Origin of the sequence: Pseudomonas sp. BP11-1-1, assembly GCF_052112105.1 — a bacterium.
In the GTDB taxonomy this organism is placed as follows: domain Bacteria; phylum Pseudomonadota; class Gammaproteobacteria; order Pseudomonadales; family Pseudomonadaceae; genus Aquipseudomonas; species Aquipseudomonas alvandae.
Genome location: NZ_JAUTYU010000026.1, coordinates 1 through 57,671, shown reverse-complemented (window position 1 = coordinate 57,671; position 57,671 = coordinate 1). Strand labels below are relative to the sequence as shown.

Genomic DNA, 57,671 nt, shown 5'->3' with positions numbered 1-57,671 from the left:
GGGCTGCGCAGCGGCCCTAAAACCCAGCCGCCTCGGTGTGTCAGGCAGTTCACCTTTAGGTATCTGGGGCTGCTACGCAGCCCAACGGGGATAAATCCCCTCGCCACGGGTTTGGAATTGTCTGGGCTGACGCCTTCGCGAGCAGGCTCGCTCCCACAGTTCATTTTGTGTTGATTTCGATATTTCGGTTCAACACAGATCAGTGTGGGAGCGAGCTTGCTCGCGAAAGCGGTCTTCAATTCACCACAGGTCTTTCAGATTGTGGCTTGAACCTCAAGCCGATCCATCGCCCGTTCCACCAGCAAATGCACCCCATCCGCCATGCGGCTGATCGCCAGGATCACGCTGCGGCGCGAGCCGTCGACGTCATCTGCCAGGTTGGCGGCGATGGCGCTGATGGACAGCAGGTCTTCGGAGGCGTTGGCCAGTAGGGTTTCGGTGTCGATGTCCGGGGCGACCATGAAGAGTTGGGGCCCTTGGGATTTGTTTGAGGATTGATCGGCGGGTTTGGGGTTGAGGTAGTAGTCGAGGACGCGTTCGGCGGCTTCGTCGAGTTTTTTGGATTTCGAGGATTTGCTGGAAGTGTTGCCAGGGTTTTCTGGCGGATTTGGAGTTGCTTTGAACATGTCGTGAATCTCCATCTGTAGAAGTGGAACCGACACCCTTCGCTTGCACGCAAATGAGGTGGCAGTTGTACGTAGGTGTGCAAGACCGGGCAGACGGAACCCCGGCAGACCTCTCCTCGCGAAGAAATCTCCCACGCACAACCGCCATAAAGCGCTTGTGCGTCGTCTTTTAACCGGCTTGCACGCCAGTGTCACCGTTTTTTTCGGTGACAAACCCAGACTAGCCATCAGACGGACGCCGGACAAGTTCACCAACTTCGCCAGAACTTGAAGGAAATCTCCTAGGACCTGGCTTTTAGGGGGTGGATCCATTTCTGCGGTAACGGCTGCTGGCGGTTCCGCCCTTACAGCGGGTCACTTTTTTGGCGTCTGAAAAAAGTGACCCGCCGTAAGGGCGGAACCCTAAGCCGCCGTTACCGCAGCAACGGATATGTACCCGATCAGCAGCGTATAAGCCGCCTCACCCCCAACGCCGAGGCTCACCCACCAACTGCCCCTGCACCCCAAACAACCCCATCTCCCGAATCACCGCCAACTCCCCCTCCGTCTCCACCCGCTCAGCAATCAACGGCAGATCAATACTATGGGCGGCACGCTGGATAGCTTCAATGAACAGACGCTTGTCGCTTTCCTGATCAATCGCGCGAATGTAACTGCCATCGATCTTCAGATAGGCCAACCCCAGCCGCGACAAGTTGCCGATCATGCTGAACCGCCCACCAAAGCGCTGCAGGCTCAGGGAGAAACCAAGCTCGCGCAACTGCCGGGTCAATTGCTCCAGCACCGCTTGCTCGGGCAGTTGCTCTTCACCAATCTCCAGCGTCAGGCGCGACCCAAGGTTGGAGTGGGACCGCAGTATTTCAAAAACCTTGGCCAGCGCCTGCGGATCGGCCAGCGTGGCGGAAGACAGGTTCAACGCCAAGGACTGTTCGTGCCCGGCCATCTGCTTGAGGACCTGTTCGAGCATCAGGCGATCCAGTCGCGCGGTCCAGCCAAAGCGCTCCAGCCAAGGCAGGAAACGCCCGGCAGGGATTGTCTGGCCCTGCTCGTCCAGCAGCCGCGAAAGCACCTTGTAATGCAGCACCACCTGGGTGTCCTGGGCGGCCACCACGGGTTGGAAGTACAGCTCGAAACGTTGATTGTCCAGGGCCTGGTCAAGTAGGTTGTGCCAGGCATGGTGATCATCGCCGACGCTGGCCGATGCGCTGTGATCCAGGCAGGCCCAGCTCGGTTCGCCCTGGCTTTCGGCCTGGGCCAACGCCTGGTCGCCGAGCTGGAGCACCGCTTGCGGCGAGTCGCCATGGACGAACGGCGCCAGCCCGATGGAGGCCACCGTCGCCATGTCCGTCGCGCCGGTGGCATGCAGGCTCGCCAACGCCGCTTCGAGGTTTTGCGCCAGTTGCAGCGCCTCCTCACGGACCAGTCCGGGCGCCAGCACGGCGAACTCACCACCGCGAATGCGCGTCACCAGGTTATGGGTTTCCGGGTACCGAGCGCACTCACGCAATAATTGCTCACCCACGGCCTTGAGCAACTGGTCAGTGCGCTGCCCGCCCAGCCGCTGGTTCAGACCGGCGAGGTCCTTGACCCGCAACAACAGCAGATAACCGGAACTGGCCTGCTCGGGATTGCTCACCCGTGCATGCAACTGCATCTCGAAATAGCGCCGGTTGGCCAATCCGGTGAGGTTGTCCTGGTACGACTCGATCCGCAGCTTCTCGCTGCGCTCGGCCTGCTCCTGGAACAGTGCCTTGAGCTTCTCGACCATCTGGTTCATCGCCTGCACCACCCGGCGCAGTTCAGGCGTACGTGGCAGCTCCGGCAGGCTCAGGAATTCGCGCCGGGCGATGGCGTGGGACTGATGCACCATGTAGTCCAGCGGCTTGAGCTGGCGACGCAGCAGCAAGGCTCCCAACACCGCGCTCACGGCGCCGCACAGCAATAGCCAGCCCAGGCTGCCCAGGGCGCTCTGCCACAGCTTGGCGAGGGCGAACATCGGATGGCTGACCACTTCGACCCGCGCCGCCTGCTCCCAACCGCGGCTGACAATCGCGTCGCCGCCGGCCGGCTCCAGGCCAATGAGCTTGATGAACCACTGAGGAACGCTGCCGGCGTCAGGGGTACCGGTGCGCTCGACCAGGGTCTTGTCGGTGGCCACATCGACCACGCGGATGCTTGCGTAGTAGCCGCTGTCGAAGATCGAGCTGACCATCAACTCGACCATCGCCGGGTCGTCGATGTTCGGCGTCAAGGACAGTGCCAGCGCCGTGGCTGCGTCCTGGGCGTGGGAGCGCAGTTGATTGACGTACTGGGCCCGCGAGCTCTCCAGGCTGACCATGAAGCTGCCGCTGAAGGCAACCACCAGGAACAGACAAATAGCGATCAACAGCTGTTTGAACAAGGACATCTGAGCGCGCGCTCCTAGTTAGTCGTCTCGACCGGAAAACCTTCGGCCTGCATTTTCTTCAACACATCCTGCCACCGCGACAGGCGCTTGGTATCACTCACTTTCTTGTTGCCCTTGGTGCCCGGCAGCCACAGTCCCTCGGCGTTGAAGGAGTAGACCGGGAGCAAGTCGGTTCGCTGGCTGGCCGGCAGGATGCCGTCGATCAGGCTGTCGAGTACCAGCGGCATCGCATCAGGGGTGGCGTAGTAGGTGAGCACCATGTGCGCACGGTTCTGCCGCAGGGCCTTGACGTAGGTGATGCGCAGCTTGTCACTGGAAACGCCGAGGTGACGCAGGCTGAAGTACTTGGCAATCGCGTAGTCCTCACAATCGCCTGCGCCCTTCCACAGCGCCTGGATCGGGGTTTCCCAGTAATCGACCTCCCGCCACAGGTCGATGTCTTCCACGTAGCGCACCTTCTTGTTGAAAAACAGGTTCACCACCTTGAGCTGTTCCAATTCCGGAATCTGCTTCTGCGTCGCCAACAATTCCTGCCATGCATCGATCCGCTGCTGCCCTTCCCCCAACGGTCCATATAATGCTTGCGCCCGCCGGCTGATCTGCGCAAAGTCCCAGTCGGCGTGCAGGCCACCCAGCATCAGGCCCGCCAGCAGCAATGCCGAGCACAGCCAGCGCAAGAACCTGAGGACTGGGAAAGGTGCAGCCAAGGGAAATACGTCCGAAAGGGCGGTTGGAAAATTCGTTGGATGGTGAAGCCTGGCCCGGCAAAAGACAATGGCAGGTTGCAATCACCGCAAGCAGACTAAACTCTAGTTCAGGAACCGGCGCCGCGAGACTTTGACGGCTTGGCAATCTGTAACTAATGTTGGCTTGGATCCAATTTCGTTACTACCAGTCAGGTGTTGTCGTGACACAGAAGCCCAAACCGTTAAGCACTATCCAGGTCAACGGCCCCATTCCCGCAGCCCAGGCGCGCTCGATCATCGAAAGCTCCCTGCGCGAGGCCATTCTCGACGGACGCTTGCCCAGTGGCACCGCTGTGCGCCAGCAGGAACTGGCGGATCTGTTCGGCGTCAGCCGCATGCCGGTGCGCGAGGCGTTGCGTCAGCTCGAGGCGCAATCGTTGCTCACGGTGGTCCAGCACAAGGGTGCCGTTGTGGCGCCGTTGATCACCAGCAATGCGGTCGAGACCTATGCCCTGCGTTCGGTCCTGGAAGGCTTCGCCCTGCGCCTGTCCATCCCGCTGCTCGACGACAACGACTTGGCCATGGCCGCCCAATACATCGAACAGCTCGAAGGGCAGACCAATTACGCCGAGATCGCCAGGCTCAACCGCTTGTTCCACATGTCGCTTTACCACAAGGCGCCCAACGCCAAGCTGCTGGACCTCATCGAGCGTGAACTCAACGAAGAAGAACGCTTCCTGCGTTTTCACCTATCGTCCATGGGCCTGGGCAAGCTGACCCAGGATGACCATCGCGCGATGCTCGACGCCGCGAAAGCCAAAGATATCGATCAAGCGGTTCTTCTGCTCGAAACCCATCTGGAGAAAGCCTCCGTCACTATGCGTCGGCACCTGGAACGTTAATCGAGTCGCCCCCCAGCGCCGGCCATCTGGCCGGCGCAGTATTTTCTTACACATCCTTCCCACACCTGGGTTGCCTAGCCACCACGGCCCGGCCGCGATTGCGTCCCGTCGTGGCATCAGTCCGATGGAACTGCTGTCGATTTGGGCTCACTCTTGCGCTTGTCGATTCAAAAATAGACCTGAAGAAGTCAGCGCCCGGTGGTAGCCAGGCGAATCGAAGCCATTACGCAAGGAGCGTCGCCCAACTGGCGGAAGGGCCGGTAGTCCGACCGGCACCCCGCCCTTAAAACACTTACTTCTTACTTTCCCGATCCCTGAAGTGCTCCGAGTGAGGCATTCACTCGAAACATTCGATTCTGATAGTTATAAATCGGAAGGAGCAACTTCGCCTCAATAAAACTTAAAACAAAAGTTTTAACCAGCCTCTTCGCGCCCAATAAAACAGCAACTTTAAATAACTGAGAAATAACTTGCATGGCCTTTAAGTCTTGTACTAATTTTTAACTCGTCGAATTGGTATCGACCATTACAACCCTGACAAAACGCCTCTAGCACAGGCGCAGCGACCCGAATCGCGCAATAACCATAAGTACTAACAACCCATGGACTCCGGTTCAAGCACTTGCTCGCCTCTTGAAAAGAAAGCGAGCAACTTCCGGACAAACATCATTGATGAGGACGTTCCAATGCAGCCAACCAAAGAACAACTATCTCTGAAAAAACACGAACTTGGCCAACACCCGGTTTTTTCCGAAATAACATCAATCGACCTGTTGCGCCGCTTTATGGAAAGTCATGTCTTCGCCGTTTGGGACTTCATGTCCCTGACCAAGCGCCTGCAACGGGAACTGACCTGCGTACATCTGCCGTGGCTGCCCCCGGCCGACCCGCACGCTGCGCGACTGATCAACGAGATTGTCTTGGGCGAAGAGTCCGACGACCGCCCCGGCGCGGGCTATTGCAGCCATTTCGAGCTGTACCTGGACGCCATGCGCGAGGTCGGCGCGGACACCCGGGCGATCGAACGATTCATTGCGCTGCAGCAAGAGGGTGTCAGCCCCGACACGGCGCTGGACAGCGTCGAAGTCGAGCCAGCCGCCGCGCGGTTCGTCCGCCAGACCCTGCACACCGCCCTGCACGCGCCGGCCCACAGCGTCGCCGCCGCGTTCGTGCATGGGCGCGAGAGCGTCATCCCGCAGATGTTCCAGCGCATGCTGGACGCCTGGGGCATTGGCCTGGACCAGGCGCCGACGTTTCGGTACTACCTGCAACGGCACATCGAGGTGGACTCCGAAGACCATGGCCCGGCGGCGGAAAAACTGCTGGCGCGGTTGATCGACGGCGACCCGCAACGCGAGCGCGAAGTCCTGGCGGCCGCCATTGCCGCCGTCCACAGCCGTGCGGCGCTGTGGGATGGCCTGCGCCAGAGCATGGCCCAGCCTGTTGCGCAGGTGACGCCATGAACGCCATCCAATATCAATCCTTCGCCGACGCCTGGGAAAGCCGCGCCACCATCCGCACCCGGCCACGGCGCCGGGTCGAAGACGACGACAAGTTGATCTTCCCCATGAGCCGACAGCCGCTGGTGCACAGCCAGACCTTCCTGAGCCATTGCCCGCAGTTGCGTGATTTTGTCCTGGTACAGAGCCTTTATAAATTCATCAACGACGTGGTGATTTTCGAGACCGAGCTGGTGGACCACACCGCCCGGCGTATCGCCAAGAATCGCTTCGGCATCGAGTTTCCGTTCGCCTGTCGCTACGACGCGATGACGGTAGTGGTGGATGAGGATTACCACGCCTTGGTGGCGATGGATTTCATGCAGCAAACCATCGACATGACCGGCATCACGCCGATCCCGCTGCCCCAGCAGATCGAACTCAGCCGCGCGATTCCCGCCACCCTGGCGCGGGCGCCGGAGCATTTGCTCAGCGCCGTGGAACTGATCTGCATCGCCATCGCCGAGAACACCGTGACCAACGAAGTGGCCGCCTTCGCCCGGGACGATTCGGTCAAGGCCTCGATCAAGGGGTTGATGGCCGATCATCTGCTGGACGAGGGCCGGCATTCCGGTTTCTGGACACGGCTGGTGCAGATCTACTGGCGCACCGCGCCCGAAGAAGACCACGAGGCGATTGCGCGGTTGATGCCAGGGTTCATCGCCGATTACCTGGCGAGCGATCTGCAGCAGGCCTTCGATTTCGAGCTGATCAGCCACTTGCCCGTCGACGAATCGGTGCGCCAGTCATTGCGCGAAGACGCCAGTGCGCTGGCTTATCCGATCAATCGTTTTCACCCGCTGGTGGGCAACATCACCCGTTTTTTCCGTGGCAGCTCGATGCTCGCGTCCCCCTGCGTGCGCGACGCCCTGGCCGATTACTTGACCCCATGAGGACCTTCCAATGAGACGCCTCGAAATTACACTGGCTGGCAACAGCCAGGCCATGGCCGAACTGGCCCGGGAACTTGAGGAACATGGCCATGGCGTCGCGAAGGCGCCGGCCGGCGACGGCACGTTCGACCTGTTGATCGACGACGGTACGGTGCCATGCGCCCTCAGGGCCCGTTTCCGCCTTCAGGTGCGCGTGGTACTCCAGGCCTTGCCCGGCCACGCGCTGCCACAACCGGTGGTGGTTTTTCGCGACGGCGCGCAGCGGATTCTGCTTCAAGACGTCATTCATGCGCAGGACTGCGGCAACGGTCAGTCGTTGCGTTTGCGTGCAATGGCGGCGGTGGTCGAGCATGCCGCACAGCTGGTCAGCCAGTTGTCGCGCGATGAGCACTGCTTCGACCAATGGCCGGCGACACGGGATGACGCTGCCGGCCCCGCGCACGGTCTGGACGTGCTGGAACCATTGGCCTTCGTACACCGCCTCAATCAGCAGGCGGTTCCCTGGCTGCTGGCCGCCGCCGAAGTGCCGGTGATGCACAGCATCGAGCAGCGCATGCTCGATGACGCGACGCAACCTGCGCTGTGGATCGAGGACCAATCCATCGACTACAAGTCCTTGCGCGATTCGGTGCTGCGAATTCAGCAGGCCATGCAGGAAAGCCTTGGGGAAGCAACCGATCGCCCACGGGTGATCGGCGTGTGCCTGCCAAAATCGGCGCCGCTGTACGCAGCCATCCTCGCGGTGCTGGGGTGCGGGGCGGTGTACCTGCCGCTGGACCCGCAACACCCGGCGCAACGTCGGCGCTTCATTCTGGAAAACGCCAGGGCGGACCTGCTGGTCCACGACGGCAACAGCGATCTGGATGAACTGTCGATACCCACGCTGAACGTCCATCGACTGCCATCGTCGAGGCCGGCCATTCCTGCCTCGACGATTCGCCGGATCGTCAGCATCGACGAACCGGCCGTGGCGATCTACACCTCCGGCACCACCGGCCAACCCAAAGGCGTCTTGCTCAGCCATCGCAACCTCAGCCATTTCTGCGCCTGGTACAGCGACCATGTCGGGCTGCGACGAGACAGTCGCGCGTTGCAGTTTTCCACGATCAACTTCGACGCGTCATTGCTGGACATGTTGCCGACCTTCATCCAGGGCGCGCTGTTGGTCGTGCCCAGCGAGGATCAGCGCCGCGACCCGCAGCAACTGGTGGCGTTGATTCGTGAGCAGCGCGTCAGCCACGCCTTCCTTCCACCTGCGCTGTTGAGTGTCATGCCGCTGGACGCGCCCTTGGGGCTGGTGCACCTGATTACCGGCGGGGATGTCTGCGAGCCTTACGTGATCGAGCGACTGGCGCCGCAGTGCCGGTTCCACAACATCTACGGCCCGACGGAAACCACGGTGTTGGCGACCACCCGGCAATTTGCGGTGGGCGACAACAACCGCAACCTGGGCACGCCCATCGCCAACGGGCAGGTGTTGATTCTCGACGAACAACGGCAACCGGTCCCCGACGGTACCCCCGGTGAGTTGTACATCGCCGGGCCTGGTGTCGGCCTGGGGTACCTGAACGATCCGGTGCTGACCGCCAGCCGTTATCTCGACCTGACGCTGCCCACCGGGCAGACGCTGCGGGTCTATCGCACCGGTGACATCGGCCAATGGACCGACAACGGGATCGAGCTCTGCGGCCGTCGCGATAACCAAGTGAAGATCCGCGGCTTTCGGGTCGAGCCCGAAGAGATCGAACATTGCCTGCGCGACCGTCAGTTGTTTCGCCAAGTGGCAGTGGGGGTGGATGAGCGACGGCGGATCCTGGCGTTCCTGGCAGGGCCCCTGGAGGATCAGCCCGGCGCCGCGCTCCAGGCCTTGCGGGCCCATGTGCAAAACACATTGCCCAACTACATGCACCCGGCGGCCTACGTCGAACTGCCCAGCCTGCCCTACACCAGCAACGGCAAGGTCGATCGCCGCGCGCTCCTTGCCACGGCGGGCTCGGTCCAGGCTGGCAGTCAGGGACGCCAACCGCAAAACGCTTTGGAAACACAGCTCCAGCAACTATGGGCCGAGCTGCTGGAACTGCCGGTGGAGGACATCGCCACCGACGAAAGTTTCTTCAACCTGGGTGGACATTCGATCCTGCTGTCGCGACTGCTGTTGAGCATTCGCCAGACATTCGGGCGCAGCCTGTCGATCAATCGCTTCATCGAAGCGCCGACGCTGATCACCCTGGCGAAGTTGCTCGACAGCCCTGGGCAAAGTGAGGCATCGACCCTCAGTCCCCAGGCGTTCATCGACGCCGAAGCCGAGCTCAACCTCGATCCGCTGCCGATCAGTCAGAGCGGTGATGTCCACAAGGTGATCGTGACCGGCGCCAACAGCTTTCTCGGTGTGCACATCGTCGAGGCGTTGCTGGCGTGGGGAGCCACGGAAGTGGCGTGCCTGGTGCGTGAATCCGCCGAGCAAAGCGCGGCCGAACGCTTCGCCCAAGCCCTGCGGGAAAATCACCTGGAGCATTTGGACCTGGGTCGGGTCAGCGTCTATGCCGCCGACATCACCCAACCACAACTGGGTTTGCCGGACGACATCTACCTGCGCCTCGACAGCACTTTCGGCGCGTTGGTGCACAACGCCGCCCACGTCAATCATGTGCTCGACTACGAGTCCCTGGCGCGGGACAACGTCGAACCGATCTTCGAATGCCTGCGCCTGTGCGAAGGGCGCAGCAAGAAGATCTTCAACTTCGTCTCGACGTTGTCGGCCTCCAGCGCCTTGGACGCCGAGGGCCAGGTCCTGGAACTACCGGCGGCCGAGACACCGCCGATCTACATCAAGAACGGCTACAACCTGTCCAAGTGGGTCGGCGAGCGAATCCTGCAACGGGCCCGCGACCTGGGCGTGCGGGTCAATCTGTTCCGTCCCGGCAACATCAGCTTCAACAGCCAGACCGGGGTCTGCCAGCCCCACAAGAACCGCTTGATGCTGATGCTCAAGGGCTCGATCCAGCTCGGCCAGGTGCCGGATCTGTCGCTCAATTTCGACCTGATGCCGGTGGACTTCCTGGCCCGTTTCATCGCCTTCCACGCCAGCCGCTACCAACCCAACCAGGCCGTGTTCAACCTGCACAACCCCGAGCCGCTGAGCTGGGACGCCTACGTCGCGTCGTTTCGCGAGAGTGGCCGGGAATTCTCTCTGGTGAGCATCGCTGACTGGCAACGGCAATTGGCGCGAGTCGATACCGACAATGCGCTGTTTGGCGTACTGGGTTTCTACCTCAACGGCTTCGAGGAAGACATTGGCGACATCTCGCTGATCCGCCATGACAACGCCCGGTCCGGCGTACGGCAAATGGGCGCGCGCTACCCGGAAAAATCACCGGCCCTGCTGCGCCGTGGTGCCGACTATCTCAAGGCTATCGATTTCATCTGAAGCAACCCAACCCAACGCAAGGAGCAAGACCATGAGTGCATTCCAACCCGACACCCTGATCAAGAACCCTCAGGCCTGCCATGTCGAAACCTCGGTAGAAGTGCCCGCCGACGCGGCGCGAGTCTGGGACATAGTGGGTGATTTTGGCGGTTTCAACCGTTTCATCCCCGCGCTTGAGCGCATCGAAATGACCGGCGAAGGCGTACGATCCCTGCGCAAGAAATTCTTCGTCGATGGGCAAAACCTGGTAGTGGAACAACTCAACAGCCGCGACGACCAGGCCATGCACATGACCTGGACGCTGATCTACAACACCCTGGGCATCGACAACCTCTGGGCGGCGATGCGCGTGGAGCCCCTGGCAGATAACCGCTGCCGCGCGACCTGGACCATCATCGCCGACCACACCGACGCCCATACGCCGTCGGGGTTCCGAGACTTCCTGCAAGGGTTCGCCGATGAGGCGATGGGGAATGTGGTGAAGATGTTCGCCTGACCACGAATCCCTGTGGGAGCGAGCTCGCTCGCGAAAGCGGTGGGTCAGCTGGCATAAATGTCGCCAGGGCTGCCGTCTTCGCGAGCAGGCTCGCTCCCACATGGGCTCTGCGGTGGATGAAAAGATCTGGAGCCACCGCCAATCCCCGGTGGGAGCAAGCTTGCTCGGGGCGGCGATCCGACGATGGCGGTAGCTCCCCTGGATCAGATCTTGAAGCTGTCCACCAACTGCTTCAACCGATTGGCCTGCTGTGACAAGGCATCGCAATCCTTCAGGGTTTCGTTGAGGTTGGCGACGCTTTGCTGGTTCAACGTGTTGATATGCGTGACGTCCATGTTGAGGGTTTCCACCACGGCAGTCTGTTCTTCGGTTGCGGCAGCCACGGACTGGTTCATGCCATCGATTTCGCCGATGCGCTGGGTCACGCTGACCAGGCGCAGGCCGGCCTGGTTCGCCACTTCCACGCTCTCCTCGCTGGAGGCCTGGCTGGCGTTCATCGTGGTCACGGCTTCACGGGAGCCGACTTGCAGCGACGTGATCATCTTGTGAATTTCTTCGGCGGACTCCTGGGTGCGATGCGCCAGGTTGCGCACCTCATCGGCCACCACCGCGAAACCACGTCCGGCTTCACCGGCACGGGCCGCCTCGATGGCGGCGTTCAAGGCCAGCAGGTTGGTTTGCTGGGAGATGCCCTTGATCACGTCCAGGATGTGCCCGATGTTGTCGGTGCTCGCGTTCAGCGTTTCGATCTGGGTGCACGACAGGCTGATCTTCTGCGACAGCTCGGTCATGGCCTGGATGGTTTTCTCTACTACTTGGCGACCGTCGTCCGCCTGTTCGCTGGCGCCACTGGCGTGCTGCGAAGCATCGGCGGCGTTGCGGGCGATTTCCTGGGTGGCGGCGCCCAACTGGTTGATCGCGGCGGCCACGCTGTTAGTGCGCGCGCTCTGCTCATCCGAACCGACGAGCGAGGCGTTGGAAGACGTCATCACCCGTTGCGACAGGTCATGCACCTGACGCGTGGCGGAAGACACTTCGGCGATCGAAGCGTGAATACGTTCCACGAACTGGTTGAACGAGCCGCCCAACACCGCGAATTCGTCCTTGCCCTGCACGACCAGGCGCCGGGTCAGGTCACCTTCACCCTGGGCGATGTCCTGCATGGCACGGCCCATGGTGGTCAGCGGACGCATCAGCACCTGGATCAACAAGCTCAACAGCAACGCGATCGCGCCCACCGCGACGAACATCGCGATCAGCGCCGACGTGCGGAACTGGCTCAGCGGCGCGTAGGCCTTGCTCTTGTCGATCGACAGGCCGATGTACCACTCGGCGCCCGGCAAACCGGTCACCGGGGTGAACGAAAGGATGCGGTCCTGCCCGTTCAGCTCGACTTCCTGGATGCCTTTGCCGATGCGCACCGGGGTGCCGGGGTAGATGTCCTTGAGGTTCTTCATCACCTGGTCTTTGTCCGGGCTGACGATCACCTGACCGTCGCCGCTGACCAGGAACGCATGGCCGATGCCACCGAAATCCACGGAGTTGATGATCTTCACCAGGGTTTCCAGGCTCAGGTCACCACCGACCACACCGAGCAGCTCGCCGTTGTGCTTGACCGGCAGGGCAATGGTCACCACCAGGCCGCCAACGGCCGCCGCGTAGGGTGGGGTCAGCATGGTTTTATCGGCGGCAACGGCCTGTTTGTACCAGGGACGCTGACGTGGGTCATAACCGTCGGGCATCTTCGCGTCAGGCCGCTGGGTGAACACGCCGTTGTTCTGGCCCACGTAGGTGAACTGGAAGTTCGAGGTCAACGCCGGCTGGTCGACCAGCCCCGGCAAATCGGCGCCCGTCCCCTGATGCGCGATATTTTGCGCCAGGTTTTCCAATACCAGTATCCGCCCACTCATCCAGTTCTGGACGCTGCTGGCCGTGAGGTCACCGGATTGCTCGATGGATGACTCGAGGCTGCGGCCGATGGTGTTGCGTTGCAAATAATCGTTGTAGAGCGTGAACAGGGCAAAAGCCAGAACCACCACACCAGAGGCGGCCAGGAGGATTTTGTGGCTGAACTTTAGATTCATGGATGGGACTTCTTATGCAGGGGATGGGGGTGCATTCCGGTTGGCAATTCCATGTAGCCGCAGAGCTGAGATTGGATCCGCTCCATTTTGGTGCACGCATACCTTGCTGTCGGCCAGCGCCTGGAAAAGATTAGCCGGTTGTACAATTGTCCGACGAGATGACCACTGAATCGGAAGGATTCCACGGCGAACGGTGGTTGCAAATTTAATGAACGCTTATGACAATGCGACCTATTATCATTTGTGATATCAGGCCATCGCGTTCATGTCCTCTCCCCAGTTAGCAGTACAGGCGCTCTACTGCAGCCACCACGGCTGGCTCCACACATGGTTGCGCAGCCGATTGGGCAACGCCGCCGATGCGGCCGACCTGGCCCAGGACACTTTCGTACGCCTGCTGCAACGCACCGAACGCCTGGATCTCAAGGCGCCCCGCGCTTTTCTGCGCACCGTCGCCCAAGGCCTGGTGATCGACCATTGGCGCCGCGAGGAAATTGAACGCGCCTACCTCGAAAGCATCGCGCACCTGCCAGAAGCACAAACCCCCGGTGCTGAAGCCCAGGCATTGATCCTTGAACTGCTGGAAGCCATCGCGCGCATGCTCGAAGGCCTCAAGCCCAAGGTGCGCAGGGCGTTCCTCCTGGCCCAGTGTGAAGGCATGACCTACAAGCAGATTGCCGAGCAAATGGGCATCTCGTTGCGGTCCGTGGAACGTTATGTCGCCGATGCGCTGTATCACTGCTACGTGCTGCGCTATGAAGATTGAGCCGATGGATCAAACCTCGCGGGTGCGCGGCCCTTCGCAACAAGTGGTCAAGCAAGCGATCCACTGGCTGCTGCGCCTGCGCAACCATGCCGCCAACCCGGTCCTGCGCCAACAGTGCGACGCTTGGCGCATCGCCCACCACGATCATGAACTGGCTTGGCAACGGGTGCAGTCGCTACACAGCGAGCTGACGGCCAACCTTCGAGCCGTGCCCGGCGCCCACATTGCCCTCGACACCCTGGAAACCAGCGCCCAGCGCCTCGGTCGGCGCCAGGCGTTGAAACTATTGTCTGGCGTCGCCGTGGTGGGTGCCGCCGCGTGGCTGGGCAAGGATTTGGGCTGGCAGCCATGGAATGCCGACTTCGCTACCGCCACGGGCGAACGACGCGGTTTTCAATTGCCGGACGGCACACGGCTTGAACTCAACACCCACAGCGCCGCCGATCTCGACTACACGGCGAGCCAACGCCTGATCACGTTGGCGCGCGGCGAAATCATGGTCACTTGCGGCCGCGATCCCGGACGCCCGCTGTTGGTGAAAAGCCGCGAGGGTTTGTTCGAAGGGCTGGAGGGGCGCTTCGTCGTGCGCCAGGACAGCGACTGCACGCGCCTGAGCGTCACCAGCGGGCGGGTCGCCATTCGCTCGCACCAAGGCAGTGACGGCGCGCCGATCCATGTGGAGGCAGGACAAAGCTATCGCGTCAGCTCATCGACAGCGACGTTGGCACCGCCCTTGGACATGGACGCAGGCGCTTGGGCGGACGGCTTGATCGTCACGCGCAACATGCGCCTGGAAGACTTCCTCAACGAGGTCAGTCGGTATCGCCGGGGCTATCTGAAATGCGCCGCCTCGGTGGCGGACCTGCGTTTGTCCGGCGTCTTCCGCCTGGACGACATCGACAAGATGCTGGCCGTGCTCCCGCGCACGCTGCCCGTGCAACTGCGCTATCGAACCCGCTGGTGGCTGACAGTGGAACGTCCGGCCTGATTTTTTTTGGCGGGTTTTGCGCAGGCGTCCGGCTAGGACAGTAAGCAACGCTTATCTGCCTTCAGCGACTCCAACGGAAACCCATAATGACTGAGCGCTTAACCCTCAAGACCTCCTTCGGCTGTTCCCCGCAAACCAGCCTCTTGCGCCAAGCCGTCCGTGCCGCGCTGCTGAGCACGGCGCTGGGCGTCAGCGCTGTGCCGACGCTGGCCATCGCCGCGCAGGACGGCGTCACCGCCAGCCGCCAGAGCTACAACATCGCCGCGGGCCCATTGAGCGAGGTGCTGAACCAGTTCGCGCGCCAGGCAGGGGTTACTTTGGCGAGCACCCCCGAGCAAACCGCCGGCCGCCAGTCGCCAGGACTCAAAGGCGAGTATTCGGCGGACCAGGCCCTGGACCAGTTGCTCAATGGCTCGGGGCTGGTTGCGGTCGGCCAGGAAGGCAGCGGCTACGTCTTGCAGGCCCAAGCCGCGGACAGCGCGCTGGCGCTGCCGACCACAGACGTCAAGGGTTTCGCCCTGGGCAACGCCTTGGGCAGCATGGCCGGCTACAACGCCACCCACAGCCAGGTCGCGACCAAAACCAGTACCGCCCTGCGCGAGACCTCACAAAGCGTATCGGTGGTGACCCGCGAGCAAATGGACGACCAGGGCGCGCAGACCGTTTCCCAGGCGATGCGCTACACCCCCGGCGTGCTGACCAACCCCTACGGCGCGACGCATCGCTACGACTACGTGGCCATGCGCGGCTTCAACGACGGCTCGGTGGACAACATCTACCTCGACGGCCTCAAGTCCATGGGCGACAGCGGCACCTACAGCTCCATGCAGGTCGATCCGTATTTCCTGGAACGGGTCGACATCCTCAAAGGCCCGTCCTCGGTGCTGTATGGCCGCAGCTCGCCGGGCGGCCTGGTGGCGCTCACCAGCAAAAAGCCGCTGTACGAGGCCTACCATCAGGTCCAGGCCACCGTCGGCACCCAAGGCCAGCGCGGCGTGGGCTTCGACTTCAGCGGGCCGGTGGACGATGAAAAACGCATCGCCTATCGCCTGATCGGCCTCGCGGACACATCCGACACCCAGTTCGATCACAACAAGGAAAAGCGCTTCACCCTGGCGCCCACCGTCAGCATCGACTTCACCGAGGACACCTCGCTGACCCTGCAAGCCTACCTGCAGCACGAGCCCGACGGCGGCTACCACGGCGGCGTACCGGCCGATGGCGCGTTGCACAAGCGCAATGGCCGGCGGATCTCGGAACACTTCTTCGAAGGCGAGCCCGGCGTCGACGTGTACGAACGTGACCAGCAGTCGTTCGGCTATCAATTCGAGCACCGTTTCAATGACGTCTTCACCGCCCGGCAGAACTTCCGCTACCTGGACTCCGACGTCACCAACAATCAGGTCTATGCCTTCGGCTGGACCAGCCCCACCAGCAACGAGTTGAACCGTTACTACACCGGCGCCAACGAAAAGCTGCATTCATTCATCGTCGACAACATGCTGCAGGCCGAATTCTTCACCGGCGCGACCAAGCACACGGTGCTGATGGGCGCCGACTACCAGCGGCGCAAGACCGTGGTCGATTGGACCAGCGGCACCCTCGCTCCGATCAACGCCTTCGACCCGGTCTATGGCAATTCCGCGATCAGTAATCGCTCTGACACCAGCTATCTGCGGCGCCTGGAGCAGACCGGCGTCTACCTGCAAGACCTGATCGAAATGGACAAGTGGCGCTTCTCCCTGGGCCTGCGCCAGGACTGGGTCGAGACCTCGGACGAAAACCGCATCGCCGAATTCGGCCGCCCTGAAGGCACCGAGATCAACGACAAGCGCACCAAGCTCACTGGTCGCGTCGGGGCGCTGTATTTGTTCGATAACGGCCTGGCGCCGTACATCAGCTATTCGGAGTCGTTCAACCCCAATTCCTATGCCGACAGCGCCGGCAATCCTTTGCCGCCCACCGACGGCAAACAATGGGAACTGGGCCTGAAATACCAGCCGCCGGGCACGGATGATTTGTACACCGCCTCGCTGTTCCGCATCGACCAGGAGAACCTGGCGACCAAGCTGCCCCAGGACAACTTCTACCGCGCCGTCGGCGCCGTCCGCTCCCAAGGCCTGGAACTGGAAGCGCACGTGCAATTGACCGAACAGTTCAAGGTGCTGGGCAGCTACACCTTCACCGACATCGAATACTCGAAATCAATGGTGAGTACCCTGAGCACGCCCACCAACATCATCGAAAACAAAGGCAACTCACCGACCCAGGCCCCGCGCCACATGGCCTCGGTGTGGGCCGACTACAAATTCGACAGTGGCACGCTCGATGGCCTGCGACTGGGCGGCGGCGTGCGCTATGTCGGCTACAGCTGGGTCGACGCGGAGAACACCATGAAGGTGCCTTCGTACACGCTGTTCGATGCATCGGTGGGGTATGACCTGGGCAAGGTCGGCTTGAAGGGCGTAGATGTACGCTTGAACGCCAACAACCTGACCAACGAAACCTACATCGCCTCGTGTGCCAGCCTGAACTTCTGCTACATGGGTGAAGAGCGCAATGTGGCGGCTACTGTGAGTTATCAGTTCTGACCATCCTCCAGGCCAAACGCAATTGTCTGGCCTGAAAGATACCCCCTGTGGCGAGGGGATTTATCCCCGCTGGGCCGCGCAGCGGCCCCAAAAAAGGGATGTAATCAGGCCTGACACACCGCGGCGCCGGGCCTTGGGGCTGCTGCGCAGCCCAGCGGGGATAAATCCCCTCGCCACAAGTGTGTTCTCCATGCAGAGGTGGTGCGTCTCAAACCTGGGCCGCATTCACCTTCTCCCCCACCGCACCCTCCTCCCGCACAAACCGATTCGCCCGCCCGAACGTGCCGTAATCATTGAACCGCACGCCCATCTCGCGCATCACCTCATGCGCCACCGGCACCGTCATCTGGCGAATATAGAACGGCTCCTTCACCACGAAATGATGAATGCCATGGCTGCTCCCGAAGTTGAAGCAGAACGCCTGCAACGGCCACAACCACCAAGGATTCAACACCTGAGTCTGCTGGATGACATTGCCCGGCTCGATGTCGCCGTAGTAGTGCATGTTCGAGCTGACGAAGTGCAGGCAAAAGGTGCGCAGCACATTCGGGCCGATGATCACCACCGCGGCGATATCGATGACGTGCATCGTCGCCAGGGTGCTCGCTGACCAATCAATGGAAGTGCCCAACAGCCCAGCCACCGCGTTGATCCCATGGAAACCGAGGAACACGTACCAGGCGCCCCAGTGCAACAGCGCCAGCGGGAAGTACACCTTCAGCGTGCGCTTGAGGATGCTGCGCTTGTGTGCCCAAGTCTTGGCTCGCAGCAGGCGGATGAACGCTGACATCACGTTGTCACCCACCATCAGCAAACGCGCCAATCCCCAAGGCTCGCCGTTGGTAATCGCCCGCTCCTCCATGTCCGCTTCGCTGCCGGACACCTTGTGGTGGTTGAGGTGCAGATGGCGGCGGATCCACGGATTGATGGTGCTCGGGCGCGCCAGCCACACCAGGCCCATCATCAGATTGTGGGGCACGCGCTGCTTGCGGAAATACATGCTATGGATCAGGTCGTGTTCCAGCTCGTGGGTCAGGGACGCGAAAAACGCGTTGAGCAGCAGGCAGGCCCAACCGGCCAGATGGCCGTTGATGTAGAGCAGCGCCGAACCGATCATCCCCGCCAGGGCGAACGCCAGGATGCCCGCGCCCAACGCATCCTGATGCCGCAGGATCGGATAGCGCCGGCGCAATTCCTCGCCCCGGGCCAGGACAACCTGGCGAATGTGGGCGGCTCGCTGTTGTGCATTCAATCGCTCTGGGCTTGCGCAAGTGCCGTGCATGGCTTACATCCTCTGTTAACGATGTGCTCATCCTGCCGGGCGTTGTCCCATCGGGTGGTAGCCGTAAACGCCAACCTGTTGACCGCAAGCGCCAATTGTCATGACCGAACCCACCTCCCTCGCCAGCTGGACCCGCGCCCTGCGCAAGCAGCTCGATGCACTGGGCCTGGACAGCCAGGCCTTGTGCGTGGAAGCGGGCCTGGACCCGGCGTTGATGGACGACCCGAACGCCCGCTACCCGCTCTCGGCCACCACGCGCCTGTGGACGTTGGCGGTGCAGGCCAGCGGCGACCCGGCGATCGGCCTGCGGGTGTCGCGCTTCGTCAGTCCCACCACGTTCCATGCGTTGGGCTACGCCTTGGTGGCCAGCGGCAGCCTGCGGGAGGTGTTCGAGCGGATCGTGCGGTATCACCCGGTGGTCAGCGATGCGCTGGCCTTGCAACTGAGCCGCGGCGAAGACCGCTATCGTTTCAGTCTCGATGTGCCGGCGGGACGCCCCGCCCCCGCCTTCGAAGCCATCGACGCGTTTGCCGCGATCTACGTGCGCACCTGCCGCAACCGACTGGGCCGCGACTACGCACCGCTGGCGGTCTACCTGCGCCGGCCGGAACCGCTGGACCCCAGCCCATGGCACAAGGTGTTTCGGGCACCGGTGCATTTCGATGCCGGCCAGGATTGCCTGGAATTCAGCCTCGTGGATTTCGACAGCCACCTGGACGACGCGAACCCGGAGCTGGCCGAACACAACGAAACCGTGCTCAAGCGCACCCTCGCCCAGCTCCAGCCACTGACCTGGGAGCGCAAGGTCCGCGCCGCCATCGAAGCCCAGTTGCCCGAAGGCGAACCCAGCGCCGAACGCATCGCCCAGGCCATGCACCTGAGCCTGCGCAGCCTGCAGCGACACCTGGCCGACGAAGGCTGCCGCTTCGACGCGCTGCTCAACGAATGCCGGGAGAATCTGGCGCTGCTACACCTGCGCGATCCGCAGTGCTCGCTGAGTGAGGTCAGCTATCTGCTGGGCTTCGCCGACACCAGCAGCTTCAGCCGCGCGTTCAAGCGCTGGACGGGCATGACGCCGGGGCAGTTTCGGGATGGGTTGCGGTAGGGATTTGCAGTGCCTCGGCTGGCCCTATCGCGAGCAAGCTCGCTCCCACATTGGAAGCGGTGTGACCACAATAGCTGCGACAACACCAAGCCCCTGTGGGAGCGAGCTTGCTCGCGATGGCGGTGTATCAGTCACTATCGATGTCGACTGACCTGACGTCTTCGCGAGCAAGCTCGCTCCCACAGGGTCCAGGTCGGTTTCAGATTGTGGTCAGGGCTCGCAACCGTTCGATGTCGAGGATTTCGATTTCGCCATAACTCAGGTGAACAATGCCCTGCCCCTGCAAATCCTTGAGGATCTGGTTGGTGGTCTGGCGAGACAGGGATAGCATCAGTGCCAGTTGTTCCTGGGGCAATTGCAAGATCCGGCGCGCCGGTTCGATTTCGCCGTAGCCTTCGGCGATCATCAGCAGGCGGTGGGCCAAGCGGGCCGGGGCGGGCATCAGGCTCAGGTGTTCGAGATTGATGAACGTCAGGCGCAGTTTGTGGCTCATCAACAGGGCAAGATGACGCCAATGAACGGGTTGTTCTTCCAGAAAGGCCAGTAGCGCAGCCTGCGGCAAATGCAGCAACGAACATTGCCCGACGCCTACGGCGTCATGGGTGCGCGGCTGGCCGTCGAACAGACAGATCTCACCGAACCAATGAGGCGATTCCACCACGCTCAGCAGCGCTTCCTTGCCCTGCTCGCTGACCGCGCCGATGCGCACCGCCCCTTCGAGCACCGCGTACAAGCCACACGGCGGATCGCCGCGCTGGAACAGCCGTTGCCCCGGCGCCAGACGGCGCACCCGCGACATGCCCAGCAGGCTATCCTGAAACTCGGCGGGCAAATGGCTGTACCAATGTCCGGTCAGCAGATGCGTGTGCCAGGGGTGCGAATTCATGGAAACTCCGGGACAAGTGTCGGCTAGCTGACAGAGCGCCTGGTGAAACCCGATCATCATGCAGGCATCACCTCAGGAGGAACAACAATGAAAAGCCTCGTCGATCATCTCAGTCAATACGCGGCCTACCACCGCGACCCGCGCAACATCGCCAGCCACTTCATCGGTATCCCGCTGATCTTCGTCGCCGTCGCCGTGCTGCTGTCACGGCCGGGATGGCCGGTTGGCGCGATCCTGGTTTCCCCGGCGCTGCTCGTGGCCGTCGCGAGTGCCTGGTTCTACCTGCGCCTGGAACTGCGCCTGGGTGTGCTGATGACCGTGCTGCTGGGTCTCGCCGTCTGGCTGGGCCAGGTGCTCGCCGCGCAGAGCACAGCGATCTGGTTGTCCAGCGGACTGGGCATGTTCGTGGTGGGCTGGGTAATCCAGTTTGTCGGCCATTACTACGAAGGGCGCAAACCGGCGTTCGTCGATGACCTCACCGGGTTGATTGTCGGGCCGTTGTTCGTGGTGGTGGAAGCGGGCTTCCTGTTGGGACTTCGCGGTGACCTGAAACGCGCCATCGAGGAGCGCGCCGGGCCGGTGGCGTTGCGCAACCAACGTTCGGCGGCCTGAAAGCTACGCCACGCAGGTAGCGGTTAGGCTATCTCTGTGGGAGCGAGCTTGCTCGCGATTGCGCTCGGCCAGTCACCGATGTGTCAACTGCTCCACCGCCATCGCGAGCAAGCTAGCTCCCACAATGGATCTCCATATGAATACCATTATTGTGTTCACTAAAGTTCTACTGTGGGAGCGAGCCTGCTCGCGATGCTTTTGCTTGTTCTTTTGCTCTTAGAGGTTGGAAACTTTCTGCCAGACCTTCGGCTTGAAGAACAACGTCTCGCCCTTCGCCAACCCCACCAGGCTGTCGTGGTCCTTCACCACTTCGGCTTCGATCAACTCGCTCTGGCCCTCGACCTTCAAGGTCACCCGAGTGGTCGCGCCGAGCGGGCGAATGTCGCGCACTTCGGCGGCGTGATGATCTTCCAGCTCCGAGCGTGACAGCGAGACTTCGTGCGGGCGGAACAGCACATGCCGGTCCTCACCCAAATGCAGGCGGTTCGAATCACCGAGGAAGTGGTACACAAAGTCGCTGGCCGGGTTTTCGTAAACGTCGCCCGGTGAGCCGATCTGCTCAATCACGCCTTTGTTCATCACCACGATCCGGTCGGCGACTTCCATGGCTTCTTCCTGGTCGTGGGTCACGAAGACCGAGGTCAAGTTGATGTCCTCGTGCAGCCGCGCCAACCAGCGGCGCAGTTCCTTGCGGACCTTGGCGTCGAGGGCGCCGAACGGTTCGTCCAGCAGCAGCACCTTGGGCTCCACCGCCAAGGCGCGGGCCAGGGCGATACGCTGGCGCTGGCCGCCGGACAGTTGCTCCGGGTAGCGGTCGGCGAGCCAATCCAGTTGCACCATGTTCAGCAGCTCGTGGACCTTGGTCGCGATCTGGCTTTCGCTCGGGCGCTGGCCCTTGGGTTTCATGCGCAGGCCGAAGGCGACGTTGTCGAACACCGTCATGTGGCGGAACAAGGCGTAGTGCTGGAACACGAAACCGACGTTGCGATCACGCACGTCGTGGCCGGACACGTCCTCGCCGTGGAAGACGATGCTGCCCTGGTCCGGGGTTTCAAGGCCGGCGATGATCCGCAGCAAGGTGGTCTTGCCACAACCCGACGGCCCCAGCAGCGCCACCAGCTCGCCGCTCTGGATGTCCAGGCTGATCTCGTCCAGTGCCCTGAACGCGTTGAAATTCTTGCTGACGTTACGGACTTCGATCGACATGACTTATTCCTCCGCGGCGCTGGCGCGCAGGCGGTTGATTCGGTTTTCGCTCCACTGCTTGAGCAGCAGGATGAAGAGCGCCAGGATCAGCAACAGGCTCGCCACGGCGAACGCGGCCACGTGGTTGTATTCGTTGTAGAGGATCTCGACGTGCAGCGGCAGGGTGTTGGTCACCCCGCGAATGTGCCCGGAGACCACCGACACCGCGCCGAACTCACCCATGGCCCGGGCGGTACACAGCACCACGCCATAGATCAGGCCCCACTTGATGTTCGGCACGGTGACATGCCAGAACATCTGCCAGCCATTGGCGCCCAGCAGGCGCGCGGCCTCTTCTTCCTGGGTGCCTTGTTCCTGCATCAGCGGGATCAACTCACGGGCCACGAACGGCACGGTGACGAAGATCGTCGCCAGGACGATGCCCGGCAGCGCGAAGACGATCTGGATATCGTGATCCGACAGCCACGGCCCGAACAGGCCCTGGGCGCCGAACATCAGCACGTAGACCAGGCCCGCGATCACCGGCGACACCGAGAACGGCAGGTCGATCAGCGTCACCAGCATGCTCTTGCCACGGAATGAATACTTGCTCACGCACCACGCGGCACTGACGCCGAACACCAGGTTCAGCGGCACCGAGATCAGCACGGCGATCACCGTGAGCTTCAACGCCGACAGTGCATCAGGTTCGAAGATCGCGGTGAAGAACGCCCCCAGCCCGAGCTTCAGGCCCTGGGACACTACGATGAACAACGGCAGCAGCAAAAACAGCGCAAAGATCAACCAGCCGAGGCCGATCAAGACGCGCCGCGACGTCGCACTGCCGCGACGGGCGGCATTGGTGGAGGCAGCGGAAATAGACGATTGGGACATGGTTCGCGCCTCCTTATGGGGTTTCGATGCGCCGCTGCAGCAAGTTGATCAGCAGCAACAGGACGAAGGAAACCACCAGCATCAGCACGCCGATGGAAGTGGCGCCGGTGTAGTCGTATTGGTCGAGCTTGACCATGATCAGCAGCGGCAGGATCTCGGTTTTCATCGGCATGTTGCCGGCGATGAAAATCACCGAACCGTACTCGCCCACACCCCGGGCAAAGGCCAGGGCGAAGCCGGTCAACCAGGCCGGCAACAGCGCCGGCACGAGGATGTGGCGGAACACCTGCCACGGCTTCGCACCAAGGCAGGCGGCGGCTTCTTCGACTTCACGGGGAATGTCGGCCAGCACCGGCTGCACCGTGCGCACCACGAACGGCAGCGTCACGAAGGTCAGCGCCAGGGTAATGCCCAGCGGGGTGTAGGCGATCTTGAAACCCAGGTCGGTGGCGAATTGGCCAACCAGGCCGGTCGGCGCGTACAACGCCGTCAGCGCGATACCGGCCACGGCGGTGGGCAGGGCGAACGGCAGGTCGATCATCGCGTCGATGATCTTGCGGCCGGGGAAGGTGTAGCGCACCAGCACCCAGGCCAGCAACGTGCCGATCACACCGTTGATGATGGCGGCGTACAGCGCGGTGCCGAAACTGAGCTTCAGCGCAGCCAGCACCCGCGGTGCCGAGATGATCGCCCAGAACTGTTCCCAGGTGAGTTGAGCGGCGTGCACAAACATCGCCGCCAGCGGTATTAGCACAATCAGACTGAGGTACACCAGGGTGTAGCCCAGCGTCAGCCCGAAGCCGGGTATGACGGGGGATATGCGACGCGACATAAAGGTCCTTGGTTGAGAACGCACTTACCGTGGCGAGGGAGCTTGCTCCCGCTGGGCTACGAAGTAGCCCCAGAAATTCTGGGAGCGCTTCGCACTCCAGCGGGAGCAAGCTCCCTCGCCACAATGAATTACGGCCTGGATCCGACTAGCCCAGCTTACTGCGCCTGATAGATCTGGTCGAACACCCCGCCATCGTTGAAGAATTTCGGCTGGGCCGTTTTCCAGCCGCCGAAGTCCTTGTCGATGGTCACCAGTTCCACTTTCGGGAACTGCCGGGAATACTTGGCGGCCACGTCCTTGTCACGCGGGCGATAGAAGTTCTTCGCGGCGATTTCCTGGCCGGCCGGGCTGTACAGGTGCTTGAGGTACGCTTCGGCGATCTCCGCATTGCCCTTTTTCTCGGCGTTCTTGTCCACCACCGCCACCGGCGGTTCGGCGAGGATCGACAGGGACGGCACGACGATGTCGAACTTGTCGGCGCCACCCTCCTCTTTCAGCGCCAGGAAGGCTTCGTTTTCCCAGGCCAGCAACACATCACCCTGACCGTTGTTGACAAAGGTGATGGTCGAGCCACGGGCGCCGGTGTCGAGGATCGGCACGTGCTTGAACAATGCCTGCACGTATTCCTTGGCCTTGGCCTCGTCGCCGCCGTTGGCTTTCAGGCCGTAGGCCCAGGCGGCGAGGAAGTTCCAGCGAGCACCGCCAGACGTTTTCGGGTTCGGCGTGATGACCGACACATCATTCTTGATCAGGTCGCCCCAGTCCTTGATGCCTTTGGGGTTGCCCTTGCGCACCAGGAAAACGATGGTCGAAGTGTAGGGCGTGCTGGCGTCCGGCAGGCGGGTTTGCCAGTCCGCTGGCAGGGACTTGCCCAGCTTGGCGATTTCATCGATGTCACCGGCCAAGGCCAGCGTCACGACGTCGGCGCGCAGGCCATCGATCACCGCCCGGCCTTGCTTGCCCGAGCCGCCGTGGGACTGCTGGATCTTCACGCTATCGTCCGGATGGGCTTTCTTCCAGAAATTGACGAATTCGGCGTTGTAGTCCTTATACAGCTCGCGGGTCGGGTCGTAGGACACATTGAGCAGCTCGTAATCCTTGGCGACGGCGGAACCTGCAAAAACAGCACTGGCCAGGGCGGCCAAGGCATAACGGCGAATCGACGACATGGTGAAAGCTCCTGGAATTCTGGTTTTTATGGCTTCGAAATCGTTGTGGGCCTGAAAAGATCGTCCGAACGCGGCCCGAGCCTTCGGCAGCTCCTACGCCAAGCCCCCCTGTAGGAGCTGCCGAAGGGTGCAATCTTTTAATTTCAAGACGGTTTCTGACTCGGTTGTTGCAAGCGGAATTTTTCCTTGCGTTCGATCTGGACCACCTGGGCGTTGTGCACGGTGATCTCCACCGCGCCAAAGCGCAGGTCACGCAAAGCACTCTGGATCTCGCGCAAAATGGTTGCTTCGTCCTGGCCGTCAACGCTACGTAGGGATGCGCTCATGCTGCTGCTCCTTTGAATGATTGCCTGGCAGTGGGCGGCACTGCTTGCGGCGTGGGAGCAATACTAGATAAAGCGGGATATTCTTAAAAAGACTATTTAAGAATTTTTATATAACCAAAATGATGCTGGGATTTTGGCGTCCTACGACGGGCGTGATGGCGGGTCTTTTTACCTGCCATGTCGTCGGAGATTTCCTTCAATACGTGGTGCCTTTGATGAACTAGGCAGCACTGCCGAGCACCGCTAACCTCTGATCGTCATCGCAAAAAACGGTGACACGGACGTGCAAGTCCGGTACATATCGGCGCGCAACTGCTATGCCAGCGGCACATGCTCGTATTGGCGTATTTATGGCGGCTGCGCGCGGGAGACTCTCGAGGTCTGCCGGGGTCCGATATGCCCGGTCTTGCACACCCGCGCACAGCTGCCACCCCTTCGGTGCAACGAAAGGTGCCAGCACCCACTCAATTACATATCGGAAATACAATCATGGCCAAAGTAACGCCTAATCCGCCAAAAGGCGGTCACAAATCCCGCGTCGAAAAACTCGAAGAACAACGGCTCGAAGACGCCACCAACCGCGCCCTCGACTACTACCTCAAGCCCCACCCCGCCTCGCCGCCGGAACCCGACAAAGACCAGCTCTTCATCGTCTCCCCGCACATCGACACCGAAACCCTGCTCGCCAACGCCTCCGAAGACCTGCTCTCCATCAGCACCATCGCCGCCGACCTGGCCGACGACATCGACGAATCACGCCGTTGCGTCGCCCTGGCGATCAGTCGCATGGCCGATGGGGTTCAGTTGTTGGTTGAACGAGCGCTGGATCATCTGGAAACGAAGGGGGTGGCGGCGCCTGCAGCCAAGGGTTAGCGCTGTGTCATTTCGGTATTGATGTCAGCCGATCCGACGATGGCGGTGCATCAGTCAACATCAATGCCGCGGGTGATCAAGCAATCACCGGCGCCCGCTCCCAATCCAACTGCCCCGCCGCCACCGGCCGGCCAAACCAATACCCCTGCCCCAACTCACAAGCCTGGCCCAGCAGAAACGCCGCTTGCTCCTGCTGTTCTATGCCCTCGGCATGCACCTGCATGCCCATGCTATGAGCCAGGGCGATGATCACGCGGACAATCGCCACGTCGTCCTCGTCCCACGGCAACCCGGCGACAAAACCCTGGTCGATCTTGAGCTTTTGCACCGGCAAACGCTTGAGCCGCAGCAGCGATGAATACCCCGTGCCGAAGTCATCGATAGCCAAGCGCACGCCCAATTCGCGCAAGCGGTGCATCTGTTCCAGCGCCACTTCCGGATCCTCCATGACCGCGCTTTCGGTCACTTCCAGTTCCAGGAGAGCCGGATCCAGGCCAGTGTCGTGCAGTACGCGGGCGACTTGCTCGTACAATTCGCGACGGGCGAACAAGCGGCTGGACACATTGACCGCCACGAACGACAGGACCACGCCGGCCTGCTGCCATTCACACATTTGCCGGCAGGCCTGCTCCATGACCCAGGCATCGATCTGGGCGATCAGCCCCGTACGTTCGGCGATGGGAATGAACTCTGCCGGAGAAACCAGCCCACGCGTTGGATGCTCCCAACGTACGAGCGCCTCGACGCCCACCAGACGGCTGGTCGCCAAGTCGTGCACCGGTTGGTAATGCACCCGCAACTCCTCTTGCTGCAGGGCGCGTCGAAGTTCGAAAGCGACTTCGACCCGTTGCTGAGCGTGGGCGGTGAGCTCTTCGGTGTACAGGGCGTAGCCATCCCGTCCGCTGCTCTTGGCCTTGAACAGCGCCGAATCGGCGTTGCGCAACAATTGACCGGCGCTGAGGGCATCGCCGGGGAACAGGCTGATACCAATGCTGGCGTTGACAAACAGGGATTGCTCGCCGAGCTGCAACGGCTCTTTCAATGCATCGAGGATGCGCCGGGCCAACGCCGCTGCCTGCCCAGGCTGGGAGCAGTTTTCCACCAATACCGCGAATTCATCACCACCCAGCCGGGCCAGGGTGATGCCCGGCGCGAACAGGCCGAGAAAACGCTTGGCCACGCCTTTGAGCAACTCATCACCCACCGTGTGGCCCAGGCTGTCGTTGATGTTCTTGAAATGATCGAGATCCAACAGCAACAGCGCACACCCGCGCTTGTGAAGCTGCGCCGAGGCCACGGCCTGCTCGGTGCGATCGGAAAACAGCAGGCGATTGGGCAGGCCGGTCAGCGGGTCGTGATGGGCCAGGTGCGCCAGCTCATGCTCCGAATCCTTGATCGCACTGATGTCGGAAAACACCGCGACGTATTGGCTGACTTCGCCGTTGTCGTCGACGACGGCACGGATGGTCTGCCATTGCGGGTAGATTTCGCCGCTTTTGCGGCGGTTCCAGATTTCACCGCTCCATTCGCCGCGGCTGGACAACGACGCAAACATATCGCGATAGAAAGCCGGTCCGTGCCGGCCGGATTTGAACAGATTGGGTTGGCGCCCCAATACTTCGTCCCGGCCATAACCGGTGATCGCCATGAACGCCCGGTTGACGTGCACGATCAGGCCCTGGCGGTCCGTGACCAGGACCCCTTCGCGGGTGCAATCGAAGACAGCGGCGGCCTGGCGCAATCGTTCACGGTCGAGGCTGCCCTCGCCCTTGTCGAAACACCGCACGATCCGCACCCGAGCCATGAATATCAGCCCGGCGCTGACCAGCACCCAGGCATAACCGTTGATCAGTTGCCAGCGAAGCTGGTCGGCGGAATGATCGAAGAAACTGCTCAATAAATAACCAACCAGCTGCAGCCAGGCGACGGATAGCAGAAGGTAAAGCAGTGCTCCACGCATGGCAGTGCGTTGGTAGACAGTCATGCGGTCATCCATGTCCCTGTAATGTGAGGGGATTATAGAGTAAGAAACATCCTGCCACTCTTATCTGAAAGGCCGACTGGTTTTATCGGGCGAGCTGGTGATAATGCAACGGCAGTTTCTATTTTTATCGAGGGCCCTACAGCCTATGTGGTACGAAGGTTTTCTTGGCTTGTCGCCCTGGTCGCTGGTGGCAGTCACCTTGCTGATGACCCATGTGACGATCATCAGCGTCACGGTCTACCTGCACCGTTATTCGGCCCACCGTTCCCTGGAACTCAACGCCGGCCTCAAACATTTTTTCCGCTTCTGGCTGTGGCTGACCACAGCGCAGAACACCCGCGAGTGGACGGCCATCCACCGCAAGCACCACGCCAAATGCGAAACCGAGGATGACCCCCACAGCCCGGTCATCAAAGGCTTGTCCACGGTACTGCGCAAAGGCGCCGAGCTGTATCGCGCCGAGGCGCAAAACCCGGAAACCCTGCGTATCTATGGCAAGAACTGCCCGGAAGACTGGATCGAGCGCAACCTCTATAGTCGCTTCCCTTTGCTGGGCGTGGCGATCATGGGCGTCATCGACCTGCTGCTGTTCGGCACGATCGGCATCACCATCTGGGCCATCCAGATGATGTGGATCCCCGTCTGGGCCGCCGGCGTGGTCAACGGCCTGGGGCATGCCGTGGGTTACCGCAACTTCGAATGTCGCGACGCGGCGACCAACCTGGTGCCCTGGGGCATCCTGATCGGTGGCGAAGAGCTGCACAATAACCACCACACCTACCCCAATTCGGCCAAGCTGTCGGTGCGCAAATGGGAATTCGACCTGGGCTGGGCCTGGATCAAGGTCTTCAGCTTCCTGCGCCTGGCGAAGGTCCAGCGGGTCGCGCCGATCGCCCACCGTGTCGAAGGCAAGGGCCACCTGGACATGGACACCGCCATGGCGATCCTCAATAACCGTTTCCAGATCATGGCCCAGTACCGCCGGCTGGTCATCGCGCCGCTGGTCAAGCAGGAACTGGATAAAGTCGATCACTCCGTGCGCCACCAGTTTCATCGGGCCAAACGCCTGCTGTCACGGGAAACCAGCCTGCTGGACGATCGCCATCACCTGCGCATCCAGAACATGCTGGAGCACAGCCAGGCGCTGAAGGTGATCTACGAAAAACGCCTGGCCTTGCAGCAGATCTGGGTCAAGACCAGCAGCAACGGCCATGACATGCTCGCGGCCATCAAGGAATGGGTTCATGAGGCTGAAGCCAGTGGCATCCAGTCCCTGAGGGACTTTGCCGATCAGCTCAAGACCTACTCGCTGCGGCCGGCCACGGCCTGACACCAATGTGCGCGGCGGGGAGGTTGTTGTGGCGAGGGGATTCATCCCCGCTGGGCTGCGCAGCAGCCCTAAAACCTGATGGCTCGGTGTGTCAGGCTCACTCAAATTGGCTGTCTTGGGGCCGCAGCCCAGCGGGGCGGTGCGACGTTTCGCTAAATCCCCTCGCCACAGATTCAACCCCATACTTTGACTCGCTAAATCCCCCGCCCTTCGTCGCCTGAAAAGGAACTTCGCCCACAATCCCCTATCTCAAGAGCACTTCGCCATCCTGGCGGGCTTTGGAGTAAGCGCGTGCAAATCCATAGCAATGCACGTTCTTTGAGATTTGTGCCGATGGTCGACAAGAACCTACAGGATTCATCCCAGCCTCATTGGCCCGAAGCGGCCCAGACACTCATGGCGCTGATGCACGCCCAAGGCGAAGTGGCACGCCTGAGCGAGCGGGAGCAGTTGTTCAGTTCGTTGCTCGTCAGCGTCAATGCGGTGCTGTGGGCGTTCAATTGGGAAACCCGGCAGGTGCTGTATGTCAGCCCCGCCTACGAACGGATTTTCGGTCGGCCCGCGGGCCTGGTACTGGCGGACTACAACGAGTGGCGTGACGCCATCTACCCGGACGACCTGGATTACGCCGAACGCAGCCTGGCCGAAGTGTTGGTCAAGGGTGCCGTCGAAGACCGCGAATACCGGATCATCGCCGCCGATGGGCAGATTCGCTGGCTAAGCGACAAATGCTTCATCAACCGCCAAGCCGACCCGGGACAGCCGGTGATCGTTGTCGGTATCGCTGAAGACATAACCGAGAAAAAACTGCTCGAAAGCGAACTGCAGCGGCTGGCGACCACCGATGTGCTGACCCAGAGCAGCAACCGCCGGCACTTCTTCGAGTGCGCCCATCGCGAGTTCGAGCAGGCTCGGCTGCAAGGCACGCCCATGGCGTTCCTGTTGCTGGACATCGATGATTTCAAGTTGATCAACGACACCTACGGCCATCAGGAAGGCGATACGGTGCTGCAGAAAATCGCTGAAAGCGGAAGGACCGTGCTCAGGCGTGGCGACCTGTTCGGGCGGATCGGCGGCGAGGAATTTGCCGCTGTGTTTCCAGGCTGCCCACCGGACATGGCGTTGCAGGTGGCCGAGCGCCTGCAACGGGAAATCCAGCGCCTGGCGTTCCGCTGCGGGGAGCAGAACTTCGGCATCACAGTCAGCCAGGGCCTGACCGGGATCACCGCTGAAGACCAGACCCTCGATAGCTTGTTTGCCCGTGCTGACGCGGCGATGTACGAGGCCAAGCGCCAGGGTAAGAACCGTATAATCGCCGCCTGAGGCCAATCTCAGCGCAATCGAATCCGGCCATGCCGCTGATCCTTTGGGAGCGAGCTTGCTCGCGAAGGCGTCAGGTCAGTCGACATCAATATTGACTGGTACACCGCCATCGCGAGCAAGCTCGCTCCCACAGGGTTGGGCGGTGACTTTATTTACGGCGCAACCGCATCAATTCCGGCAACCCGATCTTCAGCAGACGCGCCGTGCGCCCCCGAGCGAGTTCTTCCAGGCCCTCATGGGATGGCAAATGGGCCATCTGCGCGGCCATGTTCATCACCAGCGCCTCGCGGGAATAAACCCCACCGCCCAGGCCATACACTGCCGCGATCAACTCTCGCAGCTCCAGCGGCAGCCGCCAGCGGGTGCGCAGCGCCGAGCCGAAACCGGCGCCGAACTGTTCAAGGGAATCCCCGACTTCCTCGGGCTCATCCAAATCGCCACCAGCCTGCTTCCATTCTTCCAGGCAGCGCAGCAGCGCCAGGTCGCCCAAGCGGTGCAGCAGGCCCGCGCAATAACAGCGCTCCTGCTCCAGGTCCAGCATCCGGGCGATCGTCCGGGCGTATTCGGCAGTGTGCAGCGATAACTCCCAATAACGTTCGGCATAGTCCGCCAGGCACGGAACACTCAGCCTGGCACAGCGCTTGATGGTCAAGCCGAGGATCAGGTTCATGCTCTGTCCGGTACCGAGCTGGTGCAACGCCTGGGCCACGGTCTGTACCGGGCCGCCGCCCTGATGCTGGGCAGCGCTGTTGGCCGCGGCGATCAGCACGGCGGTGATCTGCGGATCGGTGCGGATCTCTTCTTCCAGTAGCTTCAGATCCAGCCCGCCGGGATTGAGGCTGCGCTTGATCGCCACTTGCACATCGGTCATCAACGGCGCGCCTTCGGCCAGGTCCCGTCGGCGCTCAAGGAACGTGGCCAACGTCAGCCCCGGCCCCGGGGTTGGCGCGGGATTGGAAGTGTCTTCGCCGCTCAGTAGCAAGCCTTGCAAACGCTGGGTCAGGTTCTCGCGGTTCAAGGGCTTGGTCAGGTACGCCGTCGGCGCCAGCGGCAAGACCTCGCGCACGCTGGCGCCGTCGTTGCGGCGGCTCACCAGGATGAACGGCAACGCCGGTGTACGGTGCTGCTGGCGCAAGCTGCGCAAAATGCTCAGGCCATCGACACCTGGCAACTCCCAGTCGGCGATCACCAGGTCATAGGGGTTATGCGCCAGCAATTCCAGGGCCTGCCGTCCCTCGTCACAGGTGTCCACCCGGGCATCGCAACGCACGCCCGACAAGACCTGTTCAAGCAGCTCCCTGGACGCTGGATCGGCCTCGGCGATCAACACACGCGGTACAGCAGGTAAATCCACAGCAGTCATGCCGCATCGCTCCCTTGCAATACATGCACCTTAGACAATTGCGGCCGTTCCAGACAGTCCAAAAACACCGCCCCCTTTCCTCGGGCATGAAAAAACCCGCCGAAGCGGGTTTTTTGTGGATCAACGCACAGCTCAAGGCTCTTGAATATCAGAGCTCGGAGAAGCACTCTTCGATGATCGCCAGGCCTTTGTCCAGTTGCTCGTCTGGCGAAGTCAGCGGCACCAGCACCCGCAGGACGTTGCCGTAAGTGCCGCAGGACAGCAGGATCAAGCCCTTGTCACGGGCCTTGGCGACGACTTGCGCCACCGCGGCAGCGTTCGGCTTGTGGCTGTCGCCATTTTCGAACAGTTCCACGGCAATCATCGCGCCCAGGGCGCGCACTTCACCAATCACCGGGTATTTCTTCTGGATAGCCTTGAGGCCAGTTACCAGGCGCTCGCCCACGGCCTTACAGCGATCCAGCAGGTGTTCTTCTTCGAACACTTCCATCACCGCCAGCGCTGCGGCGCAAGCGATCGGGCTACCCGCGTAGGTGCCGCCCAAGCCACCCGGCGCGATGGCATCCATGTACTCGGCCTTGCCGCACACACCGGCCAGCGGGAAGCCGCCAGCGATGGATTTGGCGAAGGTGGTCAGGTCGGCGGCGACGCCCATCTGCTCCATGGCGAAGAAGGTGCCGGTACGGCCAGCGCCGGTCTGCACTTCGTCAGCGATCAGCAGGATGCCGTGCTGGTCGCACAGGGCGCGCAGGCGCTTCATGAATTCTTTCGGCGCTACATAGAAACCACCCTCGCCCTGGACTGGCTCGATGATGATGGCGGCGATGTCACGCGGCTCGGCGTCGTTCTTGAAGATGCGCTCGATGCTGGCGATGGAATCGTCGATGCTCACGCCGTGCAATTCGTTCGGGTACAGCGCGCGGAAGATACCGCCGGGCATCAGGCCCATGCCGGCCGAGTACGGCACGACTTTACCGGTCAGGCCCAAGGTCATCATGGTGCGACCGTGGTAAGCGCCGGTGAAGGCGATCACACCGGCACGGCCAGTGGCGGCGCGGGCGATTTTCACGGCGTTTTCCACGGCTTCGGAACCGGTGGTGACCAGCAGGGTTTTCTTGGCGAAATCACCAGGAACCTTGGCGTTGATTTTTTCGCACAGTTCCACGTACGGCTCGTAGGCCAGGACCTGGAAGCAGGTGTGAGTCAGCTTGTTCAACTGTGCGGTCACGGCGGCGATGATTTTCGGGTGCACGTGGCCGGTGTTCAGCACGGCGATACCGCCAGCGAAGTCGATGAACTCGCGACCCTCAACGTCGGTTACCGTGGCGTTCTTCGCCGATTCGGCGAAGATCGGGTGGATCTGGCCGACGCCACGTGGAACAGCGGCGGTACGGCGGGCCATCAAGTCAGCGTTAGTCTTGCTCATTACAGTCCTCATTCGCCGCTCATCGGTCGGCGTGGCTCAAGGAATACATGGCGGGGAGGCAACTGCGACAGCATGCGATGATCGACTGCCACAGCGTTCCGGCCACAAGAAACAGAACGGGTGAAACGCGCAAAGGGACAGCGCTCTCGTGCCCCTTGCGCTTGAAGCGGTATCAGATACCCAGGCAGAGGTATTTGATTTCCAGGTAGTCCTCGATGCCGTACTTGGAACCTTCACGGCCCAGGCCCGAAGCCTTGATGCCGCCGAACGGCGCGACTTCGTTGGAGATCAACCCGGTGTTGACGCCAACCATGCCGTATTCCAGGGCTTCGGCCACACGGAACACACGGCCCAGGTCACGGGCATAGAAGTACGAAGCCAGGCCGAACTCGGTGTCGTTGGACATCGCGATCACTTCGGCTTCGTCTTTGAAGCGGAACAGCGGCGCCAGCGGGCCGAAGGTTTCTTCCTTCGCCACGGCGGCGTTTTTCGGTACGTTGGTCAGGATGGTCGGCTCGAAGAAGTTGCCTTCCATCTGCTTGCCGCCCGCCAGCACGGTGGCGCCTTTGCTGACGGCATCGGCGATGTGTTCCTGGACCTTGGCGACGGCTTTTTCGTCGATCAACGGGCCAGTGGTGGTGCCGTCTTCCAGGCCGTTGCCGATCTTGAGCTTGGCCACTGCGGCCTTGAGTTTTTCGGCGAACGCGTCGTACACCGAATCCTGGATGTACAGGCGGTTGGCGCAGACGCAGGTCTGGCCGTTGTTGCGGTACTTGGAAATGATCGCGCCTTCGACGGCCTTATCCAGGTCGGCGTCGTCGAACACAATGAATGGCGCGTTGCCGCCCAGTTCCAGGGAGACTTTCTTGATGTCCTTGGCGCATTCGGCCATCAGCTGGCGACCGATCTCGGTCGAGCCGGTGAAGGACAGCTTGCGCACGGTCGGGTTGCTGGTCAGCTCGCCGCCGATGTCGCCGGCGCTGCCGGTGACCACGCTCAGCACGCCTTGCGGAATACCGGCACGGTGCGCCAGTTCAACCAGGGCCAGGGCCGAGAATGGCGTTTGCGAGGCGGGCTTGATGACCATGGTGCAACCGGCAGCCAGGGCCGGGCCGGCCTTGCGGGTGATCATCGCTGCCGGGAAGTTCCACGGGGTAATGGCGGCGGTCACGCCGATCGGCTGCTTGATCACGATCAGGCGCTTGTCGGGCTGGTGGCCAGGAATCACATCACCGTAGATGCGCTTGGCTTCTTCGGCGAACCATTCGATAAACGAAGCGGCGTAGACGATTTCGCCCTTGGCTTCGGCCAGCGGCTTGCCCTGCTCCAGGGTCATCAGGCGACCCAGGTCGTCCTGGTTTTCGATCAGCAATTCGTACCAGCGGCGCAGCTTGTTGGCGCGCTCTTTGGCGGTCAACGCACGCCAGGCCGGCAGCGCCTTGTCGGCGGCTTCAATCGCACGACGGGTTTCGGCAGCGCCCATCTTCGGCACCGTGCCCAATACTTCGCCCGTTGCCGGGTTGGTGACCTTGATCGTCTGACCATTGTCCGCATCGACCCAAGCGCCATCGATGAAGGCTTGCTGGCGGAACAACTGGGTGTCTTTAAGCTGCATGTCGACTTTCCTTAACAGCACCGCGCGCACGCGGAGCGAATTAGAGTTGTAGAAAGGCGCCTTATGGGCTGCCGTCAGGGAAATCATTCACCGGGCTGAAGCACAGAAATAACGCACATAAGCACAGACGTGCGGTTCAGCACCCAGACAAGAGCGTTTGAAATCTCAAACGAATCCTAGGGCCGATGGGGTTCGAGGACAATAGGCTGTTCGAAAAAAAGAACGAAAAAGCTGCATTTGCCTGTTTTTTCTGATCAGCGTAGCCAACAGCCGCGGAGCGAGGCAGAAACAAACGGCAAATCAGCAGCATGGACGCCTGCCATGCTTATGAGTATCATGGCGCCCGCGTTGCACCAGTAGCTCAGCTGGATAGAGTACTGCCCTCCGAAGGCAGGGGTCGTGGGTTCGAATCCCGCCTGGTGCACCATACATGGAAAATCGAAAAGCCCCAGTCCTCGCGGATTGGGGCTTTTTTGTTGCCTATTTTTTACTCAGCGCTGACGCAACGCCTCCAACCGCGCAGGCAAATCCTCCTTGGGAAAGCGCTTGTGCAACGCCAGCAGCTTCTCGTCAGCGGCCTTGCTGTCACCCACCTCGCGCAAACGCAGGATTTCCATCAACCCCTGTTCCAGCGACGGCAGCGCAGCCGGTGCGGCCTTGCTCATTTTCGCGGCGGGTTTTTCCAGCAGGGCCTGGTCAGCGCTTGCCGGAGCTCGGGCCAACTCGCCCTGGGGCGCCATGCGGACGATCGGCGCGGGTGCGGAGATGGCTGGCGGTGGTGCGGCGGCAACAGCAGGCTCTTGCCGGTTGGCGGAAAATTCCACGGATGCGAGTGGGGACGAATGATCCTCGGGAACGGGCGAGCGCAGCACCAGCCCGATCATCAGCGCCACACCGGCGACCGTGGCGAATGCCATCTGCCAACGTGGCCGCTGACAGGCGTGCAACCAACGCTGCCACAGGCTCGGCGCAGGCGTCGGCGCTTCACGGCGGGCAGCGGCCAGGATAAAGGCGTCCAGGGAAGGTGGCGGTTCGCCGCTGGGGTGCTGGCGGAAATGCTCGAGCAGCATTTCGTCGTCGGCATCCGGCGTGTGTTTGCGGTCGATCATGCGGGTACCTCCTCGGCCAACAGTCGGTGCAATTTCTGTTGGGCGTAACGCAAGCGGCTCTTGACCGTTTCCAGCGGGGCGCCAGTCAGCGCAGCAATTTGCGGCAACTCCAAGTCGCCGTGCAGGCGCAGCAGGAAAACCTCCCGCTGATCCTCGGGCAAGGCCTGCAAGGCGGCATCGAGCCGTGCCTGGTCGCGGCTCAAGCTCAACTGCTGCTCGGGGCTGCTGGCGTCGTCGGGCTGGACGTGCAGCTGTTCGTCATAGCTGTCATGCAACGGATTGTGGACACCGTGTTTGCGCCAGTGGTCAATCAACCGGTTGCGGGCAATCTGGAACAACCAGGTACGAAAACTCGCCCGGCCTTGTGGCTGGGTGGCGCTGCGGATCAGGCTGAGCCAAGTGTCCTGGAAGATTTCCTCCGCCAGTTCGGCCTTGTTGCTCAACAACACGAGAAAACGATAAAGCCCCTGCCGATGACGGGCATACAGGACTTCGAAAGAAGCCCCGTCGCCATTGCGGTAGCGGGCCAGCAACGCTTCGTCGCTAGGTGAATCAAGCGCTGCGGGCATGTGGGGGGCGAACTCCTTTCGATGTAGAACACGGCCTGCCGATTGTAGAGGACTCTGTGGGAGCCGGGCTTGCCCGCGAAGGCGGCGTGTCAGGCGAAACGTCTGTGCCTGACACGCCGCCTTCGCAGGCAAGCCAGCTCCCACATTTTGATCCTCGTTATGCGCAGGATCAGCGCTTGGCCGCAGGCTCGAGGCTCTGGGCCAACTCCACCAACTGCACGAACTCCGAGCGCAACCCAAACGGATCATCGCCGCGGGCCGAGCGCGCCAGTTGGGCGGTGTCCTTCAGGCTCATCGTGCCAGTGTAGCGTCCATCGCCCTTGAGCTGCTGGGCAAAGGCGGCCACGGACGCGGCGAAGCGCAGGTCATCGCTGGGTTGTTTTTCGCTCTGCACACTGGCAATGGGATGCTCGATCAAGCGACTGCTACCGCCCTCGACCGGTTTGTAGCGTACACGCAACATCGCCAGTTCACCGGACTTGCCGTCCGACTTCGGCGCGTTGCCATAACGCAGTGGTTCCAACCAGCCCGGCGTGCCCTTCGGAACGATTTCATACAACGCCGTCACTGTATGCCCGGCGCCAATCTCGCCCGCGTCAACTTTGTCGTTGTTGAAATCCTCACGCTTCAACGCGCGGTTCTCATAGCCCAGCAGTCGATACTCACTGACCTGGGCCGGGTTGAACTCCACCTGCAACTTCACATCCCGCGCCACCACGGCCAAGGTGGAGCTGAGTTGGTCCACCAGGACCTTGCGCGCTTCGAGCAGGTTATCGATGTAGGCGTAGTTACCATCGCCAGCGTCAGCCAATTGCTCCATCAAGTGTTCGTTGTAGTTATCCACACCGAAGCCCAGCGTCGTCAGGGAAACGCCGCTCTTGCGCTGATCCGTCGCCAGCTGCTTGAGGCTGTCGAAGTCGCTGATGCCGACGTTGAAATCGCCATCGGTGGCCAGCAGGATGCGGTTGATGCCGTTATCGATGAAGCTCTCCCGGGCCATCTGGTAGGCCAGCTCGATACCCGAGGCGCCCGCGGTGGAACCACCAGCATTGAGCTGGTCGATGGCGTTGCGGATTTTCACCTTGTCGCGACCCGAGGTCGGCGTGAGGACCACCCGGGATTCGCCGGCATAAACCACCAGGGACACGCGGTCCTGGTCGCGCAATTGATCCACCAGCAGTTTCAGCGTGCTCTTGACCAGCGGCAGGCCTTCACGCCGGTCCATGGAACCGGACACATCCACCAGGAACACCAGGCTGGCCGGGCCCAACTCCGCTACGGCGCGATCGGACGCCTTGATGCCGATGCGCAACAAACGGGTATGGGGATTCCACGGCGACGGGGCGATTTCGGTCGTTACGCCAAACGGCGAGCCATCGGTGGGCAAGGCGTAGTGATAAGGGAAGTAATTGACCATCTCCTCCAAGCGCACGGCGCCCTCGGGCGGCAGGCTGCCCTGGTTGAGGAGACGTCGCACGTTGGCGTAGCTGCCGGTATCGACGTCCACGCTGAAGGTCGATACTGGCGTCTCGGCGACGCTATGGACGGGGTTGTCCGGCAGTTTTTCGTATTGTTCGCGGGGCTCGGCACGGTAACCCTCGGCAATGGAATCGCTCGCCACGCTTGGGGCAGGCATCGCTGCCGGTTTCATGAGCATGCGCTTGACCGTCGGCTGACGCACTTCGGCGATCTCGCCTTGCGGTACAACACTGGGCGCCACGACCACCGGTTCCGCCGGCTTGGCAGTCTCCCGGGACGAAGACAACCCACAACCGGCCAACGTCACCAGCATCGTGACAGCAAAGCCCTGGGCGGCAGGACGCATAAAAGAAATTGGACGGGACATGGGCTGAACCTCGTGAATGGATGATCCGTACGCAAGGTCAGACGCGAGGCCTGTGCGGTTCGGGTTAACCGCCTGAAAATAATTTTCTGAGTGTTCGCAGCCCTTCCTCAGCTTGATGCTTTTGCAATTCCCCTCAAGTTACCGCCTCCCGAGTCGAGACACTAAAGTGCCATCACCCCTATAAGGACATTCCGTGTTCAAAACGTTCCTCAAGGCCACCGCCCTGGTCGCCACCCTGTCGATGACCGGCTGCGTGTCATACACCGTCACCGGCCCGGTGGGCGCGCCACAGCACCCTGCCCCTGTCAGCAGCCCACGTATCGCACAAATTGCCGATGTCGCCGTGACTGCCCCCGATGTCAACGATGCCACCCGCACGGCCATCAGCCGCTCGCTCACCGCCCAGCTCAATCAGTACGTGCAGACCGGCGGCTACTTCAAGCAGGTCACCGAATACCCGACGCGCCTGGGCGAGAATGACGTGTTGCTCAAGTTCGACATGACCTCCCTCAAAGGCCATCGCGCTCCGCATCCGGGCTATTTCCCCGGCGCGTTGCTGACCCTGACCATCTGGATCTGGGTGAACGGTCCTATCTACGTCGACAGTTTCGACGTCGCAGGGAACCTGAGCATCGTCGATCGCGACGGCAAGGAACTGGCGACCGCCAAGGAAGAGATCAAGCTTGAACGCAACGTAGGCCTGTATGGCCGCGAATACTGGGCACCGACCATGGGTGCACAGCAACTGAATCAGTTGGTGGCGCAACTGCTGGACAACGCCACGGCGCGCCTGGCCAAGCAATAATTCCTAGGAGCAGGACACCATGGGTTTCATCAAACACAGTTTCATATTGGCCGCCGTGTTGCTGACGGGTTGCGTGTCTTACTCGCAACACGAGTTGCCGGACGTTAAAACCTGGCCGCCTGCCGCTGCCACCACAGCCTCCAAGCCAACCGCCTTCGTGCGCACCACTGCGCAGAACCAGGTCAACAGCGGCCCGGCCGTCGCTGCCTCGGGCGCCCAGGCCACCGCTTGGGAAAGCTCGGTGACCGAGACCTTCCGAGACTCCGGACGTTTCGCGCGGGTCAGCACCGACAAGGTCGAATCAGACATCTACGCCGAAGCCACCTTGAGAAACAATGAACAGTTCAGCATGGCTTCGGCCATCATCACTGGCGCTACGTTTTTCGTGATCCCCTCCACGGCGCGAAACACCTTTACCCTCGAAACCGTATTCAAGGACAAGGACGGTAAAGAGCTGGGACGTGTGCAGAAAAGCGAATCGGTGCGCACCTGGATGCAGTTGGTGCTGATCTTCGGTATTCCGTTCCAGCAGGACACTCGCGACATCGTGCAGGCGCTGACGCGCAGCACATTGGACGAGGCTGTACAGCGTCGGTTGCTGTAACCAAGCATGATTGGCGAGGGATTTTTCCCTCGCCAGCAGACGCCAGCCTGACGGATCGGCTCACTCAGCCCCGAGTTCCACCACTGTCTTCCCTTGCCCCCGCCCCTCGGCGACCTGAGCGAAGGCTTCGTTGACGCTCTCAAGGCCAAACCGGGTCCGATCCACCTTGATCCGCAACTGCCCAGCCTCAACCAGCGCCGCGGCCTCCCGCAAGATATGACCGTGATGCGCACGGCCCTTTCCGGTCAACAGCGGCATCAAGGTAAACACCCCGGAATAACTCGCCCCCCGGAACGACAAGGGCGCGAGGCTGTGCTGGCCCCAGCCCAGGCAACTGAGCACATGGCCGGTGTAGGTCTTCACTGCGTTGAACGAAGCATCAAGCGTCGCGCCGCCCACGGTGTCGTAGACAATGTCGAAACCTTCGCCGTCCGTGTGCAGGCGGACGTAGCTGTCGGTGTCCTGGGCCCGGTAATCGATGGGCGTTGCGCCCAGCTCGCGGATGAAATCCAGGCTGCTGGCCGAGCCGGTGGCATAAACGTCAGCGCCCCGGGCCTTGGCGATCTGCACGGCGATTTGTCCGACGCCGCCCGCGCCGCCATGGATCAATACCTGTTGGCCGGGATGGACATTGGCTCGATCGACCAGTCCTTCCCAGGCCGTGATGAACACCAAGGGCAAGGCTGCCGCTTCACGCATGCTCAATGCGCGGGGCTTTGGCGCGACCAGTTGTGCATCGACGGCGATGTATTCGGCCAATGCACCTTGAGCGCCACCAATCCCACCGGCCATGCCGAACACTTCGTCGCCAATAGCGAAATCGACAACGCCTTCGCCCAGCTCAACGACAACGCCCGCCAGGTCGATGCCCAGGACCGCAGGAAGCGGTTGCCGGGCATGGCCACCCGCTCCCGCTGCGATTTTGGTATCCAGCGGATTGATCCCGGCAGCGTGCACTTGGATCAGGAGCTGTCCCTTGCCAGGAGTGGGCCGGGCGATGTGGCGGACGATCAACGGGGCCTGAGCGGTTTCAGCGACGGCGGCAAACATGGTGTTGTTCATGACGGTAAACCTCCAGTGAGTGGGCAGGTTCATCATGGGCGCGCCGACGCATTCCGATAAGTCAGCAATAATGGATAGGATTTATTCCAGCAAAAGGCCAAATCCTATGGATCTGTTCGAGGCAATGCAGGTATTCGTAAGGGTCGTGGAGCGCGGCTCGTTCTCGGCAGTGGCCAGGGAGCTGAACCTGGGCCAACCGGCGGTGAGCAAGCAGATCCGCGCGCTGGAACAACACCTTGGCGGCGCGCTGTTCGCGCGCAGCACCCGCCATCCCGCGCTGACCGACCAGGGGCAGCATTTCTACACCGAGAGCAAGGACATACTCGCTAGCCTGGACGCGGCACGCCTCGGTTTCGCCAATGGCCAGGAACAGATCGCCGGCCCCCTGCGCGTAACGGCCCCGGTCAGCTTCGGACGACTGTGCATCGCGCCCCTGGTGGGCCGGTTTCTGGCACGTCACCCACGGGTCCGGCTCGACCTGCGGCTAAGCGATCAGAACGAAGATGTGTTGAAGGAGAATATTGACGTTGCCATTCGCATCGGCGCAGTGAAAAACGAAGGGCTGGTGGCGGTTTCCCTGGGGGGCAGTCCTCGACAGGTGTATGCCACCCCCGCCTATCTGCAGCAGTACGGAAGCCCCCTTCGGCCAGCCGATCTGGCCCACCACAACTGTCTGGCTTTCACGCTGCTGGAGCATTACGACGTCTGGCGATTCGAGCGTGGAGCCGAGCAATACCAAGTGACGATCAAGGGCAACGTCACCAGCAACAGCAGCGAAGCGATCCGGGAAATGGTGCTGTCCGGTCTCGGTGTTTCGCTTTCCCCGCAATGGCTGTATGCCGCTGATATTCGCCAGGGAACGGTAGTCCCGCTGCTTGCCGATTACCAGCCACTGACGCTCCCCATCAACGCCGTGTTCAGCCACGACCGACGCCGCTCGGCGCGCACCCGGGCCTTTGTGGATTTTTTACGCGAGTGTCTTTAAAAAGACCGCAGCCAAATACTTGTAAGTGTCAAAGGCGATGCTGGAACTTCGGGCACTTAACCTTGCCAGGCGGTGAATTCTCATAAAGGCCCAAACCTTAGACGTCCATTCCAATAAAACTTAGCCACCTGTCGCAGACGGGAATCTCGCAGTCAAGACCTAGATTGGGTCTTGCTCGATAGCGAGTGGACAAGCTGGCTCAGATCCGCGAGGTTTTGATCAGAGCTCGCCGTATCTTCTTGCTGGCGCAGTTTATGAAATAGCTCGTATTGCGACTCGGCATGCTGCTTGGCCAGGTCATGAGAAATTTGGCCCGCGTTATCCAGAATTTCGCGGTCGTTCAATTTCAGGAAACCATCAAGCTTTCTCAACCACTCAGCCATGGACATTGGAATACGACGCATGGCTTGGCCTTCCGCAAACACCAGGTATTGCTCGACCAGATTGTTCAAAGCGCTAAGTTCTTCTGCCGAGAGGTAGTTTTTAGCATTCGAGATATCCTGTTTGCGAACCTTGGCACCGCGCCAGTTGGTCAGGCCCATGTGGGGTTTACCACTGTCCGCACGATTGTGAATAAGCTCGGCCGCAGTCTGCCCGGTAATTGCCCAGTGCACTTTGTTTTGTAGTCTTGAAGAAGCTGATGCTGGCTTCCTGAGTCGGGTCGTAGTCCACACTGGTGGCGTAGATGTCAGTAATCTTCTGGTAGAAGCGTTTTTCGCTGGTGCGAATATCCTGGATGCGCCGCGTCAGCTCTTCAAAGTAGTCGAACGGCTGATCGGGATTTTTCAGGCGCTCGTCATCAAGCAAAAAGCCTTTGACTATGTAGTCACGCAACTGCCGGGTGGCCCACTGACGGAAGCGCGTTGCCGTATGGCTTTGTACGCGATAACCCACGGAGATAATGGCGTCCAAATTATAGTGCTTGAGATTGCGCTTTACCTGGCGCGTACCTTCCTGACGAACTACTAAGAAATCCTTAGTGGTTGCGTGTTGATCAAGCTCTCCCTCGCTGAAGATGTTCTTCAGATGCATCAACACGTTCTCTGGCGTGGTGCTGAATAACTCTCCCATCAAGGCTTGGGTCAACCATACGGTTTCATCGACAAAGCGCACGTCCAACCGGGTTCGCCCGTCTTCGCTCTGGTAGATGATGAACTGCGAGGTATTGGCGTTATCCGTGCTCATATCTCAACGACTCCGACTTGGTCAGCAGCGCGATCAGTTCCAAATGTAGCCCCCTCAATATTCCTGTGTAAGGAGCCTGACGAATGCACAACCTCTTCAATCACTAACTGCGGTGGACAATTCATATTCTTCTTCCGACGCGCCTGGCGGGAAGCGCCGTTCGAGGTAGCCTTCCGACAGCCAGCCCGCTATATAGCTTTGCGCTGTTCCCAGATGCTCGCCTCGCACGCGAAGCTCTTCTAGTTCCCGCTCGATACGCTCATGGAAGATGGATGCGGGCAGACCCCGCTCGCTTTCGTACAGATGGGTCTGGAGCAAGCCCAGGGTCAGCGGCCCATGATCGGAGGCCAACAACCGCCACAATGGCTGGGTCCGCAACCGACGAAACGTAGCAATGGTTGTACTGGCTTTCATGCAAGGCTCCCCGACAGAAGAGATGCCCATGGTAAACACAATGTGCGTTGAATCTACCTCGAATCAGGTCGGTTCATACTGTTTCAGAAAAGGCCTACAACAAATTTTGCGGATTGTAGTCAGGGTTCCGACGCTAACGCCGAACCATAAACACGCTCACCCCGCCCCGGGAAATACGCCGCCGCGGTCACGCCCACCGCCCCCATCACCACGCAATATCCGACGCACACCCACGGGCTCCATGGCACCAGCGCAATCAACACCAACGGCGTCATGCTGGCCCACAGCGCGTAGGCGATGTTGTAGGTGAACGAGATGCCGGACACGCGAATCTTCGGCGGGAACAGGCTGACCATCACCGATGGCACCGCGCCGACCACGCCACAACCCAGCCCGGCCACTGCGTAGGCCAGGCCCAGCCAGGCACTGCCACTGATCAGGCTGGCATAGAGCACGGCGATGCCCAGGGGCAGCAGCAGGCTGTAGAGCATGACGGTGCGCCAGGCGCCAATGCGGTCGACGATGAGGCCGGCCAGGACGCAGCCGATGTTCAGGAAAACGATGCCGAGGCTGCTCAGGGCGAAGGTGTGGCTGGGGGTCAGGCCGAAGCTTTTCTGCATCACGGTTGGGGTGATGACGACGAACACGACCACGGCGGAGGTCAGCACGCAGGTGAGGATCGCAGCGGGCAGCAAGGCGTGGCGATGGTCGCGCAGGACCGTGCGCAGCGGCAGTTCCGCCGCCCCCTCACGATTGGCTTGCAGCGCCATGAAGATCGGCGTTTCGCTGAGCCAGCGGCGCAGCCAGACGCCAATCACGCCGAAGACGCCGCCCAACAGGAACGGCAGGCGCCAGGCGTAGTCGAGGATTTCCGTCGGGGTATAAATCCGCGCCAGCGCGGTGGCGGTCAGGGCGCCGAGCAAATAGCCAAAAGTCAGGCCCGCCTGGAGAAACCCCAGGGCATAGCCACGATGTCGCAGCGGCGCATGTTCAGCGACAAAGACCCAGGCACTGGGCACTTCGCCGCCCACCGCCGCGCCTTGCAGGATGCGCAACGCCAGCAACAGCAACGGGGCGAAATAGCCGATCTGCGCGTAAGTCGGCATCACGCCGATGAGCAGGCACGGCAAGGCCATCATGAGGATGCTCAAGCTGAACACCCGCTTGCGCCCCAGGCGATCGGCGAAGTGCGCCATGAGAATTCCGCCCAAGGGCCGGGCCAGGTAGCCGGTGGCGAAAATCCCGAAGCTTTGCAGCAGGCGCAGCCACTCGGGCATCTCTGGCGGGAAGAACAGCTGGCTGAGGGTCAGGGCGAAAAAGACAAAAATGATGAAATCATAGATTTCCAGCGCACCGCCGAGGGCGGCCAGGCCCAGGGTCTTGTAGTCGGATCGGCTGAACCGCGCGTCTGGCAGATGAGTCGAGGCAGTCATAGGCAAGTTTGAAAGTGAGTGGAAAGAAGGCAACGGCTCAGGCAGCGGGATCTTTGTCCACGGGCTGCGCCGGCGATTGGCCTGGCTCGGCGTCTGCGGCCTCGTCAGCAGGCAGGAAATCCTTGCGGCTCTGGGCGATGGCCCGGCGTATCTCGTCGCCCTTGGTGGGGCAGTTCTTGAGGCGGGCGATGCCGTCGGTTTTCTGCGTCATCGCCATCCTCCGGCATGAGTGAACACGGGCCGATAGTGCTCGCTTTTGGCGCTCGATGCCAACTTCCGTGACGATTGGGGCTGCTGTGCAGCCCTGCGGGAGCGAGCGCCCTCGCCACGGGTTTATGCACGATCAACGGTGATAGCGGCGCACCACGCTGCTGTTGCGCAGTACATGGCCGTTGAGTTTTTCCATCAATTGGGTGCGAGTCAGGCCGGCGGGCAAAGCTTCGGGCGGCAGGTCCAGGGCGAAAATCTGGATCAGGTAATGGTGGGCACTGTCGCCAATGGGCGGGCACGGGCCGATATAGCCAGGGGTGTTCTTGCTATTGAGACCGCTCATGCCTTCCAGCGAGGACTTGGTGCCCGCGCCTGCTGGAATCTGCCGGGTGCTGGGCTTGATTCCATAATGAATCCAATGATCGACACCCTGCCCCCGCTGGCCGTCGGGGTCGAGCATGACGATGGCATAGCTGAGGGTGCCCGGAGGACCAGCGTTCCAACTCAAGGCCGGGGAAATATTCTTGCCGCCGCATTTGTTGGCGTCACTGGCGGCCGCTGCGGTGAAGAGGCGGTCGTCCGACACACCGGGAATGCTCAGGGTAAAACGCTCTTCAGCCTGGCCCCCTTGTGCGCACAGCACGAGGGTGACGGCCGCGAGCCAGGAGGAAAGGGAAGTCAATCGGGTCATACCGGGCACCTTGAATGCGGTTCAGGCCATGGACGGCCTGCGAACTATAGCCGCAGCGCCGGCCCGGTTGCAGTGACAATTACGCTGAACCTCACTCCAATTGCTCGACTCCAACGGGAAACGCCTGCCGGAGAACGACCATGCCCATGCATCAAGTCGCCCGCCTCGCTGATGTGCGAGAGGACCGCGGCCTCGAAGTCAGCCTCAATGAATCACCCGTCCTGCTGCTGCGGGCCGGCGGTCAGGTGCGGGCATTCCAAGGCAAATGCCCACATGCCGGCGCACCGTTGGCCAAGGGGGCGGTGTGCCACGGCCGGCTGATCTGCCCGTGGCACAAAGCGGCATTTCGCGCCGAAGACGGCGCCCTGTGCGAACCGCCGGCCCTCGACAGCCTGGAGCGTTATCACGTGGAGGTGCGCGGCGACGAAGTCTGGGTCGATGACCAACCACTGCCGGCCGAGAAAATCCCGCCGGCCGATGATCCGCGTACCTTCGTCATCATCGGCGCCGGCGCGGCGGGCACAGCGTGCGCGGCTGCGTTGCGCGAGAAGGGTTTCGGTGGGCGGATCCTCATGGTCGACCGGGAAGCCGAGGCCGGCTATGACCGCACCGTCTTAAGCAAATATGTCCTGGCTGGCGACATGGCGGCGGACAAGACCCCGCCCCTGCGCGATGAAACTTATTTCACCCAGCAACGCATCGAACGGCGCCATGGCGAAGTCACCGACCTTGATGTGGATGCACGCCAGATCCGCCTCGCGGACGGCGAAACGTTGAGCTACGACGCGGTGCTCCTCGCCACCGGCGGTGTGCCCAAGACGCCCGGCTTGTCGGGGCTCGACCTGCCGAATGTTTTCACCCTGCGCTCCTTGGCCGACAGCCGGCAGATCCTCGACCGTACCCAGCCGGGGCAACAGGCGGTGATCATCGGCGACAGTTTTATCGCCATGGAGGTTGCCTCCTCCCTGCGCAAACGCGAACTGAGCGTCACCGTCCTGGCCCGTCATCCGGTGCCGTTCGCCAAGCAGTTCGGCGACAGCATCGGCAAGGCGATCCTGGCAAGGCACCGGGCCAATGGGGTGGTGTATCACAGCGAAGGCGAAGCAGCGCGAATCGAAGGCACGGGCAACGCCGAAGCCGTGGTGCTGGATAACGGCCAACGCTTTGCGGCGGACCTGGTCATCATCGGTGTCGGCGTGCACCCGGCCACGGAGCCGTTCGCCAACCTGCCACGAGAGAACGATGAATCGTTGATCGTCGACGACGGCATGCGCGTGACTGATGGCGTCTGGGCCGTGGGCGACATCGCGACCTTTCCCCTCAACGGCCAGCCCCGGCGCATCGAACATTGGCGCCTGGCCCAGCAACAGGCCCGGATCGCCGCGACGAATATGCTCGGAGGTGAAGAGCATTACCTAGACGTGCCGTTCTTCTGGACGTATCACTTCGGCAAGCGCTACGACTATCTGGGCCACGCCGAGGAATGGGATGAGGTGCAATTCAAAGGCACACCCGAGCATCCGCCCTTTATCGCGCTGCTCGGCAAGGACGGCCTCGTCGCGGCAGTCGTGGCCTGCGATGAAGGCCGGGCCATGGCAGCACTGGCCCAGCGCATGAAACAACCGCTGCCCGTGGATGAAGCTTGGCGGCTGGTTCGGGACTTTACGGCGTAGCTTGTCTTTAAAAACGCCACAAAACCTGTGGGAGCGAGCTTGCTCGCGATGGCGTCTGCTCGGGCAGCAACACGGTTGCCTGACACTCCGCTATCGCGAGCAAGCTCGCTCCCACAAAGAAATAGTCGCAGCTGCGCTTACGCGGAGTGATCCGCCGGCAAATGGATCACCCGTGGTCGCTCCAACGGGGCCAGGGGCGGCGGCTGCAAGTCCGGGCTCAGCAAATGGAAATGCGGCACCACGTGGCTGATATCCCCATCCTGATTGTTGTGGATGATTTTCGACCCAGGCTGGCGCAAGGTTTCCAAGCGTTCGTCGGTCAACTTGAAACTGGCGCTCAGGCCCTGGTCGTCCACCGCCGGCCTCGGCAGCCGTCGCTGGGCAAAGCTACGGCTCTTGCGCTGTTGATAACGCGCCCAGGTGATCAGGATGATTGCATTGGCCAACGCGATCCAGCCGTAGATCTGCAACGTCCCCAGGGTGTCGAACAATGAACCGCCCAGGCGCGGGCCGGCGTGACTGTCGAACAGCGGCCACAGCCCGTTCACCAGTAGATACAACAGCCCGACCCACGCCAGCACCGTAAAGAGCACATCGATGACCACCAGAAAGGGTCGCTGCCGGGTCCTGATAATTTTCATCGGATCACTTCCTCTTCTTCGTCATCGAACGGTTTGATCCCGCGATCCGGGCTGACCCAGCGGGCACGCTTCTGATGCTGTCCGAACAACACCTTGGGGAAACTCACCAGGGTGGTGAACAGGCTGATCAGCCAGAACACCAGCGGGTACCAGACCACCCAGAACATGATGTGCCACAGGCCTTTTTCGTAGCGGCGGTCGATCAGGATGCTCACCGCGAACTGCATCAGGCACACCACCGCCAGCAGCAGCCCGGTGAAGGCCGGCGGCATGAGGTGGTCCACTGCGATAGCCGCAGGCATCTCGACGAATTTACCGGCGCCCCAGAAGATCACCGACAACAGGAAGGTGAACGCCCAGCCGGTGGACAGGCAGTATTCGAACAGCAGCGGCCACAGGTAGCGGTGACGGTATTGCCAGATACCGCGGATATTCTTGAACAGCACCTCGGCGCCACCCTGGGCCCAGCGCAGGCGTTGCCGCCAGAGGCCGCGCAGGGTTTCGGGCATGAGGATCCAGCACAGGGCGCGGGGCTCGTAGAAGATGCTCCAGTGGTCCAGTTGCAGCTTCCAACTGATGTCGATGTCTTCGGTGATCATGTCCGGGCTCCAATAGCCGACCCGGTGCAGGGCCGTGCGACGGAACGCGACAATTACGCCGGACACGGTAAAGATCCGCCCGAAGACTCGCTGGGTGCGCTTGATCAAACCGATGATCGAGGAAAACTCGCCGACCTGGACCCGGCCCACCAATGTCGAACGGGTGCGGATGCGCGGGTTGCCGGTCACCGCGCCGAGGCGGGCGTTATCCAGCATCGGTGCAACCAGGTAGGCGCAAGTGTTGGGCGCCAGCAGCGCATCCCCGTCGATGCACACCAGGTATTCGCTGCGCGCGGCAATGGCGCCCATGCGCAGGGCCACGGCCTTGCCCTGGTTTTCCGCCAGGTGCAGCACGCGCAAACGTGGGTCCTCGGCGGCCAGCCGGTCGAGCACTTCGGCGGTGTTGTCCTTGGAGCCGTCGTTGATGGCGATGACTTCGATGTTCGGGTAATGCTGGCCCAGCGCGGCGTGAATCGTGTCGGCAACGTTGTCGCCTTCGTTGAAACACGGGACCAGGATGCTGATCAGCGGCTCGCCGGCCAGGGGCGGCGGCAGCGTGTCGTCCTTCCATGGCCAGTGGCGCTCCCAGTGCAGCCAGAAATACAGGCCACCGGCGATCCACAGGCCGGACATGAACAGCGGGTAGAAGAACACGAAGTCCATCAGGAATTGCCCGGTGACCAGGAAGATCAGGCCCAGGGGCACCCCAAGGACGATCGCCAGCACCAGGACGGCGAGCAGTCTGTCGAACATGTCAAGGATTCCACTTGTTGGAGAGCGCAGGCCGCACGGCTTTCACGGCGGGCTGGTCTTCGATGAAGTTGTCCGGGTAGTAACCGAAACTGGTCATGCCCTGACGCTTGAGGCGCCCCATCCAGTCGGCCAGTTGTTCGCCTTCGATGTCGGCCACCGGCTTGCTGTGCCAGTCGCGGGCTTGCAGCTCGAACACCGTACGCTTGAGCGCACCCGGGCGGGCCTTGATCGTTTCCACCAATCGCTCGAGCCAGGGGCCCGATTGCTCGCGGGTCTGCCCTTCCATCAATGGCATGGCCATCGGTGCAGTCCAGTCGTACGCGGCGAGAAAATCGTCGAGGTTCTGGGCGAACCAGGCTTCGCTTTCCGGGTTGAGCATCGGCTCGGCAAAGATATTGCGCGCCGTGCGCACCTGCGGGCCACGTATCGCCCGGACCTTGGCGGTGAGCTCGGCGGTGAAATCGATCAGGTAGCGGCTCTTGAAGCGAGTCCAGCGCTGCATGGCTGCCGGGTCATCGCGCAGGGCGGCGATGGATTGCGGCAAGCCGTGGGCGGCATAGACTTTCATCGCGGCGGGGCTGGCGTCCTCGAAGTCGGAGAACACCGCGTCGTCATGGTAAAGAACACCATCCACCGAGCTCATCCGCGCCATGTCTTCGTAGATTTCGCCGATGACCTTGCGCACGTTCGGGTCGAATGGCGACAGGCGCACGTACTGGTCCGGGGCGACACCGGTCTTGCCGGTCTTCGGATCCCAGCGCAGCACGCGGGGCAGTTTCGGGTCCAGGGCAAAGCTGAGCACCGGCATCCAGGCATAGACCTTGACGTTGGCCCGGGTACGCAATTGCCATGCAACCCGGTCAAACAGATCGGCGCGCACCGGCAGATGACGGTTGGGGAAGTACAGGGAGTGGACCAGGCCGTCACCTTTCGGGTCGGCGAACGCCTGCAGGAACACCGTGTTGGCGCCCAGGTCGTAGATGCGCTGGACCAGTTTGCCGACGTTGGCTTCTTGCTGCGCCGGGTCCGAATCGTAGACGTAATCCAGATCGACGTGGACCACCCGCATCGGGTCGATCGTTTGCACGGAAGAGATGCTTTCGGCGAAGTGCGCGCCGTCCGGATCGGACGACACCAGGAAACGCGGGCCATCCATCAGGTTATCGAGGCTGTCGAGACCATCCTCCAGAGTCAGCGCCATCTGGTAGCCCTCGCTGCCGATGACCTGCAACGCAGTGCCGTCGGCTTCGCCATAGGGCCAGACCCAGACGCGCGGGCTGTAGCCGGCAACCTTGCGGATCTTTTCGGAAATGGCCGCCACATCCTTGCGCATGCGAGCCTGGAAATCGGCCTCGTTTTCGTAGCGACCAGTCGCAGGATCGTAGTGCCGGGTGGTCGCGGCGGGTTGCTGGTTGCCTTGCGGGTTGGCGAGGATACCTTTGTGATTGGCGTCGGTGTGGGCGGCAATTTCCACCAGGCCCGACTTCGAAACCTCACGAACCTGCTCCCACGTCAGGAACTCGGAACGCTTGCGCGGCACACCGGCAAAATCCACCGATTGGCCCTGCGGCGTGTCGACCCAACTGCCAACCGGCGCCAGGATGGCCGGCCAGTTATAGGCGCGCAGGATCGGCATGACGCGGGTGTAGAAGCTCGAGTAGCCGTCGTCGAAACTCAGCAGCACCGCGCGCGGCGGCAGTTCCGGGCCGCCATTGCGGGCGGCGATGATCTGGTCGACGGTGACCGGCTGGTAGTTGTTTTCCCGCAGCCAGGCCAACTGTTCGATCAGGCGTTCGGTACGCACGGCCACGAGAGCCTGGTCGGGGTCGAGATCCTCGACATCGTGGTAGGCGATGCCAAGCACGTGGTTTTTCGGCCACGGCGCGTCGTTGGCCGCCACCGGCCGTTGCGAAGGTGGTGTGAACGCCGGGGCTTGCTGGGCACAAGCGCTGATCAGCAAGACTCCCAGCAGAAGGATGAATCGCGAAATGACGGGCATTTTCAAACTCTTCTAGAAGCGGTAGGTGAGGTCGACAAGCAGGCGCAGATCGCTTTCACGATTGCCGTCGTAAGGGCGGTTGAGCCAGCTCAGCGCGGCCCCGGCTTCGAGCACGTCATTCCAGAGCAAACGCTGGCCGTAGCTGAGCAATCCCATCGCACCGGTGCTGTAGTCACGCTGGCTGTAGGTACCGGCACCGGCCTGGAATTGCTGGCTCCAGGTGGTTTCGTAACGGCGGTACAACACATGGTTGGCGGTCACGGTCGGCATGACGCTGAAGTCCGATTTCGGATTGAAGTACGGCACTTCGTTGGAACCGCTGTTGCGGCTGGCACCGACTTCCAGACCCATTTCCACTTGCAACCTCGGGGCGCTGTAGAGGCCTTCGCGGCCGGTCAGCAAGGTCTCGAGGCGGTTGTTGCCGTCGCTGAAGTGCGACGGGCTGACAGCCAGTCGCCATTCGCGACTCTCATCGGCCCGCCAGCGGACAAAACCGCTTCCGCCATTGGCGCGGATACCGCTGTTGAGAGCCCGCAACGGGGTGCCGGCCGAGAGGTAATCCAGGCTGCCGCCGTACTGCCAGTGGTCGTTGATGTCCCGAGCCACAGCCACACGTGCACCCTGCTTGTCACCGGAGCCATACGAGTGATTGGAGACTTCCGCTTCCAGGGTCATGTCGCGCGTGCGCCGCTCGACGCCCAGGCGCTGCCAGCGATGATGACCGGTGCCTTCCTCGAAATCGCCAGTGGCGTAGCCGGCACCAACGAACAACCGCCAGTCCTCGTCAATGGGCGGGCTGTAGAGCAACGTTTCAATACCAAAGTCCCGGCTGCCGGTCACCGCACCAGCATCGCCATTGCCACCGCCAAAGCTCTTGCCGGTGTAGGCTTCGATGCGCAATTCGGCCATGTCGTGAACTTCGCGCTGGCGTTGCAGGCGCTTGACGTGGGCGTTCTCCGGATAGCGAGCGACGACGTCGTCGGTGAGCGCATCCATCTGCCGCCACTCCTGCAGATCCATCGCGGCGCGGGCCTGGGCGATTTCCAGATCGCGACTACGCGGCGTCGTCGCCTCGACTTCCTTGAGCAGGTTCTCGGACCGGCGCGGCCAGTCTCGGGCCTGATACAGATCGGCCTGGGCCAGGCGCAAACCGATGTTGCCGGGGCCTTGATAGACAAGGTCGTTCAGGCGCGCTTCGGCGGAAGGCAGGTCAGCGCCATAAGTGCCCGCCTGGGCGGCGAGTTGCTGAGCGTCCATCCATTCGTCGTTAGGGTTGCCGATCGGCATCCCTTTAAGCTCCACGCGTGACGGCTGTGATTTCGCCAGATCCTCAGCAAGCGCGCGTGCTTCTTCGGAGCGTTCGCTTTCCAGCAAAGCGTAATAGAGCGCCGTGCTGTCTTCGAAGCGATCCGCAGGGTCGGCATCGGGCGCGGTCAGTACGCGACGATACAGATCGATGGCAATCTCCGGCTCCCGTTGCTCCAAGTAGGAAGAGGCCACCCAACGCAAGGCATAAGTAGGAATGCCGACGCCTTCAGCGACCAGTTTCTGGTATTCGGCAATCACCTCTGCCCGGCGAGCCCGGGCATTGAGGGCACCCATGCGGTCGATCCGCCAGCGCAGGACGTCCTCATGGGCCTCGGCCACCGGGGTCCAGGTGGCGAGCAGTTTGTCGTAATCAACCAGGGCGCGATCCGCGATGACGAAGCGATCCTTTTCGCTGCGGCTGGCCATGTCCGCCAGGCGCACCCGCTCGGCCGCTACATCGCCTTCAAGCCGGCGCTGCACGCCACGGTCGATCAGCCCGGGCTGGAGACGGGCCAGGCGCAGGGCCGGCTCCGGCAACCGGGCACGTTGCAGTGCATAGATATACTCGCGCGCAACCTCAGGCTTGTGACTACCCGCACGGGTGAACGCCTGGTCGTATTCAAATAGCGCTTCGTGGGGATTATTGGCGCGGGTCAGCGCATAACCCAAAGCCAGACGGCGCATTGGATCGTCAGGTTTGGCGGCAACCAGCGCCTTGGCACGGCTGACGGCTTCATCAGGCTTGCCAGCATCGGCCTGGGTCAGGGCCAGGCCCAGTTGCAGATCGGGATTTTGTGGATCGATCGCCAGTGCGCGGCGATACAAATCGGTCGCCGAATCCCAACGCTTGAGGTTGCGATAGGACCGCGCCACAGCCGTCAGCGCCTGGACCGGCAGGTCGCGATAGCGGCCCTGGGTTTCATAGACGGTCGCCACCTCGGCATCGAGGCCAGCCCAACTGGCAATCTGCAGGTGATCACTGATCTGCGCGGTGCTGGCCTGGCCGGCCGATAGCTGACGCAACACGGTCAACGCGGGCGTGTAATGACCTGCACGGGCGTCGAGCACCTTCTGGTCATAGCCAGAATCGGCCAACGCCACAAGCGGCCAGCACAATTGGCTGCACAGCGCGACGCGAAACAACGGGCGCAAACCGAATTGAATAAAAGGACCCACAGTACGCGGCATTCGTCAGCATCCTTACATGGCCAGCCGGGTCGCAGTGCCCCCTTGCCCATCAAACAGGAGGCCGGGTCAAAGGAACCCAGCCAAGCTCTAACGGGCCAAGTCTGGCACTGCGCGCAGGGTCATCTTTCAGAACGCCATAATTCTTCAGAATCCATGCAGATTTCAGCGTGGTACTTTTTCACAGGCAAAAAAAACCGGCCGTTCGCAATGCACAGGCCGGTTTCTGGTACGACTGAAACGGGATTACTGAATGGCGACGCCGCCGCCCAGCTTGCTCATCACAAATGCCGAGAACTGTTCAACGGTCATTTTCTGGCCGTTGAAATCGACTTGATTGTTCGCGTAATGCAGGTTGGTGACCACATCGTTGCCCTCCAGCTTGGCCAGCTCCGTACCCACTGCCATGGCACTGAACATATCGCTGGTGGCGGTGGCCTGGTCAGCGATCAGCTTGGCATCGGTCTGACCTTCCATCTGCGCCTGCACAGTCAGCAGGTCCACCAGCATCGGCTTGGAGACTTTCACCTTGAATTCCAGCAGGGCAAGCAGTTGGCGGCCCAGTTCATCAGGCGGCAAGTCCATGGATTGCGGCTTGGCCAAATCGACGACCAGGCTCGCGCGGCTTTCACCATTAGCGGTATTGAACGACAGGTTCTCCAGGGCGACTTGTGGAGCGCCTGCCAAGAGTTTCTCCAGATCAGCCTTGACCTGTGCCTCTTCCGCCTCGGTCAGGTTCAGCTCTGGCGCTGGCTCGCCCGCTTCAGCCGCTTCGGCAGCGGCTTTTTCGTAAGGCTGCAGCTTGGCTTGGTAGACCTGCATCAGCGACATGGTTGCTGGGATGTCCAGATTCTTGAGGCTTACCGCCATTTGCGCCGAACCGATGACTTTGTCGTTGAACGACAACTCACCGATCTTGTAATCGGCACGGCCCGAAGCGCTGGTGCCGTTTTCGGAGCTGTTGTTCTTCATTTCGAAGTTCTTCAGGCCCAACACCGATTTCTGCTCGCCGAAGCTGGTCTTGCTGTTGCTCAGCAACAGGGTGTTATCACCCATGTAGTAGCCATAGGTGCTCTTGGTCAGGTTACTGGCCAATGTCAGGCCGCTGAACTCAACTTGCACCGGCGTCTGGTCTTCGGCGACGGTGGTCAGTTTGAAACTGTCCATATAGCCATCGACCTTGATCTTTTGGGCTTGGGCGCTGGCAGCCACGTCGATCTTCAGGCCTGAAAAGATGAGCTGGGATTGTTCATCCAGCTTGGTATCCAGGGGCAGCAGCTCGAATGTGCCGTTGGTGGATTGATCGTAGCCCAGGTTGAACACGCCTTTGAGGGGCGACTTGTCCTTGGCGGCAACGAACCACTTTTCGGTCAGCGGAGTGCGCTCAAGCTCGGTGTGACTGGTGGCCATGACTGGCAACCATTTGAGCGTCATCAGGCGGGAAAAGGGCAGCGGACCATGTTCGATGTTATCGACGAACAGCAGTTCGACCGGTTCGCTACCAAACATCTCGCCTTCGCCCTTGAGACGATAATGCGCGGTACTGCTGAATGTTCCGCGATCCAGGGAGACCAGTTCGATCGATGCAGTGCCATTGGAGCCGGCCAGAGCCGTTTGCATTTGCTTGTTGCTGTCGGCAATAGCGGTATTCAGCACTCCTTCAAGCTTCGTGCCGGTATACCAGGCGCCACCTGCGCTGACGGCACCGATAACCACAACGATTCCGAGAAGTACGCTTGCTGATTTATTCATGAGTGACCCGATCGTTATTCCATGGTTGAAAAAATCGTCGTCTTCCTTGACCCGCAAAGGGCTATGGCTCGACGCTGTAAAAGTGGTGGGGAGATTAGCATCAGGCAGGCACGCTAGCCCAATGTTTAAAGGGGGGAAAGCGTGTTCTTGAGAAATGGTCTACGAATATTGGACTTCGATCTCGTCGAGCTGATGATCAAAAGTCTTGAGCCTTGCGGTCCAGGTATATACCAGCACTTCGAAATCACGATTGATCACCGCCGTGCCCGACGAATCTGCGCGCCCATCGCAAAAATCCAGTTGGTAGCGCTCCCGAGCCATGGCGTTGGCGACATCGCACAGCTCGCGCGCATTGTTGAGCCAATGCCAATCGTCTTGCGCGACCTGCTCGTCCAAAGCGGCACACTGGATTTTCAAGGCCTCGAGACTCTTTTCCAGAGGAGTCCCGGTGAGTTCTCCCATGACCTCCTGGAAGGTGCGCCCCGGTTGCCAATAACTGCCCCAGAAATAGCGATCGAACACCGTCTCGACCCTTCGTAGCGCAACCTTTGTATCCCAGATCAACACCAGGGTCTTGCCTTGCTCGAGTTGTTTTTTCTTGATGCGCTGGCCTTGCAGTGAAGCCCAGGCGACAACAGCTATGGATATGACGCCGATCAGCGCAGACACGCTATCGAGGAAGATCAATGCCTTATCTATCTGATGGGTCAGCATGACGCCATAGAAATAGGTACCTGAAAGCAGCAACAACGCTGCAATAGCGCACCAGAAGCCAGGAGCATAAGGGTTTTTCATTATTGGAATCCCCATGACCAGTCACATCGCGGGCGCCTTTTGCCTACGCCCAACAATCAAAGCATAGCAACGGCCTCGGGGTTTGCTGGAGCGGGACAGCAATTTAGGGGACGATCCGATTACCGGCCCTAAACGACAAAACCCCTGTCTGCGCTGGCAGACAGGGGTTTCGGGAATTCAATCTTGACGATGACCTACTCTCACATGGGGAAACCCCACACTACCATCGGCGATGCATCGTTTCACTTCTGAGTTCGGGATGGGATCAGGTGGTTCCAATGCTCTATGGTCGTCAAGAAATTCGGTGACCAACCCGTTCAGAAACAACGTGTCGGTAAAAATCTAAGACTTCTACTAAAACAAAACCCCTACCTGCGTCAGCAGATAGGGGTTTCGGAATTTAATCTTGACGATGACCTACTCTCACATGGGGAAACCCCACACTACCATCGGCGATGCATCGTTTCACTTCTGAGTTCGGGA

Annotated in this window: 46 protein-coding genes, 1 tRNA gene, 2 rRNA genes and 1 pseudogene; 18 read left to right on the top strand and 32 right to left on the bottom strand. The window is 61.3% G+C overall.

Annotated elements, in window-relative coordinates:
* Positions 1-254: 254 nt before the first annotated feature.
* The 3 genes from Q7C33_RS27175 to lapG all read right to left on the bottom strand — a co-directional run bounded on the left by Q7C33_RS27175 (position 255) and on the right by lapG (position 3,671).
* A complete protein-coding gene (locus Q7C33_RS27175; protein ID WP_407684461.1) occupies positions 255-626 on the bottom strand; it encodes a DUF6124 family protein in 372 nt (123 codons plus the stop codon).
* 460 nt (positions 627-1,086) lie between these two features.
* Complete coding sequence (lapD, locus tag Q7C33_RS27170; RefSeq protein WP_407684460.1) at positions 1,087-3,033, bottom strand: cyclic di-GMP receptor LapD; 1,947 nt, start codon at positions 3,031-3,033, stop codon at positions 1,087-1,089.
* A 14-nt stretch (positions 3,034-3,047) separates the two neighbouring features.
* Positions 3,048-3,671 (bottom strand): cysteine protease LapG, encoded by a 624-nt coding sequence (lapG, locus tag Q7C33_RS27165; protein WP_407684463.1) that lies wholly within the window; start codon positions 3,669-3,671, stop codon positions 3,048-3,050.
* Between the two features lie 269 nt (positions 3,672-3,940).
* On the opposite strand from lapG, the gene Q7C33_RS27160 reads away from it, so the two are divergent.
* From Q7C33_RS27160 to Q7C33_RS27140, 5 genes are all read left to right on the top strand, one after another.
* Entirely contained in the window at positions 3,941-4,621 is a 681-nt protein-coding gene (locus Q7C33_RS27160) for a GntR family transcriptional regulator (RefSeq protein WP_217860908.1), read from the top strand.
* A 686-nt stretch (positions 4,622-5,307) separates the two neighbouring features.
* Positions 5,308-6,084 (top strand): DUF3050 domain-containing protein, encoded by a 777-nt coding sequence (locus Q7C33_RS27155; protein WP_407684459.1) that lies wholly within the window; start codon positions 5,308-5,310, stop codon positions 6,082-6,084.
* A complete protein-coding gene (locus Q7C33_RS27150) occupies positions 6,081-7,013 on the top strand; it encodes a diiron oxygenase (protein ID WP_407684458.1) in 933 nt (310 codons plus the stop codon). The genes Q7C33_RS27155 and Q7C33_RS27150 overlap by 4 nt, the downstream gene beginning before the upstream one ends.
* Before the next feature lie 10 nt (positions 7,014-7,023).
* Positions 7,024-10,440, top strand: coding sequence for an amino acid adenylation domain-containing protein (locus Q7C33_RS27145; protein WP_407684457.1), 3,417 nt, complete (start codon positions 7,024-7,026; stop codon positions 10,438-10,440).
* 31 nt (positions 10,441-10,471) lie between these two features.
* Positions 10,472-10,936, top strand: a complete 465-nt coding sequence (locus Q7C33_RS27140) for an SRPBCC family protein (protein WP_407684456.1) — start codon at positions 10,472-10,474, stop codon at positions 10,934-10,936.
* Between the two features lie 203 nt (positions 10,937-11,139).
* Here the strand turns inward: Q7C33_RS27140 and Q7C33_RS27135 are convergent, their stop codons facing one another.
* Positions 11,140-13,020: a methyl-accepting chemotaxis protein gene (locus Q7C33_RS27135; protein WP_407684455.1), complete on the bottom strand. Its 1,881-nt coding sequence runs from the start codon at positions 13,018-13,020 to the stop codon at positions 11,140-11,142.
* A gap of 265 nt (positions 13,021-13,285) precedes the next feature.
* Between Q7C33_RS27135 and Q7C33_RS27130 the strand changes: the two genes are divergently transcribed.
* From Q7C33_RS27130 to Q7C33_RS27120, 3 genes are all read left to right on the top strand, one after another.
* A complete protein-coding gene (locus Q7C33_RS27130) occupies positions 13,286-13,786 on the top strand; it encodes a sigma-70 family RNA polymerase sigma factor (protein ID WP_407684454.1) in 501 nt (166 codons plus the stop codon).
* A 4-nt stretch (positions 13,787-13,790) separates the two neighbouring features.
* Positions 13,791-14,774 carry a FecR domain-containing protein gene (locus tag Q7C33_RS27125; protein WP_407684453.1) on the top strand — a complete coding sequence of 328 codons (984 nt, stop codon included), beginning with the start codon at positions 13,791-13,793 and terminating at the stop codon, positions 14,772-14,774.
* A gap of 86 nt (positions 14,775-14,860) precedes the next feature.
* The gene (locus tag Q7C33_RS27120; protein WP_407684452.1) at positions 14,861-17,365 is read left to right on the top strand and encodes a TonB-dependent siderophore receptor; all 2,505 of its coding nucleotides are present in this window, start codon (positions 14,861-14,863) and stop codon (positions 17,363-17,365) included.
* Positions 17,366-17,573: 208 nt separating this feature from the next.
* Here the strand turns inward: Q7C33_RS27120 and Q7C33_RS27115 are convergent, their stop codons facing one another.
* On the bottom strand, positions 17,574-18,647 hold the full coding sequence (locus Q7C33_RS27115; RefSeq protein WP_407684451.1) for a fatty acid desaturase: 1,074 nt from the start codon (positions 18,645-18,647) through the stop codon (positions 17,574-17,576).
* Between the two features lie 100 nt (positions 18,648-18,747).
* Here Q7C33_RS27115 and Q7C33_RS27110 point away from each other — a divergent pair, with 100 nt between their 5' ends.
* The gene (locus tag Q7C33_RS27110; RefSeq protein ID WP_030138487.1) at positions 18,748-19,752 is read left to right on the top strand and encodes an AraC family transcriptional regulator; all 1,005 of its coding nucleotides are present in this window, start codon (positions 18,748-18,750) and stop codon (positions 19,750-19,752) included.
* 199 nt (positions 19,753-19,951) lie between these two features.
* Here the strand turns inward: Q7C33_RS27110 and Q7C33_RS27105 are convergent, their stop codons facing one another.
* Positions 19,952-20,638, bottom strand: a complete 687-nt coding sequence (locus tag Q7C33_RS27105) for a Crp/Fnr family transcriptional regulator (protein WP_407684450.1) — start codon at positions 20,636-20,638, stop codon at positions 19,952-19,954.
* A gap of 87 nt (positions 20,639-20,725) precedes the next feature.
* Here Q7C33_RS27105 and Q7C33_RS27100 point away from each other — a divergent pair, with 87 nt between their 5' ends.
* Positions 20,726-21,250, top strand: coding sequence for an Mpo1 family 2-hydroxy fatty acid dioxygenase (locus Q7C33_RS27100; RefSeq protein WP_030138489.1), 525 nt, complete (start codon positions 20,726-20,728; stop codon positions 21,248-21,250).
* Between the two features lie 216 nt (positions 21,251-21,466).
* On the opposite strand, the gene Q7C33_RS27095 is transcribed toward Q7C33_RS27100, so the two are convergent.
* The 5 genes from Q7C33_RS27095 to oscA all read right to left on the bottom strand — a co-directional run bounded on the left by Q7C33_RS27095 (position 21,467) and on the right by oscA (position 25,656).
* On the bottom strand, positions 21,467-22,456 hold the full coding sequence (locus tag Q7C33_RS27095) for a sulfate/molybdate ABC transporter ATP-binding protein (protein WP_198798026.1): 990 nt from the start codon (positions 22,454-22,456) through the stop codon (positions 21,467-21,469).
* 3 nt (positions 22,457-22,459) lie between these two features.
* Entirely contained in the window at positions 22,460-23,329 is an 870-nt protein-coding gene (gene cysW / locus Q7C33_RS27090) for a sulfate ABC transporter permease subunit CysW (protein ID WP_024618577.1), read from the bottom strand.
* A 13-nt stretch (positions 23,330-23,342) separates the two neighbouring features.
* The gene (cysT, locus tag Q7C33_RS27085) at positions 23,343-24,161 is read right to left on the bottom strand and encodes a sulfate ABC transporter permease subunit CysT (RefSeq protein ID WP_013692011.1); all 819 of its coding nucleotides are present in this window, start codon (positions 24,159-24,161) and stop codon (positions 23,343-23,345) included.
* 155 nt (positions 24,162-24,316) lie between these two features.
* Complete coding sequence (locus Q7C33_RS27080; RefSeq protein ID WP_407684449.1) at positions 24,317-25,330, bottom strand: sulfate ABC transporter substrate-binding protein; 1,014 nt, start codon at positions 25,328-25,330, stop codon at positions 24,317-24,319.
* A gap of 143 nt (positions 25,331-25,473) precedes the next feature.
* Positions 25,474-25,656, bottom strand: coding sequence for a sulfur starvation response protein OscA (gene oscA / locus Q7C33_RS27075; RefSeq protein ID WP_030138496.1), 183 nt, complete (start codon positions 25,654-25,656; stop codon positions 25,474-25,476).
* Positions 25,657-26,145: 489 nt separating this feature from the next.
* Between oscA and Q7C33_RS27070 the strand changes: the two genes are divergently transcribed.
* Positions 26,146-26,529, top strand: a complete 384-nt coding sequence (locus tag Q7C33_RS27070; protein ID WP_407684448.1) for a DUF6124 family protein — start codon at positions 26,146-26,148, stop codon at positions 26,527-26,529.
* 76 nt (positions 26,530-26,605) lie between these two features.
* Here the strand turns inward: Q7C33_RS27070 and dibA are convergent, their stop codons facing one another.
* Positions 26,606-28,513, bottom strand: a complete 1,908-nt coding sequence (dibA, locus tag Q7C33_RS27065) for a phosphodiesterase DibA (RefSeq protein ID WP_407684447.1) — start codon at positions 28,511-28,513, stop codon at positions 26,606-26,608.
* Positions 28,514-28,658: 145 nt separating this feature from the next.
* Between dibA and desA the strand changes: the two genes are divergently transcribed.
* Together desA and Q7C33_RS27055 are read left to right on the top strand one after the other, a co-directional pair.
* The gene (gene desA / locus Q7C33_RS27060) at positions 28,659-29,843 is read left to right on the top strand and encodes a delta-9 fatty acid desaturase DesA (RefSeq protein ID WP_030142190.1); all 1,185 of its coding nucleotides are present in this window, start codon (positions 28,659-28,661) and stop codon (positions 29,841-29,843) included.
* A gap of 333 nt (positions 29,844-30,176) precedes the next feature.
* Positions 30,177-31,166, top strand: a complete 990-nt coding sequence (locus Q7C33_RS27055; protein ID WP_030142191.1) for a GGDEF domain-containing protein — start codon at positions 30,177-30,179, stop codon at positions 31,164-31,166.
* A gap of 148 nt (positions 31,167-31,314) precedes the next feature.
* On the opposite strand, the gene Q7C33_RS27050 is transcribed toward Q7C33_RS27055, so the two are convergent.
* From Q7C33_RS27050 to gabD, 3 genes are all read right to left on the bottom strand, one after another.
* Positions 31,315-32,529: an HDOD domain-containing protein gene (locus Q7C33_RS27050; protein WP_407684446.1), complete on the bottom strand. Its 1,215-nt coding sequence runs from the start codon at positions 32,527-32,529 to the stop codon at positions 31,315-31,317.
* A gap of 148 nt (positions 32,530-32,677) precedes the next feature.
* On the bottom strand, positions 32,678-33,955 hold the full coding sequence (gene gabT / locus Q7C33_RS27045; protein ID WP_030142193.1) for a 4-aminobutyrate--2-oxoglutarate transaminase: 1,278 nt from the start codon (positions 33,953-33,955) through the stop codon (positions 32,678-32,680).
* A 172-nt stretch (positions 33,956-34,127) separates the two neighbouring features.
* Positions 34,128-35,570, bottom strand: coding sequence for an NADP-dependent succinate-semialdehyde dehydrogenase (gene gabD, locus Q7C33_RS27040; RefSeq protein ID WP_030142194.1), 1,443 nt, complete (start codon positions 35,568-35,570; stop codon positions 34,128-34,130).
* A 350-nt stretch (positions 35,571-35,920) separates the two neighbouring features.
* Between gabD and Q7C33_RS27035 the strand changes: the two genes are divergently transcribed.
* Positions 35,921-35,997: transfer RNA gene (locus tag Q7C33_RS27035), tRNA-Arg, on the top strand.
* 64 nt (positions 35,998-36,061) lie between these two features.
* Here the strand turns inward: Q7C33_RS27035 and Q7C33_RS27030 are convergent.
* From Q7C33_RS27030 to Q7C33_RS27020, 3 genes are all read right to left on the bottom strand, one after another.
* A complete protein-coding gene (locus tag Q7C33_RS27030) occupies positions 36,062-36,679 on the bottom strand; it encodes a hypothetical protein (protein ID WP_030142195.1) in 618 nt (205 codons plus the stop codon).
* Positions 36,676-37,248, bottom strand: a complete 573-nt coding sequence (locus Q7C33_RS27025) for an RNA polymerase sigma factor (RefSeq protein ID WP_407684445.1) — start codon at positions 37,246-37,248, stop codon at positions 36,676-36,678. The genes Q7C33_RS27030 and Q7C33_RS27025 overlap by 4 nt, the downstream gene beginning before the upstream one ends.
* Before the next feature lie 169 nt (positions 37,249-37,417).
* The gene (locus tag Q7C33_RS27020) at positions 37,418-39,094 is read right to left on the bottom strand and encodes a vWA domain-containing protein (protein WP_407684444.1); all 1,677 of its coding nucleotides are present in this window, start codon (positions 39,092-39,094) and stop codon (positions 37,418-37,420) included.
* 241 nt (positions 39,095-39,335) lie between these two features.
* Here Q7C33_RS27020 and Q7C33_RS27015 point away from each other — a divergent pair, with 241 nt between their 5' ends.
* Complete coding sequence (locus Q7C33_RS27015) at positions 39,336-39,899, top strand: hypothetical protein (protein ID WP_407684462.1); 564 nt, start codon at positions 39,336-39,338, stop codon at positions 39,897-39,899.
* Positions 39,900-39,918: 19 nt separating this feature from the next.
* Positions 39,919-40,503 (top strand): hypothetical protein, encoded by a 585-nt coding sequence (locus tag Q7C33_RS27010; RefSeq protein ID WP_407684443.1) that lies wholly within the window; start codon positions 39,919-39,921, stop codon positions 40,501-40,503.
* Positions 40,504-40,563: 60 nt separating this feature from the next.
* Here the strand turns inward: Q7C33_RS27010 and Q7C33_RS27005 are convergent, their stop codons facing one another.
* Entirely contained in the window at positions 40,564-41,565 is a 1,002-nt protein-coding gene (locus tag Q7C33_RS27005) for a zinc-dependent alcohol dehydrogenase family protein (protein WP_407684442.1), read from the bottom strand.
* Positions 41,566-41,671: 106 nt separating this feature from the next.
* Here Q7C33_RS27005 and Q7C33_RS27000 point away from each other — a divergent pair, with 106 nt between their 5' ends.
* Entirely contained in the window at positions 41,672-42,550 is an 879-nt protein-coding gene (locus Q7C33_RS27000; RefSeq protein ID WP_407684441.1) for a LysR family transcriptional regulator, read from the top strand.
* A 152-nt stretch (positions 42,551-42,702) separates the two neighbouring features.
* Here the strand turns inward: Q7C33_RS27000 and Q7C33_RS26995 are convergent.
* The 5 genes and pseudogenes from Q7C33_RS26995 to Q7C33_RS26975 form a co-directional block, all read right to left on the bottom strand.
* A pseudogene (locus Q7C33_RS26995) lies at positions 42,703-43,582 on the bottom strand (virulence RhuM family protein).
* A 249-nt stretch (positions 43,583-43,831) separates the two neighbouring features.
* Complete coding sequence (locus Q7C33_RS26990; protein ID WP_030142202.1) at positions 43,832-44,149, bottom strand: DUF3375 family protein; 318 nt, start codon at positions 44,147-44,149, stop codon at positions 43,832-43,834.
* 119 nt (positions 44,150-44,268) lie between these two features.
* On the bottom strand, positions 44,269-45,582 hold the full coding sequence (locus Q7C33_RS26985; RefSeq protein WP_198798010.1) for an MFS transporter: 1,314 nt from the start codon (positions 45,580-45,582) through the stop codon (positions 44,269-44,271).
* A 37-nt stretch (positions 45,583-45,619) separates the two neighbouring features.
* The gene (locus Q7C33_RS26980; protein ID WP_181290589.1) at positions 45,620-45,793 is read right to left on the bottom strand and encodes a hypothetical protein; all 174 of its coding nucleotides are present in this window, start codon (positions 45,791-45,793) and stop codon (positions 45,620-45,622) included.
* 132 nt (positions 45,794-45,925) lie between these two features.
* Positions 45,926-46,483 (bottom strand): YbhB/YbcL family Raf kinase inhibitor-like protein, encoded by a 558-nt coding sequence (locus Q7C33_RS26975; RefSeq protein ID WP_407684440.1) that lies wholly within the window; start codon positions 46,481-46,483, stop codon positions 45,926-45,928.
* Between the two features lie 140 nt (positions 46,484-46,623).
* Between Q7C33_RS26975 and Q7C33_RS26970 the strand changes: the two genes are divergently transcribed.
* Positions 46,624-48,156 carry an FAD-dependent oxidoreductase gene (locus tag Q7C33_RS26970; RefSeq protein WP_407684439.1) on the top strand — a complete coding sequence of 511 codons (1,533 nt, stop codon included), beginning with the start codon at positions 46,624-46,626 and terminating at the stop codon, positions 48,154-48,156.
* Positions 48,157-48,293: 137 nt separating this feature from the next.
* Here Q7C33_RS26970 and pgaD read toward each other — a convergent pair whose 3' ends face one another.
* The 8 genes from pgaD to rrf (Q7C33_RS26930) form a co-directional block, all read right to left on the bottom strand.
* The gene (gene pgaD, locus Q7C33_RS26965; protein WP_407684438.1) at positions 48,294-48,797 is read right to left on the bottom strand and encodes a poly-beta-1,6-N-acetyl-D-glucosamine biosynthesis protein PgaD; all 504 of its coding nucleotides are present in this window, start codon (positions 48,795-48,797) and stop codon (positions 48,294-48,296) included.
* Positions 48,794-50,149: a poly-beta-1,6-N-acetyl-D-glucosamine synthase gene (pgaC, locus tag Q7C33_RS26960; protein WP_198798007.1), complete on the bottom strand. Its 1,356-nt coding sequence runs from the start codon at positions 50,147-50,149 to the stop codon at positions 48,794-48,796. Before pgaC ends, pgaD begins: the two co-directional genes overlap by 4 nt.
* Position 50,150: 1 nt before the next feature.
* Entirely contained in the window at positions 50,151-52,148 is a 1,998-nt protein-coding gene (pgaB, locus tag Q7C33_RS26955; RefSeq protein ID WP_407684437.1) for a poly-beta-1,6-N-acetyl-D-glucosamine N-deacetylase PgaB, read from the bottom strand.
* A gap of 12 nt (positions 52,149-52,160) precedes the next feature.
* Positions 52,161-54,644, bottom strand: coding sequence for a poly-beta-1,6 N-acetyl-D-glucosamine export porin PgaA (gene pgaA, locus Q7C33_RS26950; RefSeq protein ID WP_407684436.1), 2,484 nt, complete (start codon positions 54,642-54,644; stop codon positions 52,161-52,163).
* Between the two features lie 243 nt (positions 54,645-54,887).
* On the bottom strand, positions 54,888-56,393 hold the full coding sequence (locus Q7C33_RS26945; RefSeq protein ID WP_030142211.1) for a YdgA family protein: 1,506 nt from the start codon (positions 56,391-56,393) through the stop codon (positions 54,888-54,890).
* 159 nt (positions 56,394-56,552) lie between these two features.
* Positions 56,553-57,188, bottom strand: a complete 636-nt coding sequence (locus Q7C33_RS26940; RefSeq protein ID WP_198798004.1) for an NADH:ubiquinone oxidoreductase subunit N — start codon at positions 57,186-57,188, stop codon at positions 56,553-56,555.
* A 181-nt stretch (positions 57,189-57,369) separates the two neighbouring features.
* Positions 57,370-57,485, bottom strand: a 5S ribosomal RNA gene (gene rrf / locus Q7C33_RS26935).
* A 107-nt stretch (positions 57,486-57,592) separates the two neighbouring features.
* Positions 57,593-57,671, bottom strand: a 5S ribosomal RNA gene (gene rrf, locus Q7C33_RS26930); the annotation flags it as partial.

Excerpts from the sequence above, each read along its gene's own strand:
- Q7C33_RS27145 (WP_407684457.1), top strand. The coding sequence starts at position 7,024 with ATGAGACGCCTCGAAATTACACTGGCTGGCAACAGCCAGGCCATGGCC.
- Q7C33_RS27095 (WP_198798026.1), bottom strand. The coding sequence starts at position 22,456 with ATGTCGATCGAAGTCCGTAACGTCAGCAAGAATTTCAACGCGTTCAGG.
- Q7C33_RS26985 (WP_198798010.1), bottom strand. The coding sequence starts at position 45,582 with ATGACTGCCTCGACTCATCTGCCAGACGCGCGGTTCAGCCGATCCGAC.
- Q7C33_RS27105 (WP_407684450.1), bottom strand. The coding sequence starts at position 20,638 with ATGAATTCGCACCCCTGGCACACGCATCTGCTGACCGGACATTGGTAC.
- Q7C33_RS26975 (WP_407684440.1), bottom strand. The coding sequence starts at position 46,483 with ATGACCCGATTGACTTCCCTTTCCTCCTGGCTCGCGGCCGTCACCCTC.
- gabT (WP_030142193.1), bottom strand. The coding sequence starts at position 33,955 with ATGAGCAAGACTAACGCTGACTTGATGGCCCGCCGTACCGCCGCTGTT.
- desA (WP_030142190.1), top strand. The coding sequence starts at position 28,659 with ATGTGGTACGAAGGTTTTCTTGGCTTGTCGCCCTGGTCGCTGGTGGCA.
- Q7C33_RS27015 (WP_407684462.1), top strand. The coding sequence starts at position 39,336 with ATGACCGGCTGCGTGTCATACACCGTCACCGGCCCGGTGGGCGCGCCA.
- Q7C33_RS27025 (WP_407684445.1), bottom strand. The coding sequence starts at position 37,248 with ATGCCCGCAGCGCTTGATTCACCTAGCGACGAAGCGTTGCTGGCCCGC.
- Q7C33_RS27130 (WP_407684454.1), top strand. The coding sequence starts at position 13,286 with ATGTCCTCTCCCCAGTTAGCAGTACAGGCGCTCTACTGCAGCCACCAC.
- Q7C33_RS27175 (WP_407684461.1), bottom strand. The coding sequence starts at position 626 with ATGTTCAAAGCAACTCCAAATCCGCCAGAAAACCCTGGCAACACTTCC.
- pgaC (WP_198798007.1), bottom strand. The coding sequence starts at position 50,149 with ATGTTCGACAGACTGCTCGCCGTCCTGGTGCTGGCGATCGTCCTTGGG.
- Q7C33_RS26945 (WP_030142211.1), bottom strand. The coding sequence starts at position 56,393 with ATGAATAAATCAGCAAGCGTACTTCTCGGAATCGTTGTGGTTATCGGT.
- pgaD (WP_407684438.1), bottom strand. The coding sequence starts at position 48,797 with ATGAAAATTATCAGGACCCGGCAGCGACCCTTTCTGGTGGTCATCGAT.
- gabD (WP_030142194.1), bottom strand. The coding sequence starts at position 35,570 with ATGCAGCTTAAAGACACCCAGTTGTTCCGCCAGCAAGCCTTCATCGAT.
- Q7C33_RS27155 (WP_407684459.1), top strand. The coding sequence starts at position 5,308 with ATGCAGCCAACCAAAGAACAACTATCTCTGAAAAAACACGAACTTGGC.
- Q7C33_RS27030 (WP_030142195.1), bottom strand. The coding sequence starts at position 36,679 with ATGATCGACCGCAAACACACGCCGGATGCCGACGACGAAATGCTGCTC.
- pgaA (WP_407684436.1), bottom strand. The coding sequence starts at position 54,644 with ATGCCGCGTACTGTGGGTCCTTTTATTCAATTCGGTTTGCGCCCGTTG.
- cysT (WP_013692011.1), bottom strand. The coding sequence starts at position 24,161 with ATGTCGCGTCGCATATCCCCCGTCATACCCGGCTTCGGGCTGACGCTG.
- lapD (WP_407684460.1), bottom strand. The coding sequence starts at position 3,033 with ATGTCCTTGTTCAAACAGCTGTTGATCGCTATTTGTCTGTTCCTGGTG.
- Q7C33_RS27005 (WP_407684442.1), bottom strand. The coding sequence starts at position 41,565 with ATGAACAACACCATGTTTGCCGCCGTCGCTGAAACCGCTCAGGCCCCG.
- Q7C33_RS27050 (WP_407684446.1), bottom strand. The coding sequence starts at position 32,529 with ATGACTGCTGTGGATTTACCTGCTGTACCGCGTGTGTTGATCGCCGAG.
- Q7C33_RS26940 (WP_198798004.1), bottom strand. The coding sequence starts at position 57,188 with ATGAAAAACCCTTATGCTCCTGGCTTCTGGTGCGCTATTGCAGCGTTG.
- lapG (WP_407684463.1), bottom strand. The coding sequence starts at position 3,671 with ATGCTGGGTGGCCTGCACGCCGACTGGGACTTTGCGCAGATCAGCCGG.
- dibA (WP_407684447.1), bottom strand. The coding sequence starts at position 28,513 with ATGACTGTCTACCAACGCACTGCCATGCGTGGAGCACTGCTTTACCTT.
- oscA (WP_030138496.1), bottom strand. The coding sequence starts at position 25,656 with ATGAGCGCATCCCTACGTAGCGTTGACGGCCAGGACGAAGCAACCATT.
- Q7C33_RS27000 (WP_407684441.1), top strand. The coding sequence starts at position 41,672 with ATGGATCTGTTCGAGGCAATGCAGGTATTCGTAAGGGTCGTGGAGCGC.
- Q7C33_RS27135 (WP_407684455.1), bottom strand. The coding sequence starts at position 13,020 with ATGAATCTAAAGTTCAGCCACAAAATCCTCCTGGCCGCCTCTGGTGTG.
- Q7C33_RS26980 (WP_181290589.1), bottom strand. The coding sequence starts at position 45,793 with ATGACGCAGAAAACCGACGGCATCGCCCGCCTCAAGAACTGCCCCACC.
- Q7C33_RS27150 (WP_407684458.1), top strand. The coding sequence starts at position 6,081 with ATGAACGCCATCCAATATCAATCCTTCGCCGACGCCTGGGAAAGCCGC.
- Q7C33_RS27140 (WP_407684456.1), top strand. The coding sequence starts at position 10,472 with ATGAGTGCATTCCAACCCGACACCCTGATCAAGAACCCTCAGGCCTGC.
- pgaB (WP_407684437.1), bottom strand. The coding sequence starts at position 52,148 with ATGCCCGTCATTTCGCGATTCATCCTTCTGCTGGGAGTCTTGCTGATC.
- Q7C33_RS27110 (WP_030138487.1), top strand. The coding sequence starts at position 18,748 with ATGACCGAACCCACCTCCCTCGCCAGCTGGACCCGCGCCCTGCGCAAG.
- Q7C33_RS27080 (WP_407684449.1), bottom strand. The coding sequence starts at position 25,330 with ATGTCGTCGATTCGCCGTTATGCCTTGGCCGCCCTGGCCAGTGCTGTT.
- Q7C33_RS27125 (WP_407684453.1), top strand. The coding sequence starts at position 13,791 with ATGGATCAAACCTCGCGGGTGCGCGGCCCTTCGCAACAAGTGGTCAAG.
- Q7C33_RS27010 (WP_407684443.1), top strand. The coding sequence starts at position 39,919 with ATGGGTTTCATCAAACACAGTTTCATATTGGCCGCCGTGTTGCTGACG.
- Q7C33_RS27100 (WP_030138489.1), top strand. The coding sequence starts at position 20,726 with ATGAAAAGCCTCGTCGATCATCTCAGTCAATACGCGGCCTACCACCGC.
- Q7C33_RS27120 (WP_407684452.1), top strand. The coding sequence starts at position 14,861 with ATGACTGAGCGCTTAACCCTCAAGACCTCCTTCGGCTGTTCCCCGCAA.
- Q7C33_RS27020 (WP_407684444.1), bottom strand. The coding sequence starts at position 39,094 with ATGTCCCGTCCAATTTCTTTTATGCGTCCTGCCGCCCAGGGCTTTGCT.
- Q7C33_RS26990 (WP_030142202.1), bottom strand. The coding sequence starts at position 44,149 with ATGAAAGCCAGTACAACCATTGCTACGTTTCGTCGGTTGCGGACCCAG.
- Q7C33_RS27055 (WP_030142191.1), top strand. The coding sequence starts at position 30,177 with ATGGTCGACAAGAACCTACAGGATTCATCCCAGCCTCATTGGCCCGAA.
- Q7C33_RS27115 (WP_407684451.1), bottom strand. The coding sequence starts at position 18,647 with ATGCACGGCACTTGCGCAAGCCCAGAGCGATTGAATGCACAACAGCGA.
- Q7C33_RS27070 (WP_407684448.1), top strand. The coding sequence starts at position 26,146 with ATGGCCAAAGTAACGCCTAATCCGCCAAAAGGCGGTCACAAATCCCGC.
- cysW (WP_024618577.1), bottom strand. The coding sequence starts at position 23,329 with ATGTCCCAATCGTCTATTTCCGCTGCCTCCACCAATGCCGCCCGTCGC.
- Q7C33_RS26970 (WP_407684439.1), top strand. The coding sequence starts at position 46,624 with ATGCCCATGCATCAAGTCGCCCGCCTCGCTGATGTGCGAGAGGACCGC.